Here is a 57,671-nt window from a genome sequence, read left to right on the forward strand (position 1 = left end):
ATTAAGAGCTGATATGGATGCTTTACCTATGGAAGAAACAACAGGACTTTCTTTCTCTGCAAAAAATGGGAATACTCATTCATGTGGACATGATATACATACTGCATCATTACTAGGAGCTGCAAGAATTTTAAAAGACAGAGAAAGTGAATTAAAGGGAAAGGTTAAATTTATGTTTCAACCAGCTGAGGAGTTATTAGCTGGAGCTAATGATATGGTAGAAGCAGGAATTTTAGAAAATCCAAAAGTAGATGCAGCTTTTGCAATACATATAATAGCAGGATTAGAAAATTCAAAAGCAGGGGTAGTTTATCATAAACCAAGAGAACTGACTTTTTCAGGAGATGCATTAACTATAAGAGTAGTAGGAAAAGATGCTCATGGTTCTACACCTCACTTAGGGGTAGATGCTGTGTACGTAGCTTCAAATATAGCTATAGCACTAAAATCATTATCTAACCATGTAGTACCAACAGATGTTCCTTCAGTAGTATTAGTGGGTAAAATTACAGGCGGAACAGCACCGAACACTGTTGCTGGCGAGGTTGAAATGGAAGTTTCAGTTAGGAGTAAAAATAGAGAATATAGAGAAGTTTTACTTGATAAAGTAAAAGAGGTTTCAACTAATATTGCAAAAGCATATGGTGCTACAGCTATAATAATTCACAACTATGGCATGCCAGGACTTTACAATGATGAAAAATTAGATTATGAACTATCAAATATCATAAAAGAATTATTAGGTGAAGATAAAGTACAAGATTTAACAGCATTTAATGGCTCAGAAGATTTTACCATGATAGCAGAAAAAGTTCCGTCTACATTAATGAATATAGGACTAGGAAGTATAGATGAAGGATATCCATACTACTTACATCATCCTTCTCTTTTGGTAGATGAAAAGAGCATATATAAAGTTGCAGCAGTATATGCATATAGTTCGTTGAGATGGCTAGAAAACTTTAGCAATTAATAAAATAGTAAAAAAATAAAGAAGGTTGATTAATGGATATCTAACCTTCTTTATTTATGTTTGTAATGTATCTGTACAAAGTAGCTTCTGAAATATTTAATTTTTTCGCAACTAATGGAATGGAAGATTTTAGTTCAAATAAATCTTTGCTATTTAAAGTTGAAACTACACTCATTTTTTCTTTTTTGTTTAGTGATTCAATAGGCTTATCTATTTTATTAATTACATCTTCAACAAGCTTTTTAGCTAAATCTGTTATAGTTAGGCCAATTTGTTCGGGTTCTTCAAATATAGTTGGGTCAGCTTTTTCAAATATAACATTGTCTACTAATGCATCTGGGTGGCATAATTTCAAAATATCACTAGCTATTTTTTCAAATCTCGAATCATTAAAATTTATACATAGTAGACCGATTAAATTATTCTCAGAGTCTTTTATGTATTTAGTAGAACATCTAATGAATTTATTACCATTAACTATACCCCTATAATTAGCTCTATAGTTAGAATTTACATAATCTTTAGTTTCTAGTTTTTCAGATATAAAATCTGTTATAGGATCTCCTATATTTCTTCCGCTTATTTTACCATTTGAAATAGCTATTATTTTTTTTCTAGAATTTCTAAGGTCAAATAACACAATTTCATAATCTGGACCTAGAGTTTCTCCTAAAAATTCAACTAACTCTGTGTAGTAAAGCATTATATCTTTTATCATATTACCATCTCTTCTATTATTTATATATTTAATAATATTATATCATAACAATAGAATTTTACGAAAATGAATAATAAAAATTTATCAAAAAAAGAATAAACAATAAAAATAATTGAAAATTATTACATTTAGCTAGAGGATTTATAGGATATTAATATATTGAAAATAAAAGTTAATGTTTTTTGAATAAAATATAATCACAATAATAGATAGACTGTAATTTACTTTGGATTCAGCCTATCTTATTAAGTACTATAATTGGGTTGATGTATATTTTTAATTATAATATTCTTTAAAAACATCATCAGCATGTTGGTAATGTTCTCTGATACATTCTTTAGCAGCATCTAAATCATCATTTTTGAATGCTTCTACTATTTTTTGATGTAGAGTAAAAGATTTTAATCTATTATCGCTAGTTGAATCAGAAGAAGTTATTTTATCAAGAGATCTTACAGCCATTTCTGACAAACCACTAAACTGTTTGTACAAATCTACTAATTTTTGATTTCCAGAGTATTCAAAAAATAACTTATGAAAACAATAATCATAGTAGAAGTATTTATCTGAATTTAAATTATATTCTTGTAAAACTAGCAAGCTTTCTAATTCTTTCTCTAACTGCTTTCTATCTACATTTTTAAAGAACAATTCAAAAGCACCTATAGTTATAATGGTCATTAATTCATTTATCTCTTTTGTTTTGTTATAATCGAAAATTAAAACTTGAGCACCTGCTCTAGTTATTTTTTCTATTAAGCCATCTCTTTCTAGCCTATTTATAGCATCTCTAATTGGACTAGAGCTAACTTCAAATCTTTCTTGTAGGTCTTTATTGACAAGCAGACTCCCGCTTTCTATTTTATGAGTAAATATTTCTCGTTTTAAAGTTTCGTAAATTTGCTCATTTAAACTTAATTTATTAATCATATTCTCTCCAATGGTGGTTATTATCTAAATTATAGCATTCAATAAAAATTCATTCAAATATTTAGAAAAAGCTTGACAAAGAAAAAACATATGATATTATATTGATAAAGACATAATGCATTAAGCATTACGCATAAATAAACTAATACTAATAATATTTTTGAGGAGGAAAAATTAATGGATTATTCAAAGTACCCAGCAGAACCTTTTAGAATTAAAATGGTTGAACCAGTTAAAATGGTAAGTAAAGAGGAAAGAGCAGCAGTGGCTAAGGAATCAGGTTATAATACTTTCTTGATACCTTCAAAAGAAGTATATATAGACTTATTAACAGATAGTGGAACTAACGCTATGAGTGACAGACAATGGGCTGGAATGATGTTAGGTGACGAAGCTTATGCAGGAAGTAGAAACTTTGAGCATTTAGAATCAACTGTAAAAGAACTTTTAGGAGTTAAACATGTTGTTCCTACACATCAAGGTAGAGGTGCTGAAAATATTTTATCTACTATAGCTATAAAGCCAGGACAATATGTTCCAGGTAACATGTATTTTACTACAACTAGATTCCATCAAGAACATAATGGTGGTATATTTGTTGACATAGTAAGAGACGAAGCTCATGATGCAACTATAGATGTTCCTTTCAAAGGAAATATAGACATTAATAAATTAAAAAAATTAATAGATGAAAAAGGCGCTGAAAGTATAGCATATGTTTGTTTAGCTGTTACTGTAAACTTAGCAGGTGGTCAACCAGTATCTATGGCAAATATTAAAGAAGTTTCTGCACTTTGCCGTGAACATGGAATAAAAGTATTCTTTGACGCTACAAGATTTGCTGAAAATGCATACTTCATAAAAGAGCAAGAAGAAGGATATGCTGATAAAACTATAACTGAAATAGTACACGAAATGTTTAGCTACGCTGATGGAGCTACAATGAGTGGTAAAAAAGACGGTATCGTTAATATAGGTGGATTCTTAGCATTAAATGACGAAGAATTATTTATGGCTGCTAAAGAAATGGTAGTAGTTTACGAAGGAATGCCTTCATACGGTGGTATGGCAGGTAGAGATATGGAAGCATTAGCAATTGGTCTTAAAGAATCAATGCAATTTGAATATATCCAACACAGAGTATTACAAGTTAGATACTTAGGTGAAAGATTATTAGAAGCTGGTGTTCCAATAGTTGAACCAGTTGGTGGTCATGCAGTATTCTTAGATGCAAGAAGATTCTGTCCACATCTAGAACAAAAAGATTTCCCAGCTCAAGCATTAGCTAATGAACTATTTATAGAGTCTGGTGTAAGATCAATGGAAAGAGGAATAGTTTCAGCTGGTAGAGATATTAAAACTGGCGAAAACCATACTCCAAAATTAGAAACAGTAAGACTTACAATTCCTAGAAGAGTTTATACTTACAAACATATGGACGTTGTTGCTGATGCGGTTATAAAATTATATAATCATAAAGAAGATATTAAAGGTTTGAAATTTGTATATGAACCAAAACAATTAAGATTCTTTACAGCAAGATTTGAGCATATTTAATTAAGATTAAGCAAAGGAAAGTAAAGGGCAGTGATTTACTCACTGCTCTTTTTTTAAAAAGGAAGTTTGTATATTAAAAAGAGAAAAACAAAAGAGAGAAGGAGATGAAAATGAGTGATAACTTAAATAACGAGAAAGGGTTTTCCTCAAAGTGGGGGTTTATCCTAGCATGTGTAGGTTCAGCAGTTGGAATGGCAAATATATGGGGGTTCCCATATAGAATGGCAGCAAATGGTGGAGGAGCATTTTTACTAATATATATAATATTTGTAGTTTTGTTTTCTAATGTTGCTCTTAGTGCAGAGTTTGCAATAGGAAGAAGATCGCAAACTGGAACTGTTGGTTCTTATGAAAAAGCATGGGAATCAAGAGGTAAAGGAAAGATAGGTCAAACATTAGGTTTTATACCATTAGCAGGCTCTATGTGTATAGCGATAGGTTATGCAATTATAGTAGGTTTAGCTTTAAGGGGATTATGGCAATCTATAACAGGGGAATTATTTAAAACAGCACCAGAAGCTTTGTTTGCTTCAGGAACTGGTGATTTTGGCTCAACAATATTCCATGTAATTATAGTTGTAGGTACCTTATTGACATTGTTTTTAGGAGCAGCTAGTATAGAAAAATCTAACAAAGTAATGATGCCATTATTAATTATAATATTTTTGGTTTTAGCTATAAGAGTAGCTTTCTTGCCAGGGGCAATAGAAGGTTACAAATATATGTTTATACCTAGATGGGAGTATATATTAAAAGCTAAAACTTGGATTATGGCAATGGGACAAGCTTTCTTCTCATTATCTGTAACAGGTAGTGGAATGATAGTTTACGGAGCGTACTTAAGTAAAAAAGAAGATATTGTAATGGGAGCTAGACAGACGGCACTATTTGACTCACTAGTAGCATTACTTGCTTCAGCAGTTATTATTCCAGCGATATTTGCCAATAATATACCATTAGAAGATGCATCTGGCCCGGGATTATTATTTATAATACTTCCTACAATATTAAAAGCTGTACCATTTGGAAGAATATTTGCAATAATATTATTTATAGCAGTAGTCTTTGCAGGTATAAGTTCACTTCAAAATATGTTTGAAGTGGTAGGGGAATCCTTAATGTACAGATTTAAAAAGTTAAAAAGATCTGTAACTCTAGTTATATTAGCGATAATATGTTTAGGATTTGGAATATTCATGGAAAATATAAACACTTGGGGTCCTTGGATGGATATAGTATCAATTTATATTATTCCAATAGGAGCAGTAATTGGCGGATTCTCATGGTTCTGGGTACTTAAAAAACAAGAACTTTTAGATGAAATAAACTTGGGGGCAGCTAAACAACAAGGAAGTACTTGGTATGCTTTCGGAAAATACGTTTTTGTTCCAATAGCGATATTCGTTTGTGTTTATAGTTTAGCTACAGGAACAGCTTTATAATATAATAAAAAAACGCCTTAGTCTTTTGATTAGGGTGTTTTTTATTATATAATTAAAGAAAAAGCAAGTAGGAGTATTTATGGAGTTTAGAAAAACGAAACTAAAAGATATAGACCAAATTTTAGAAATATACAGGCAGGGTTCAGAGTCTTTAAAAAGAGATGGTGTTGACCAGTGGCAAAATGAAAAGCCAGATACTAAAACTTTAATGACTGATATAGAAATGGAAGAGTCATATGTTTTAGTAGAGGACAATAATGTTAAAGGAACAGCAGCAGTTATTTTTGGTGGAGAAAAAACTTACGATTTAATATTTAATGGCATGTGGTTTAATGATGAAGAATATTGTACTATACATAGACTTGCAGTTTCAGAAGAAAGCAAAAGAAAAGGATTGGCAAAGGCTATGATGGATGAAATAGAGAAGCTATGTAAAAGTAAAGGAATTTATAGCATTAGAATAGACACACATGAAGATAATGTGAAAATGAGAAACTTTTTAGAACGTAGTGGATTTTTCTATTGTGGGAAAATCTTTTTAAGAAGTGGAGATTTAAGAGTTGCATATCAAAAAGAATTATAAAAAACTCCTATGTAGGAGTTTTTTTGTTTAAATATTTTATATAATTATATTTACTTTGAATATCTACAATATTTATATTGTAGTCTATAAACTTGTTTTTATCTGTTTTATTATAATATATTTTAGCGGAATTTACAATATAATAGCATAAGTCTTCAACATTTATAGTGATATGATATTCTTTTTTTTGTTTGCCATTTACTAAATCATGATTAAAAAAACTAGTCCCATAACTATCTGCACCATTAACACAAAGCTTGAATTTATATTCATAAATAGACTTTTTGTCATTTAGATTTTTAAAGTTTTGAGCATCTATTTTAGAAGTTCCTGAATGTAGAAAAGAACAACGTAAATCATAGCACATTCTACCAGTAAAATAAGGGTTTTTAGGTATTTTTTTATCTTTATCAAATTCTGTATAATCTGTGTAATAAAGACTAACATATTCATCAAACCATTTAGTATATTGTTTTTTTACTTTTCTATATCCTTTAGAGGTTATTAAATTAGGATATTCTATATTACCGCATATATCAGGAATTGTAAGTGCTAGTGCAAGTGCAGGAATATAACATTTTTGTTTTAAAGAATGAGTTATTGCTTCTAATTTTTCAATCATAAAAAACTCCTTATTAAAGTTATTGAATTTTATTTAGAAAACGGTAAAAAGTGAATTTGGCGGTTATTACATATCGTACATTCAGATATGTAGAAATCATTTTTAGGAGGAATAGACCAATTTCCTAAAACAATAATTAAGTTTTTGTGATTTGTAAATTTAACTTTATTATGGAAATTCCAATATAATTCTTCATTATAAAAATTTAATTTTATATGTTTACCATTATTGTACGGGAAAGATGGATAGTTCATTCTATACGCATATTCATCTTTGAATTTATGAAAAGGAGTACATTGAACAACTTTATTACCTTCAATCCCATTTTTATAAATTTTGAAACTTCGTTCATCAGCTAAAATTTGATTAGTGCTATAACCGTTGTAGGAATGATATTTTCTACACATATAATATATTTGATTTACAGTAGATATTGGTTTTTCTCCACCACCACCAGATACAATTGAATTACCTTTTCCAATATTTTTACTTGAAGAGGTACTAGCTATCATTAACTTTTTTGAAACGTCATCAAAGTTGAAACTACTTTCTTTATATTTTATAGGATTGAAAGCTCCATCTGCTACACAAAATTGATTGATGTGTTTTTTGCTTTTTTTCAGTGTTCTAAAATATGCACGTTCAGAAGAAGCAGCACTGACTATAGACATACTAGCTGGACAATTAGGAGTACTACAATAAAATATTTTACCAACATCTTGGATAGTAGCATCTTTTGCATAAATTAATTGTGTTTTTTCTGTATCTTTATAAGCTTTATATGGCATAGATATCCTCCTTTTAAATAGCATTTTCTAATTAAATAGTATCATATTTTCCTATTAGTCGATTAAAATCTTCGCTTTCTCTTAAAAAGCTATATTCTTCATCTGTTTTTAACTGGTTTATCATCATTTTTATAAACTCTTCTTTAGATTCAAAGTTATTGTAACTTTCACTTATTTTAGTATGTTTGTATAGTGTTGGATTTTTAAATGAATTGGGGTTTATAAAAGTTTGTAACATTAAATTAAAGTAATATAGAGTTTCTTTAATATCTTTTTTTAGTAAGGCTAAGCCTAAGTATGCAGAGTATTTATCTAAATTTGAAAGCTCAAAGAGTTCTGAAAACTTATAAGATAAATCGGCAAAATACTTTGCATCTTTTAAGTTATTTTCTGAAAATGAAACTTCCATTAGTTTAACTAGATGTGAATTTATTGTTGAATTTGTTTGAAATATTTTATTTTCTAATAATTCACATGCTTTGTCATAATCTTTTTTCTTAAAATACAATTTTGAAAGTAGAATTTCTTTATCTACTAAAGGCTTAAGAGAATCTAGTTTTCCAATTAATTCTTCTGCTTTATCAAGTTCATTATCATCTAAATACTTAGAAATTAACATAGCTCTCACAGAATCTTTTATTTGTATATTATCGCTGTCGATTAAATTTTCTATAATATTATCTAATTTTTCTTCGCAAGTTTTTTGGTCTTCAGTGGGATAGACCATTAACGCTCCTTTTAAAGTTAATGCCAAATTATAGGTTAACATATCATTGTTTGGAAATTCTTTTAGCTTTTTCATAGCAAAATCATAGCTTTCAGTGTATCCTTTTTCTTTTGCAATATCCATAATTTTATTTGCTAATAAACCAATTTCTGATGCAGTTAAGTCTTCTTTAAAAGAAAGCAGTGTATTCATGTCAACACCAAGAAGCCTTCCAAGAGCAGGAAGTATTGTTATATCAGGGTGAGAAGTTCCTGCTTCCCATTTATTTACAGCAGGTGTAGACACATTTAAATATTTAGCTACTTGTTCTTGGGTAAGTCCAATTTCTAATCTTTTTGTTTTTATAATTTCGTTTATTTTCATAATATCCTCCTAAATCAAATAGCTATTTGTTAATACAATAGTATCAATTAAAGAAGATACTAACAATTGAAATATAATTAATTTTTAGTATAAATAATTAACCAATGGTTAATTATAAATATAAAATTTAAGAGAAGATAGTTCTTAAAACTAGTTGTATTTAATTTTTCTCTTAACAATAAAATAGGATATAAAATAAGATATTGCTACTATAAATAAATATAAAATGGCTATGGTCATCATACTGTCAAAAAGTTTGAAAATAAGGATTGTGAATGATAATAGTATATCCCCTAAAATCCATAGTTTCCCTGTTGTTATATTTACTATAGTTCTATTTTTCTTGAAAATTAAGTATAGTGGGTTATTCCAAAGTACATTTTTGAATTTTACAAATAAAATACCTCCTAAAATTAATAAGAAACTTGGAATAAAACAAAAAATTATTTTTAAAATATTATTATCCATAGAATTATCTCCTTAGTATAAATTTATTTTAATAAATATAAATATACTAATTATAGCATTAGTAAGTTGAATATATATAGGAATTATGAATTTAAAGAAACAATACTATATTTCTTTAATAAAAAATATCTCCATAGGTTGTTTATATTTAGGTATATCTATAAGTAAACAACCTGCGTCGTGAAAGCCTAATTTTCTATAAAAATGTTGAGCTTCTTCATCTACCCTAGTTGATGTCATAATCATTCCGTAGCCTAGTTTTTTCATTTCTCCTTCCCAATGAGCTATTAATTTTTTTCCGTAGCCTTTACTTTGGTGTTTTGAGTCTATGTATATCATTGTGCAAAAAGGAGTGTTATCCCAAAAAAGATTATATCTAAGTATTCCAATAGTGATATTATTATCTAATATTATGTAACCAGTTTTATTTTTTATTTTATTTTCAAATTCTTCTTCAGACAAATGTTCATCGAGTTTAAACCAAAAAGTTTTATCGGTTTTATTGATATTTCTAATGTTTATCACGATAGCCTCCACGGAATATAATTTATATTTATTATAACAGAAATTTAACTGTGGAATTTAAGCAATAAAAAAACCACTTAATGTTAAGTGGTTTTTAGTTTATTTTTGTTGTTTTGGAACTTTTTTAAATATTCCGGTAACTATTAAAGCTATTGCGCCATCACCTGTGATATTACAAGCAGTACCGAAGCTATCTTGCAATGCAAAGATAGATAACATTAAGGCTGTTCCTGCATCATTAAAACCAACGATGGAAATTATTAAACCTAAAGAGGCAACTACTGTTCCACCAGGAACTCCAGGCGCTGCTATACCGAATATTCCAAGTAATAGTATAAATGTAATCATTGTACCGATTGCTGGTAGTTTCCCATAAAGTATTTGAGAAACTGTCATTACAAAGAACACTTCCGTTAGTACTGACCCACACAAATGAGTATTTGAACAAATAGGTATAACAAAGTCTATAATTCCAGGGTCTAATGTCTTGGACTTTCTAGCACATTTTAAAGCAACTGGTAGAGTTGCTGCAGAACTCATAGTACCCATAGCTGTTAAGTAGGCTGGAGGATAGTTTTTAAACACTTCTTTAGGGTTTGTTTTTGAGAAAAGTCCACCCATCGTGTAAAGTAATGTCATCCAAATAAAATGTCCTATTACTACTATTATTATTATTTTGAAGAAAACTGGTAATTGATAGATTATATCTCCTTCATAAGCTAAAGTTGCAAATGTTGTGGCTATAAAGAATGGTAGTATATTAATAACAAATTTATCAACTATAAACAAAACAACATTGTTAAATTCGTTAAATACTTTTTCTAAAGTTACACTTTTAGTCCATAGTATAGCAAGTCCAATTAATATTGAAGTTACAAGTGCTGTCATAACAGGTATTATAGGCTGAATTTCTAAAGCGAATAGAGATTCAGGTAAAGATTTTGCTGTTTCTGAAGCAGCTTTTCCAATATTCAATTTTGGTATTATTGAATAACCTGCAAGCATTGACATTAGAGCAGCTCCAACTGAAGATATGTAGCAAATAATTAAAGTTACAGATAATATTTTACCTGCACTTTCTTTTAAATTAATAATTGCTGGTGTTATGAATCCAAGAATTATTAGAGGAACACAGTAATTAATTAACTGGCTAAGTATACTTTTTAAAGCTATAAAAACAGATATTACAGGTTCATTTGCTATTAATCCAATAATAATTCCTACTACAATTCCCAAGATTAGTTTAAAAATTAAACTATTAAAAATACTTTTTTTCTTTTCCATAATTAACTCCTTTCAAAATATAAAATTTTTCAAATTGTGTTAATATATTAACTCCTTGATATCATTACTAATCATATCACAGGAATGTTGAAAAGTAAACATTTATAAAAGCTAATATATCTAATAAATAGTAATAATATTATTGTAAATAATTAATTGAATAAGGATGTTTAAAAGATAAATAAATATAGTAAAATAAATATATGATACATCTTAGGAGGAATAATATATGAAATACGAAATTTTAGGTGAAGGATTACCTTATGTAGTTTGTAATTTACAAAGTGGTGAAAGTGTAATTACTGAAGGTGGGGGTATGAGCTGGATGTCTCCAAATATGAGAATGGAAACTACTTCAAGAGGTGGTGTAGGAAAAGCTTTTGGAAGAATGTTTTCGGGAGAAAGTATGTTTCAAAATAGATATACTGCTGAAAATGGTGAGGGAATGATAGCTTTCGCCTCAAGTTTCCCAGGAAGTATAAGAGCTTTTGAAATATCACCAGGTAATGACATAATAGCTCAAAAAAGATCTTTCTTAGCATGTGAAGAAGGTGTTGAACTTTCTGTGTTTTTTAACAAGAAAATTGCAGGCTCAATGTTTGGTGGAGAAGGTTTCATAATGCAGAGATTTTCAGGAAATGGTGTTGTATTTGTCGAGATAGATGGTTATGCTGTCGAATATGATTTGGAGGTAGGGCAGTCTATAATTGTAGATACTGGTCATTTAGCAGCTATGGACTCTACTTGTACATTAAATATAAAAACAGTTTCAGGTATAAAGAATAAATTTTTAGGTGGAGAAGGCTTTTTTAATACTGAAATCATAGGTCCAGGGAAAGTTATTTTACAATCTATGACTTTGAGTAATTTAGCAGGAGCTATAGGTTCAGTTAGCCCATCAAGTAACTAAAATTGTATTTTTTGTAATAATAAAAAGGTATTTAAGTAAAGCTTAAATGTCTTTTTTTATTTAAGGATAAATATGAATGATATAATATAAATTAAAGGAGAGGATATTATGCAATATGATTTTGAAACAAGTCCTACTAGAAAAGAGGAAGGTTCACTTAAGTGGAAACAAATGTACAGTTGGAATGAAAATATACCAGATGATGTTGTACCTTTGTCGGTAGCAGATATGGAGTTTCTAAATCCACCAGAAATAACTGAGGGACTTTCAGAGTTTGCGAAAAAAGTGGTATATGGTTATACTGGTCCAACTATGGAGTATAGTGAAGCTGTAAAAAGTTGGATGAAAAATAAGCATGATTTTGACATAGAAAGTGATTGGATTGTAAATACTTCAGGTGTAGTTACAGGCTTTTTTACAGCGGTAAGAGCTTATACAAATGTTGGAGATGGAGTAATTATTATGACTCCTGTGTATTATCCATTTTATAATGCAGTAGAAAAAACTGGAAGAAAGTTAGTAAAAAATCCTTTATTAAACAATAATGACTATTATGAAATAGATTTTGAAAATTTAGATAAATTATGTCAAAAGGAAGAAAACAAGCTTATAATTTTTTGCTCTCCACACAATCCTATTGGAAGAGTTTGGAAGAAGGAAGAGTTAGAAAAACTTGCCGAAATAGCAATTAGAAATAATATGATTATAGTTTCAGATGAAATTCACAATGATATTATAATGAAAGGATACAAACACACAGTATTACAAACTTTGTCAGAAAAAATAGCTGATAGAACTATTACTTGTACAGCTCCTAGTAAAACCTTTAATTTGGCAGGACTTGCTTGTTCAAATATAATTATAAAAAATGAAATGCTTAGAGAAAAATATGTGAAAGCTACTCAAGAAGTTGGAAGTTCTATAATAAATATTTTCGGGTATGAAGGTTGTAGATTAGCATATACAAAATGTGAAAAATGGTTAGAAGAACTTTTAAAAGTTATAGAAATTAACAGAGATTTAGTAGTTAAGTTTTTTGAAGAAAAATATCCTAAAATAACAGCGAACCCTATAGAAGGAACTTACTTGCAATGGGTAAACTTTAAAGCTCTAGGAATGGATAAAGATAGTTTAGAAAAATTTATGCACGAAAAAGCTTTCTTTATAACTGATGAAGGGTATATATTCGGTGAAGAAGGCGATGGGTATGAAAGAATAAACCTTGCAGTTCCAACAAAAAAACTTGAAATCTGTTTAAATTATTTGGATAATGCTTTAAAAGAAATATACTAAAAAAGAGGTCAAAACCTCTTTTTTTTATGTGGCTTGCAATTAGAAATCTAATGTGCTATACTACTAATACGGTAATAGTAATTAATAATAAAAGGGAGAAGAATCATGAAAAAGAAATTAACTTTAACAACTTTATTATCATTAATGGTATTAACACTATTATTAGCAGCATTTACAGGTGAAAAATTATTAGATGAAAACAATGAAGGTGTTATAACAGCAAATATAGTTGAAAAAACAGACATAGTAAATAATTAGAATTGTTATTTGGCAGAATGATTTTAATGTGTTATTCTTTATAGAATATTTATAGGAGGTAACATATGAAAATTATTCCAATAAATGTAGAAGATTATGATGGTGTTTATGATTTGTGGATTAATACTCCAGGGATGGGACTAAATAATATTGACGATTCGAGAGAAGGAATAAGCAAATTTATAAAGAGAAATCCTAATACTTGTTTTGTTGCAGTTGAAAATGACAATATTATAGGAGTAATTATTTGTGGACATGATGGTAGAAGAGGTTATATTTACCATACAGCAGTTATTCCAGTTAAGAGAAAACAAGGGATAGGTAGGGCATTGCTAGAAGCTTCTATGAAAGGATTAGAAAAAGAAGGTATTTCAAAAGTTGCTCTTGTTATATTTTCAAAAAATGATTTAGGAAATAAATTTTGGGAAAAATGTGGTTTTAATAGTAGAAACGACTTAACATATAGAAATAAATCTATCGTAGATTTAGTGAGAATAGATACTTAATGATGTGCTGTATTTATATTTTTAAGGAAAGAAATTGATGGAAAAAGAGAAGTGGAAATATATTATTTTTGGTATTTTAGGAATACTAGGAATAGTAGTTCTAGTATTAAGGTTTCTTACAGGAGAAAGTATATACAAAAACTTAGGATTTATATTTATTTTTTTATCAGGTAGTATTATTGAATTATCAAAATATAAAGAAAACAAAAAAAGAGGTTCTTTAATTTGGGGAGTAATATTTGTAATATTATTAGTCATTAATTCTTTGGATTTAATAATAAATTTACTTGGTATTAGAATTTAACAATACTCTACTTACAGCTGAGGAACTTCAGCTGTTTTTTTATATTTAATTTGTGAATATGTAATAAGTTTGTAAGATTTGTTTGCTAAGATACTGTAAAGGGAGGTTTGCATGTTAAATTTAGCAATAATGGTTTATCAAATAATTGTGATGTTTATTCCGTTTTTTATTGTGTACTTTCAATTAAACAAGGGAAGAAGCATAGAGAAAAAAGATATAATTTCATATATGATTTTTGGAATATACTTATTTGAAGTATTTCACATTACAGGTTCAGGAACTATATATGATGGAATTTATAATGAATTTAGAATAGGACTTGGAAAAATTAATTTACTAGTTCTTTCTAGAGGAAATATTTTTTATAATGGAGTTATAGGAATTTTACTTAGCGTAATTATAGGAATTTCAATACTTAAATATTGTGAAAAAAAGAATAAAAAAACAAAGAGAAACTTTACATTTTTATACATAATTTTACTTATAATAGGAACTTTATTTATGTTAGTTCAAGGAGGAAGTAGCATAGGTTATGTACTAAATGTAATAATGTTTATACCTCTAGGGTTTTTGTTACCATTTTTATGGAAAAGCAAAGACAGAATAGGTTCAGTATTATCTTATGGATTTATGTTGTCATTAGCCATTGAAATAAGTCAGTTATTAAATGATAGAACTACTGGTGTCGATGACTTACTTATGAATACAATAGGTGCAGTTATAGGATTCATAATTTTTAGAATGTTAAAGGGAATAAAAAAATGGAGTAACAATAGAATTGAAACTTATAAATTAGAACCAGCATTTTACATAGCTGCTATGTTTTTAGGGAAATTCTTTTTATATAATTGGGTTGGAGTATCAAGAATATTAAACGATATTTGGCATCAAATTTGTTTTGTTGTTATGTAATATACTATTAATGGGTGATAATATGAAGTTTAAAAATCCTAATGCTAGAAAAATAAAAGGAAGTCATTTATTATTAATATCTTGTGCATATTGTAAAGAGCCTACTCTAAAATACCAAAAAGTTGGAAATAGTGGACTTATCAAAATGTATAATGATAGGATATTGGAAGGAAATATTGACTTTTCCAAATACCATGGAGTGCTACTTTGCCCAAATTGTGGTGAGCAAGTAGCTATAAGGTACATTACAAAAAACGATAGAAAAGAAGCTTATAGATTACATCACAGTACTTTTAATAAGAAAAAGATAAGGGATTAAGCAATATATAAAAGAAACAAGTAACTTGAAGATTATATATATTATGGATATTAGAGTTTTAAGATATTAAAGTGGAAAAACAATATCAAAAAGAATTTAAACAAATATAAAATAAATTTAAAAGTAATTATTTTATGAAATTGAGGTGATTTCATGCAAGATAATGCAGTTATAATTGAATTCCCATTAAGAGGTGAGTGGTATTCTCCTACAACACCTGCAAAACAAGTTCCCAGTCATGGTACGAATAGAATGGGTTTAAGATATGCTTTTGATTTTCTACAAGTTAATTGGGAGAATAAAAATCATCCTTTTTATAATACTAGTTTCTTAAAGTATATGATATTTGGAGTATCTTTGAATGATTGCTATTGTTGAGGACAAGATATTTTTGCACCTTGTGATGGCGAAATTATAGAAGTTGTAGATGGTGTTTCTGAAAGAAAAATAGTTCACTGGATAGTAGACTCAGTCATTGCTATTAAAAATGGAGTATTTTTCAATGAAAATAGGGATAAATACAGTCAAATTGCTGGAAATTATATTGTAATGAAATGTGGTGATGGGATATATGCTGCATTGGTTCATTTACAAAAAGGGTCTATTAATGTTTTGTTAAATGAAAAGGTCAAAAAAGGAACATTGTTGGGAAAAGTAGGACATTCTGGCAACTCTACATCACCTCATTTACATTTTCAGCTAATGGATACTGATGATATTAAAAATGCAAAAGGAATTCCTTGACTATTTGAACAGTATGAAGTGTATGAAAATGGAAAGTGGCAAATGGTACATAATCAAATTCCGTCTGATAAGGATAGAATAAGGTTTTTGAAAAAATAGGAAATAAAAAGTAGGTGTAATTTTACACCTACTTTTTATTAGGATTTTTCTTTTTCTAAATCATCTAAATATGAAAAAATACTTTATTTATCTTACAGCTACAGAAAAATATCTATAGTCAGCTTTATATAATTTATCAACTGTGTATTTATCTTTCCAATAATAGAAAGGTGAATATCTGCTTGCACCTGCTTTTTCATGATTGTAAGGGTCTGCAACATAAAATTTATTTGCTTTAGGGTCATATCCTGTTAGTAATAAAACATGATTATTGTTAATTCGTCTAGTGCTTTTACCCTCTATGTTTTTGTATGCGAAAGTTGGGTTTTTCCAAAATAGAGTTACATACATTACTACAGTATTGCCATTTTGTAACTCAACAATAATATCATCTATCGAGGAATTTTGAATATTTACAACATTACCATATTTTTTACCGTATTCAGCTAAAGGCTTAGGGTCTATAGTTTGAAAATATTGTGATTTAGTTTCATATGGTGTACTTACATATCCTTTAGCGGGATTACTTGAATGTCTAGGCATATTATCAAGAAAAGTCCTTAGTCCTACATTACTAGCTTTACCCTTTCCTTTTAATCCCATGAGTAATGATGTAGGTTCACAACCTCTAGGAGCATAAACTGGATATAGTTGACTTACATATGTTACTTTATTAACTATCTTACCATAAGATTTAACATCGTATAAATCTACGTTACTTTTAGCTACCCACCCAGTCGTTTTATCATAACTTACTTTTAACCAGCTTTCAGTTTGTTCTAATATTTTCACAATTCTTTTATTAGTCATTGACCCAGTAACTTTCGAATTTGGATTTGCCTGTTGGTACACAGGTTGATTTCCTTTTACAACAGCATATTTGCCAAATTTTCTATTGTCTAATACATCTTGTTTGTTCATTAATCGTTGAATATTTGTTACCGTTATATCTGCTATTCTTCCGTTTCCACCGAGTATTATAGCTTTAGTGAAGTCATTATTTTTAATGTAATTTTGAACTGATGTGTCAATATTATTCTTGCTTACTAAAAGTATAGGTGCATTTAATTTTTGAGATAATACTGTTCCCGCTAATGCATCAGGGTAATCTTCTCCAGAAGCTATTATTAATGTATTACTATTAGTTCTATTTGCAACACTAACACTTGTTCCGTATCTATTAGCACCTGCTAAACGTTCAATACTACTAGTCTTAGATATTTTCTTTATATTATTATATACACTATCTTTAATAATGGCATTACCGCCTATTACCTTGATGTTATTTCCTTTAAAGTTTTTCAAGGCTTTGTTTAAATAAGTATCAATATTATTATTTCTACTTAATACTAAATCGGCGTTATTATTAGTCAGTACTGTTCCTGATAATGCATCTGGATAGTCTTGACCTGAAGCTATTACCAAGTTTTTATTTATAGATTTTTCTGCTATTCTCATTGATGTATCGTATCTATCATTTCCTGCTATTCGTGTTACACTAGATAATGATTTTATTCCTCTTAAAGATTTTTCTATATTCTTGTTTACTGCATTTTCTCCACCTAGAATAATAGCTTCTTTTGCCCCTATTCTAACAATTTCATTTTTTATATTTTGAGTTAATATTTTATCTACAAGTAATATAGGGTATTCTCCAAAAGTTATACTTGAAGCCGACAAGGCGTCTGCATAATTTCTTGAACTCGCTATAACTACTTTTTCAGAGCTAGCATGCATGAACTGGCTAAGTTGTACTGCTGTGCCTATTCTATCAGCCCCTACTATCTTTTTTATTTGAGAAGAAGAGTTTAAAAAACTATTCAGACCAGAATTTCCATCTATTGATTTGTCTACGTTTGAGCCATAAGAACCCAATGTATCAATGCTTGTTAAGTTATCTTTTGTTGGTTCTGTGATTTCTGTTGTGGGTTCTGTAGATTGTGTTTCTTCTGTTGTATCTTCTGTGTTTCCTGTAGGTTCTGTTTCCTCTACTTCATCAACTGGATTTGTCGGTTCTGTAGGTTCTGTAATTTCTGTTAATGTTGTATCTTCTAGTTGTTCAGGAATAATACTTTCTATTTCCACTTGAATATTATTATCTATACTTGTATTTTCTAAATTTAAAGTATAAGTTATTTCTTCACCTTGAATTGCTGTTGTCTTATCGACGGATTGTGACATTCTAAGGTTTTCTACTTCTTGTACTATTTCAGTTTCTTGTGATTGTAGTTCTTTTACTTCGTCAGATTCTCCAAGACTTTTTACATTAAATATATTGCTGATTTTTTCACCTGTTAAAGTTTCAGACTTTATTTTTCCGATTATTGAAAATGATATTTTTTCTTTATTTGCTAATGTTAATTGTCCTATAATATTATTGTCTTTTACTTTGAATTTATCATTATTTAAAACATTTATATTCTCTAATTGATTAGATAATATGCTTTCTATTTCTAAATTAATATCATTATCTTTACCTGTATTTTCTACATTTAAAGTATAAGTTATTTCTTCACCTTGAGTTGCTGTTGTCTTATCAACTGATTGTGATATTCTAAGGTTTTCTACTTCTGATACTATTTCAGTTTCTTGTGATTGTAGTTCTTTTACTTCGTCAGATTCTTCAGGAGTTTTTACATTAAATATATTGCTGATTTTCTCACCTGTTAAGGTTTCAGCCTTTATTTTACCCTTTAATTCAAGCTGTTTTTTCTCGCCTTTTTGTAATTCCAATTGTTTTGTTGTGTTATTATTTTCTAAAAGTTCTGTGAGTTTTAATTCATCAGCTAAACTACTAGTCAAGTTTAATGATAAAACTAATAATAATACTACTGCTAAAATTCTTTTTTTCAATTATACGCTCCTTTTAAAATGACAAATTTTTTTATTTTATAGCTTTGATTTAATCTAGGCTTTAAATATTATATATCACTATTTGAATTTTTATCCTTTCAAATATAAATTCATTCTTTTTCAAATAGGTATATTTTGAAACTTTATTTAATTATATGCGAAATTAATCTTATTTGAAAGTATTTGTTATAAGATAATTTTTTTATTAAAAAATAGTTTTTGATAAATATATTAAAAAACAAAAAGTAGGTGTAATTTTACACCTACTTTTTTTATGCTTTTGCTATTTCTAAATCATCTAAATATGTTGGAAGTTTTAAATTTTCAGGAATTACATCTAGTTTTTTGATGCTTACAGCTGAAACTTTGTATTCGGCTGTTAATGTTATTGGGTCATATGCATCGTTTGTCACTTCGTTAACAGGGGACTCCCAATAGTGTAGTGTCATAAATATAACACCTGGTTTTACTTTATCTGTTATTGTAACTCTTGTATTTAATTTACCTCTTCTAGATTTTACTTCTATTGCGTCAAATTCTTTTAGTCCTAGTTTTAATGCATCAGCTGGGTTTATTTCAGCTAATTCACAAGGTCTAATATCGTTTAATGCTTGAGATTCTCTAGTCATTATATTGTAGTGATATAACATTCTTCCTGTTGAAAGTACCATTGGATATTCGTTATCTGTTACTTCTGCAGGAGGTCTGTATTCAGCTGGTTTTATTAGTCCTTTACCTCTAGCGAATACTCCTTTGTGTAGGAACTTTGTTCCGGGATGTGTTTCTGTTGGGCATGGCCATTGTAAACCAATGTTATCCATTCTTTCGTAAGTCATACCACTATAAGCGGCATTTGATTTTCTTATATCTTCGAAAACTTCTTGTGAGTTTTTAAAGTCAAATCCATCTACTCCCATAGCTTTTGCGATAGAAGATATTATTTGCCAGTCTAGTCTAGCTTGTCCTGGTGCCTCTGCTGCTTTTCTTACTCTTTGAACTCTTCTTTCTGTATTTGTGAAGGTTCCATCTTTTTCTGCATAGCATGTAGCTGGAAGTATTATATCTGCAAATTTAGCAGTTTCTGTCATAAAGATATCTTGCACTACAAAGAATTCTAAATTTTCTAAGGATTCTTTTACATGGTTTGCATTAGGATCTGTAAGTACTGGGTCTTCTCCCATTACATACATTGACTTTACTGTTCCATCATGTGCACCACTTAACATCTCAGGTATTCTAAAGCCTTTGTTTCTAGATAGTTTAGCATTCCATATTTTTTCATATCTTTGAATTGTTTCTTCATCGTATGAGTTTTGGTATCCTGGGAAGTTATTTGGTAGTGCTGCCATGTCACAAGCACCTTGCACGTTATTTTGTCCCCTCATAGGATTAATTCCCGCTGATTCGTGTCCAAGATGTCCTGTTATCATAGCTAAACTAGCTAATGACATTACATTTTCTGTACCTGATGTATGTTCTGTTATTCCTAGTGTGTAGAATATACCAGCTTTTTTAGAAGAACAGTACATTCTTGCTGTTTTGTATAGTGTATCTTTATCTACACCTGTTATTTCTTCTACTACTTCTGGAGTGTATTTTTTAACTACTTCTTTTAACTCTTCAAAACCTTCTACTCTTTTTGCGATATATTCGTCATCTGTTAAGCCTTCTTCGATGATTATGTTCATCAATCCGTTTATTAATGCAACGTCTGAACCAGGTTTAAGTGGCAACCATAGGTCTGCCATACTCGCTAATTCTGTTTTTCTAGGATCTACAACGATAAGCTTTGTTCCGTTGTATTTCACTGTACGCTTCATTTTGTTTCCAATTATTGGATGTGCTTCTGTAGCATTTGAACCTATTAAGAAGATAACGTCTGCTCCTTCTATTTCGGCAATGGAGTTAGTCATAGCTCCACTTCCAAGTGTTGTTGCAAGACCTGCAACTGTAGGGGCATGTCAGGTTCTGGCACAGTGGTCTACGTTGTTTGTTCCTATAGCTACACGCATAAATTTTTGGAATGTATAGTTGTCTTCATTTGTTGTTCTAGCTGAACTAAGTCCTGCTATTGAGTCTGAACCATACTTTCCTTTTATTTCTGTAAGTTTGTCTGCAATCGTGGTTATTGCTTCATCCCAAGAGATTTCTACAAATTCACCATCTACTTTTTTTAGGGGAGAAGTAAGTCTGTTAGGACTGTTGATTAAGTCTATATGACTTCTTCCTTTTACACATAGGGAAGTTCCGTTAACAACCGCATCTTTTGCAGGTGTTACTCCTATTACTTTTCCTTTGTGTACATTTAAGTCAAAGTTACAGCCAGTTCCACAGAAAGGACAAGTGGTTCTAACTTTTTTCACTTCCCAAGGTCTAACTCCAACTAGTTGTTTGTTCATTATTGCACCTGTTGGACAAACTGATATACATTGTCCACAAAGTCTGCAATTTTCATCTGATAGGGGAAGGTCAAAACCTGCTGCTATTTTTGAATCGAATCCTCTACCTACAAAGTCTATTGCAGAAGTTACTTGAACTTCTTTACATACTCTTACACATTTACCACAAAGAATACATTTTGATTGGTCTCTAATAAGTACTGGGTTTCTAGCTTCTACTTCATAGTCTTTTTTAGCTCCTTTGAATGTAGGTTTTACATCGTATTCAAATGCTAAGTTTTGAAGCTGACAGCTACCTGTTTTACTACATGTTAAGCAGTCTTCAACAGGATGGTTTGAAAGCATTAGGTCTAACACCATTTTTCTAGCTTTCATTACAGTTTCTGTACTAGTTCTTACAATCATGCCTTCTTGTACTTTTGTTGAGCAGGAGGCTACTAGATTTCTAAAGCCTTCTACTTCAACAACACATATTCTACAACCTCCAAAAGGTTTAAGACTATCGTCGTGGCAAAGTGTTGGTATGTTGATACCTACTTGTTTACAGGCATCTACAAGAAGTGTTCCTTCTTCAACAGATATATCTATACCGTCTATATTAAGATTTATCATATTACCACCTTACCAAATTTCTTTATATCCAACATTTATATAAATATCTTCTAATCTTGATTTATGCATTAATTCCATATTCTTTAGACCTATAAATACAGATTTTTTGTCTTCTTCTACTGAAGCGTCTGCTAAGGATTGGTACATTTCCATTGCTTCTTCTTCTTTTTTTATAGCTAAGGCTATTGCATCTTGGAAACTCATAGTTACTGTTAATTCAGGTTTGTCTAAAGTGTCTGCAATTTTATAATCTACAGATTCTTCTAAGTTAATTGTTTGAGAATGAGTACTTTTAAATTCTTCTAAGAACTTTTTATGTTCTAATTCTTCTTTTGCAAGATCTGTAAATGTATCTTTTAATGTAGCATCTGTTACTTTATTTGCTGCATCTGTATAAAATTCATAGGATAGAACTTCTTCGTTTATTGCATAATCCATAATTTTTTCAAATTCTGTTCTGTTCATAATTTCTCCTATTCATCTAATTTTAATAATTTATCTAAGACTCCTCCTAAACCAAGTACTTCTGTCCAACTGGATTCTACAAATTTATTTCCATTTTCAGAAGGTGATTTTTTATATGGTTTAGCCGGTTCTTCTATATATTCTAATTCTGTTAAAAGTCTTCCTTTTAAACATAGTGGTCTGCCATTTGTAGGTTCTTCTGCTTTAACTGCGATGGTTTTTCCATCTCTTTGTAAAAGTTTCATATTACATCCATAGTCGCAAGACTTACATTTGATGGATTTGGTTTCAAGTTCCCAAATACGTCCAGATCTGTAAGATCTGTTGTCCACCAACGCTCCAACTGGACATTCTGCAACACATCTGTTACAAGATACACAGTTAGAGTTTTCTAATGTTGTATCGTAGTCTGCAATTATTTTTGTATCGAAGCCTCTTCCACCAAAGTTTAGTATATTTCTATCTGGAACAACAGCACATGTTCGTACACATTTTCCACAAAGTATACATTTGCTTTCGTCTCTTAGGATGTAAGGGCTTGTTGTATCTGTAAAGTCTGCTTCTTCAGAACCACGTCTTGCACCATCGTGTTCTCTGAATTTAACATCGTATTTATAGGAATAGTCTTGAAGTTTACAACTACCGTTTTTGCTACAAGTTAAACAGTCACTAGGGTGATTGTCTAGCATTAATCTAAGAATAGTTTTTCTTATATTTACAACTTCTTCAGATTCTGTATAAACTACCATGCCTTCTTGTGCTGGTGTTGAACATGCCGTTACTGGTTTGTTAAAACCTTCAATTTCAACTACGCAAATTCTACAAGATGAAACTACTGGTAAACTTTTTTCATAGCAAAATGTAGGTATTTCTATTCCCACTCTTTTTGCTGCTTCAACTAAGTTTAATCCTTTAGGAACTGTTGCAGTTTTTCCGTTAATAGTTAGTGTGATAAAATCCATGTTATCCTCCTAACGTAAATGTACAGACTTAGTAGGGCATACTTCCATACAGTTTCCACATTTTATACAAGCTTCTGTATCTATAACATGAACTTCTTTAACTTTTCCTGAAATACAGTTAGTAGGACAGTTTCTTGCACATTTTCTACAACCGATACAAGTATCGTCTATATAGTATTCAAGTAGAGCTTGGCAATGACCAGCAGGGCATTTTTTGTCTACTACATGTGCTTCGTACTCGTCTCTGAAGTATCTTAATGTTGAAAGTACAGGGTTAGGAGCTGATTGTCCAAGTCCACAAAGAGAACTTATTTTTATCATATTTCCTAATTCTTCTAATGTGTCTATGTCTTCTAAAGTTCCGTTACCTTCTGTTATTTTTTCAAGAATTTCTAACATTCTCTTAGTACCTTCACGACAAGGAGTACATTTACCACAAGACTCGTCAACTGTGAATTCTAAGAAGAATCTTGCAATATCTACCATACAAGTTGATTCGTCCATTACAATCATTCCGCCTGAACCCATCATTGAGCCAAGTGCTGTAAGATTGTCATAGTCAATAGGTGTATCTAAGTAGTCTTTTGTTATACAACCACCGGATGGCCCACCTGTTTGTACAGCTTTAAATTCTTTATCGTCTATTATACCGCCACCAATTTCGTATATAATATCTCTTAATTTTGTTCCCATAGGAACTTCTATAATACCGGTTCTTCTTATATTTCCACCAAGTGTAAATACTTTAGTACCATGTGATTTTTCTGTTCCAATACTTGAGAACCAGTCAGAACCTTTATATACTATTTGAGCTATATTTGCGTATGTTTCAACATTGTTAATTAATGTTGGTTTTCCCCAAAGTCCTTCATTTGCAGGGAAAGGTGGTTTATTTCTAGGAATACCTCTTTTTCCTTCTATAGATTCTATTAGAGCCATTTCTTCTCCACAAACAAATGCTCCAGCTCCTAGTCTAAGTTCAAGGTCAAAGGAGAAATCAGTTCCCATAATGTTTTGTCCAAGTAAGTTTAATTCTTTTGCTTTTGCAATACTTGATTCTAATTTTTCTACTGCTGAAGGATACTCAGCTCTTATATAAATGAAACCGTAGTTTGCACCAATAGCGTAACCTGCTATTGTCATAGCTTCTATTACAGCGTAAGGATCTCCCTCTAATATAGATCTATCCATGAATGCACCTGGGTCTCCTTCGTCTGCGTTACAAAGAACGTACTTAGGTGAACCTGTTGCATCTTTTGTAAATTGCCATTTAAGTCCAGTAGGGAAACCACCACCTCCTCTACCTCTTAAACCACTGGCTTTAACTTCGTCAACAACATCTTGAGGTTGCATTTCAGTTAATGCTTTATGTAAACCTAAATATCCATCTAAAGCGATATACTCTTCGATAGAGTCTGGGTTTATTACACCACAATTTTTGTGAGCTATTTTCTTTTGTTTTGTATAGAAAGAAACATCGTATATAGATTTTGTTATATCTTCAGAAAGACTTTCAGGATAAAGAAGTTCTTCTATTGTTTTATTACCAATTAAGTCTTCGTCTACGATTCTTTTCCCATCGCCTTCTTTTAGATAAGCATAGAATTTTCCACCAGGATATACTACCGCTATTGGACCAGCTTCACAAAGTCCAAAACATCCTACTCTAACTACGTCTATTTCATTTTCTACATTTGCGTTTTTGATAGCTTCTCTTACTTCAATTTCAAGTTTATCACTTCTAGAAGATCTACAACCAGTGTCTCCACAAATTAAGATTTGTTTGTTGTAAATACTATTTATTTCGCTAAAGCGACTATCTCTTAAAGACATTTGAGGTAGAGTTTTATTTTTTATCTCTTGAAGAAATTTTAAGTCCATTATTTTTTCACCTCTTCAGTTCTATAAGAATTTAATATATTTTTTATTTCGGAAGCTTTTAACTTTCCGTACACATCACCAGAAATTGTCATAACTGGAGCTAAACCACAAGCACCTATACATCTAGTTGCTTCTATAGAAAAGTTTAAATCTGGTGTTGTTTGACCAACGTCAATTCCAAGTTCTGTTTTAATTTCATCTAATACTGATTGTGCTCCCCTTACATAACAAGCAGTACCTAAGCAAACTCCTATTTCGTGTTTTCCCTTAGGCATAAGAGAAAATTGAGAATAGAAAGTAACAACTCCATAAATTTCAGCAATGGGAATTCTTGTTTTTTTGGAAATAACTTGTTGAACTTCTATAGGTAAGTAACCAAATAGATGTTGACCTTTATGTAGAATTGCCATTAATGAGCCTTTTTTGCTTTTTTCTTTGTCGATAAAACTTTCAAATTCTGCTAATTTTTCAGCATTAGCTTCGTAGTCGAAAGTAAAAGACATAAACACCCCTCCTAATTAATTAGTCCACACTACATGAAAACATTTTCAGTGAGTGTGAACCATATACTTTATTTATATAAAACGAATATTATAATTCCCTACAATTATCTCATAAAAACTAGGTTATATCAACACATATAAGGAGAAGAATAAAGACAAAATTATAACTATATTGTAAGATATAATTAAATGAAAAATAGTTTTCAAGAAAAACGCTAAATTGATAAATTTAAATTAATTATATAGCTAATAATAAGCTCAAGGTGAAGATGAAAAAAACGATAGAATATAAAAATAAAACCATAAATTATATTTTTGAAAGAAAGAAAGTTAAAAATATAAATATGAGAGTAAAAGATGGAGTACTAAAAGTTTCAGCAAACAGTAGTATTTCCAAAGAATACTTGGATAGAGTTTTAATAAGAAAGTGGGACTGGATAGTACAAGCTTTAGATAAAAGACCGAATCCTTACTTGGAAGAATTAGAGAAAAAATATATTACAGGAGAAAAATTTCTATATTTAGGAAAAGAATACAATTTAAAAGTTTCTTATTCGATTAAAGAAAAAGTTGAATTAAACAAAGAGTTAAAAATTTTTGTTAAAGATGTAAATAATTACAGTAGGAAGAAAAAATTATTGGATACTTGGCTTTTAGAAGAAGCAAAATATGTTTTTAATGAATCACTTAAGAGAAATTATGTATTTGTAAAAGACCTAATAAGAATTTATCCTGAACTAAAAATTAGAAAAATGGTATCAAGATGGGGAAGCTGTAAAATGCCATCAGGTATAATTACGTTAAATAAAAACCTTATAAAAACGCCAATAGAATGTATAGACTATGTTATGGTTCACGAACTAATTCATTTAATACACCAAAATCATGGCGAGGGGTTTTATAATATGTTAAATGAATTTATGCCTAATTGGAAAACTAGAAAAAACATATTGGAAGATAAAATGATTTAGAAGAAGTAGTAAGTAGGTTAATAGGGTAAATTTAAAGTAGTATGTTTTAAAAGAGATTATAAAGTAATACTTAACGGAGGATATTATGTCTAAGTACATTATGGCACTAGATGCAGGAACAACGAGTAATAGATGCATATTGTTTAATAGAGAGGGAGAAATTTGTTCAGTTGCTCAGAAAGAGTTTACACAAATATTTCCTAAGCCAGGTTGGGTTGAACACAATGCAAAGGAAATTTGGTCAACTCAAGTGGGTTGTGCAGTAGAAGCTATGTCAAATATGGGAATAGAAGCAAAAGATATAGCAGGTATAGGAATAACGAATCAAAGAGAAACAACTATAATTTGGGATAAAAATACAGGTGAGCCTATATATAATGCAATAGTTTGGCAGTGTAGAAGAACTTCAAAATATTGTGACGAGTTAAAACAAGCTGGTTATGAGGATATGGTAAAGAAAAAGACAGGTCTTTTAATAGATGCTTATTTTTCTGCTACTAAAATAAAGTGGATTTTAGACAATGTCAAAGGTGCAAGAGAAAAAGCTGAAAAAGGGGACTTGCTATTTGGCACAGTTGACAGTTGGCTAATATGGAAATTAACAAGTGGGAGAGTTCACGTTACAGATTATTCAAACGCTTCACGAACTATGATTTTTAACATTAACACATTAGACTGGGACGATGAAATTTTAGAACTTTTAGATATACCAAAAAGTATTTTGCCAAAGGTTAGACCTTCAAGTGAAGTATATGGACAAAGTGACTCAACATATTTAGGTGGTCCAATTCCAATATCTGGAGCAGCAGGTGACCAACAAGCATCTTTATTTGGGCAAACTTGCTTTGAAAAAGGAGAAGCAAAAAACACCTATGGAACAGGGGCGTTTTTACTTATGAATACTGGAGATAAACCAGTTTATAGTAATCACGGTCTTGTAACTACAATAGCTTGGGGACTTGATGGTAAAGTTAATTATGCATTAGAAGGTTCTATTTTTGTGGCAGGTTCAGCAATTCAGTGGCTTAGAGATGAACTTAGAATACTAGATTCTGCAGAAGATAGCGAGTATATGGCGACGAAAGTTAAAGACACGAACGACTGCTATGTAGTTCCAGCTTTTACAGGTCTTGGAGCTCCTTACTGGGATCAGTATGCTAGAGGAGCTATTGTGGGAATAACAAGAGGTGTTAACAAGTACCACATTATTAGAGCTACTGTTGAATCACTAGCTTATTTATCATACGATGTTTTAGAAGTAATGGAAAAAGATTCAAATGCTAAATTACAAATTTTAAAAGTAGATGGTGGAGCAAGTAACAATAATTTTTTAATGCAGTTTCAAGCTGATTTATTGAACGTGAAAGTTCAACGACCTAAATTTGTTGAAACTACTGCTTTAGGAGCTGCATACTTAGCAGGACTTGCAGTAGGATATTGGGATAATTTAGAAGATATCAAACAAAACTGGGAATTGTCTAAAGAATTTACACCTAATTTAAGCGAAGAAGAAAGGCAAAGTAAAATAAAACGCTGGAGAAAAGCTGTTACTTATTCACTTAGCTGGGCTGAAAAGTAGAAATAAAGAATTTATATTAAAGCTATTTGATTAACTTTAATTAAAGGAGAAAAAGATGAGAAAAGAAAAAATCTTTACTATGTCTTTTAGTAGTGTGTATCCATTATATATAAATAAAGTTGAAAGAAAGGGAAGAACTAAAGAGGAAGTTGACGAAGTTATATTTTGGTTGACAGGTTATAGTGAAAATGAATTAAAAGAACAGCTGGAGAAAGAAGTTGACTTTGAAACTTTTTTTGCAGAGGCACCGAAAATTAACTCTAATATATCTCTCATTAAAGGAGTTATATGTGGAGTTAGAGTAGAAAATATTGAAGATACACTAATGCACCAAATTCGTTGTTTAGATAAATTAGTAGATGAAATTGCAAAAGGTAAGTCTATGGAGAAGATTTTTAGAAAATAACAGTAGGAGATACTTTAATTATATTTGTTAAATTTAAGCAGACTATTGCTAGATAGGAGAAATAATATGGAATTAAAGAAAATAGAATGTGTTATTTGTCCTATTAAGTGTAATTTAAAGGTTTTTTTAGAAGATGATATCGTTGTAAAAGTGGAAGGCAATTCTTGCAAAAAGGGTTTATTTTATGCTAGAGAAGAGTTTGAAGAATCTTTTATCTTTGTAAATGGTTCTGTAAAAGTTACAGGAGGACTGTTAAGTAAGTTAAGTGTAAGGACTGAATTTCCAGTTCCAAAAACTAAGTTTTTTGAAATTATAAAAAGAATTAATAATATAGAGGTTAAAGCTCCTGTAAATGTAGGATATATAATAATTGAAAATGTTGCAGGTACTGGAGTTAATGTAATCTCAGTAAATTCTGTAAATAAAAAAAGCACTTTATAAGTGCTTTTTTTATTATTCTATTATTTTTTCACAGCCCACATTTCTATTTCAACTAAAATTTTAGGAAGTAGCTTACATCCAACAACCGTTCTAACTGGCAATGGTTTTGGCATAACGCTTTCGTAAATTTTATTAAAATTATCCCATTCTTCAAGGTTATCTAAATAAGCAGTTACTTTAAAAACATCTTCAAAGCTACAGTTTGCTGTTTCTAGTTGTTTTTTACAGTTTTCAAGTGTAAGTTTAGTTTGTTCTAAAACATTTGCTCCTTTAATATCACCGTTTAATTGAGTTGAAGTTTGCCCACTTATTACAACTAATTTTGAACTGTCTATTTCAATGACAGGTGAGTAAGGACCTGCGGTAATGTGTTGACTACTGTTATTTGGGACTTTTTTTGATGACATGTTAATTCCTCCTTAATTTTTTGAGTGAACTTTTCCTAAGTCTGTTTTACTACCCCAACCTGTTAAGGTAGCCACAAGAACTGTACCAATCATAAATAGAGGATAAAAACTTGTGAATATTACTTCAGTAGATGTTAGTTGAGGTACAATGTCAGTATATTGTAGAGCAACTTCTCCTGAAACAGTCATAACAGCTACTAAAGGAACCATATATGGTAATAGGTAGGACACTGTACATGCACTACAATCCATTAAGTTAGCCAAACGAACACCGTCAATATCATATTTTTTACCAATTTCTTTAATAAGTGAAGGTCCTGCTGCTAGCATTGCAACTGTACTAAAGTTAATTAAAGCATCAAATATTCCCATTATTATTAGAACAGAAACTTCAGCTTTTCTTTTAGATGTAATAAGTTTATCGATTAGATATTTTCTAATTTTACTTAGTAGTCCAGATATTGCAAATAGGTGAGCCATAGGAGCTAATAAAACTGCTAATATACAAAGTCCAAACATTCCGCTAACTCCGTCAATTAAAATTCCAACAGGAGCTCCATCTTTAATAGCTATTAACTGAGAAGGTGTTAAAAGTTTTAAAGCTAAGGCTAAAACTATGGCAAAAACACTACCCCAAGCAATAGACTCAACTAAATGTCTTCCTCTTATAGCTAAAAATATTACAAGTACCGCTGGTAATATCATAGGTAAAGTTTTAGGGTCAGAGAAATCTTTCATTATATTAACGCCATCAACGCCAGTAACAGGTGTTCCATTACCAAATATTAAAAAGGCTATAATTGCGGCTATAGCGGTTACAGCAGCATATTTTAGTCGACTTCTAACGACGTCTCCTATTGCTACGTTGTTGATTTTAGCTGAAGTTATAGTTGTATCAGAAATTGGTGCAATATTATCACCAAAACATCCTCCGGAAACTATGGCACCAGCTAATACTACTGGGTTTGCACCGATAATAACACCAGCAGGATATATTACAGCCATACAAGGAATTATTGTACCCATACTTGTTCCTGTTGCAGAAGCGTAAATAGAACAAATAAGAAAGGCTGCTACACAAAACATTGCACCGTTCAAGTTTAATTTAGAAGCTACCCAAACAAGTCCTCCTACAAGACCTGAAGATTTTAAGATGGCTCCAAAAAAACCAGAGATTAACCAACATAAAACTGGTACAACTGCTATCGGGTTTGCCATTCCATTGAAGATTTCTTCACTATACTGCCATCTGTCTTTTGCAAAAAACACTCCTAGCAATATTCCTATAAGTGCGAATAGTACCATGCCAGTTTCTGTGGGAGCTCCCATTATACTTATATATACTGTTCCAATAAGAAATACAGCAAACGGGACTAAACTCATCCATGATCCACCATGGAATTCTAATTTAATTTTGTTATCCATAATATTCTCCTTAATGTATTATTATTTAGTATTATTAAAATCGTCTATTTTTGATACTGTTGGAATGTTAATATCATTCATAAATTTTTCTACAAGGTCGGGAGCTTTTAAACCATGTCCTGTAATTAGAGAAACGACACTATCATCTTTTTTTATTATTCCATCATCAAATAGTTTTTTAGCAGCACCAACAGAGCAAGCTCCCGTAGGTTCAGCAAAAATACCTTCAACAAGAGGAAGTTTTTTCCATATATCGAGAATTTCATCTTCTGAAAGAATTACAAAATCTCCACCAGATTTATTTATAAGGTAGTTAGTATAGTCTCCGTCTTGTTCATAGCCAACTAATTGATCGGCTATTCCACCAGCTAAAGTTTCAGACCAATCTAAAGCAGAATGAACTTCTCTATTTTCTTTATAAGCCTGTGCAATAGGTGAGCAATTTTTTGCTTGTACTCCTACCATTCTAGGTAGTTTCTGAATAATTCCCATTTCTTTTAGTTCGTTAAAGCCACGCCATACGCCAGCTAAAAGAGGACCTGTTCCAATAGGTACAATAATCCAATCGGGAACTTCTTGAAATTGTTCATATAGTTCATAGGCTACAGTTTTATCTCCTTCAACAGTATAAGGATTTATATAGGTAGATGTTAAATTTGCATATCCGAATTTTTCGCAAAGCTGACTTACTAGATTAAAGCAATCGCTATAACCTCCATTGACAAAATTAACTTCTGCTCCATAGGCGAGTAGCTGTGAAACTTTACCAATAGATGTATTTTTAGGAATACACACAATACATCTCATTTTTTCTTTTGCTGCATAAGCTGCTACTGACACACCAGCATTTCCAGAAGATGCTACGGCTACGGTAGTAGCTCCTTGTTCTTTAGCTACAGAAATTCCAACAGAAGATGGTCTGTCCTTAAATGAGGCAGTTGGATTTAGGTACTCGGCTTTTCCATATAATTCAATATCAGGTAAGATATTTTTTAAAGGGACTAATGGAGTAAATCCTTCACCTAAAGAGATAATATTAGATTCATTTTTTACGGGAAGCATATCTTTGTACTTCCATAAACTTCTTTCGTTACTTAATAATATTTTTTCAAAAGACTTTTTATCTGGTAAGTAATCGTAATCTACTTTTAGTATAGATCCACAAAAACTGCAAAAATAGCTATTATGTAAAGGTTGGATTTTACTACATTTAACACATTTTAGTTTTGTTGTTTTCATATGTTCCTCCTTCTTGAGATAATAATACCAGAATTTTATTTATATTACAATGGATAAACATAACAAAAAGTATGATAAAGAAATCGTTATTTATTTTATTTTAAATACTTGCCAAACTTTGTTATAATACAGAATAATACATGAATTAAAGTTAGAGAGGTAATAAGTATGAATAATATTTCAGAAGAAAATGAATTATTATCTAATATCTTGGATATGTTGGAAAAACATTTTGGAGAAGATACAGAGGTAGTTTTACATGATTTAACATTGCCATATGATAGGACTATTGTGGACATTAGAAATAATACAGTAACAGGAAGACAAATAGGGGATTGTGGAAGCAATATGGGATTGGAAGTATTAAGAGGAACTGTAGAAGACGGCAACAGATATAATTATGTGACATGTACAGATTCTGGGAAAGTACTTAGAACATCTTCTTTATATATAAAAAATGATTCAAATAAAGTAATAGGTTCAATATGTATTAATACCGATATTACTGAAACATTAAAAATGGAAGAGCATTTACATAGATTAAATCGCTATGAAAGCAAAGATAATTCAGAACTTTTTGCCAATAATGTGGGTGACTTATTAGACTATTTAATGAATATGGCCTATTTACATATAGGTAAAGTTCCTAGTAAAATGAACAAAGAAGATAGACTTGAATATTTGAAGTTTTTAGATAAAAAGGGTGTATTTTTAATATCTAAATCGGGAGAGAAGGTAAGGGAATCTTTAGGGATTTCTAAGTTTACTTTTTATTCATACTTAGATGAAATACGTTCAGATAATTAAAAAACAGCATAAATGTAAAATTAGAGCTTAACTAACACATAAAAAGAGTACCCAAAAGGTACTCTTTTTTATTTATAATAAATTTTAAGACTATAAATTTTACAATTCAATAATCTTATAAAGTAGAAAAATAAAATATGTTTGAAATCATCGCCTTTTCATAAAATAAAGAGTATAATATTTAACATAAAGTTATTTTAAAGGAGATTTAGCATGGTTAAGAATATAAAAAACAATTTAGACATAATTGAGTCATTACTATACTTTTGGCAAGCTTCCAGTGAAGGCGAAAAGGTAGGAGAATCTTACATAATAGATATTAGCAATTTTGACGATATGAAATATCTTTTCAACGATCAGTTTGATAAAGAGTCTATTAGAAAAGTGCTTTCTGCCATTTCTAATAGGGAGTTAATAAGTGATGGCACTAAGACTGAAATGAGATTTTGGAATAACAATATGTGGATGATGGAAGATTTAGAGTTTACTAATATGATGGTTAAACCTTTGAAAACTCTACATTCAGATAAATTTGTTGAAGATTTAAACAAGATTTCTACAAAGAACGATTATGAAAATATAGAAATACTATTTTTACCTGGTCATATTGATGAGTATTATATTGACGGTAATAAACTTATTATTAATTTCTTTAAGGTTACTGTAGATTTGTTTGAAGAAGATAAGGTTACTATTTTAGGAAAAGATTTTGACGATTATATTGAAGAAAAATTAGTTGAATTAATGAATAAGTAAGTTAAACTAAAAAGAGCTGTATTACAGCTCTTTTTTTATTGTCTATACTTTGATGTATTTTCAAATACTGGTTCTGATGTTACCTGGATTTTTAATTTTTTAAATAGTTTTATATCTACTTCTGAAAGCATTACTGATATATGAGCCTGACAACCTTGTAAATTTGGTATTTGGTCTAGTGCTAGTTGTGCAATAGGGTTTGAGGCTGCACTCATTGAAAGTGCTATTAGTGTTTCGTCTATATGAAGTCGAGGATTTCTACTACCTAAATAATTTGTTTTTAACTTTTGAATTGGCTCTATAGCTTCTGGTGAGATTAAGTGTAAATCGTCATCTATTCCAGCTAATTTTTTTAGTGCGTTTAATATTAGTGCAGCAGATGGTCCAAGTAATGGAGAAGTTTTACTTGTTATTATATTTCCATTAGGTAGTTCTATTGCTGCTGCTGGTTTTCCTGTTGCTTTTGCTCTGTCTAAAGCGGGTGTAACTACTGGCCTGTCTGATACTGAAAGTTGGAGTTGTTTTAGTAGCAACTCTATTTTATAAGGAACTGATTCTAAACATACGCCTCTTGCTACATCGTTTAATGCATTGTAATAACGTCTTATTATTTCTTGTTTAGAAGCTTCTTGACATACTTCATCGTCTGAAATACAGTAACCTGCCATGTTTACTCCCATATCTGTAGGTGATTTGTAAGGACTTTCTCCAAATATATTTTCAAATATTGCATTTAATACTGGAAATATTTCAACGTCTCTATTGTATGAAACGGCAGTTTTTTCATAAGCGTCTAAATGGAAAGGGTCTATCATATTAATGTCATTTAAGTCTGCTGTTGCGGCTTCATAGGCAAGGTTTATTGGGTGTTTAAGTGGTATATTCCAAATAGGGAATGTTTCAAATTTTGCATATCCTGCTCTTATTCCTCTTTTATTCTCATGGTATAGCTGAGAAAGACAAGTCGCCATTTTACCACTTCCAGGTCCAGGAGCTGTTAGTACAACTAATGGTTTAATAGTTTCTATGAATTCGTTTTTTCCAAAGCCTACTTCACTTATTATGGATTGTACATTTGCTGGGTAGCCTTCTATTATATAGTGAGTATAGGATTTTATACCTAAGTTTTTTAAGTGGTTTTTAAATAAGTCTGCACTTGGTTGTCCTGTATATTGTGTAATTACAACAGAACCAACGTATAAACCATTTTCTTGGAAGGAGTCTATTAACCTTAAAACGTCTACATCATAGGTGATTCCTAGGTCACCTCTAATTTTGTTCTTTTCAATGTCAGAGGCATTTATTGTTATTATTATTTCTATTTCTTTAGATAATTCTTTTAATAGCTTTAATTTACTGTCTGGTTCAAAACCTGGTAGAACACGAGATGCGTGATAATCATCAAAAAGTTTACCACCAAATTCTAAGTATAATTTGTTGTCAAATTGATTTATTCTCTTGCGTATATGAGATGATTGTAATTCTAAATATTTTTGGTTATCAAATCCAATTTTCATGTGTTTCTCCCTTAAAGTTTTGTTTTAAATTAATTACCAACAAATATAGCATACTATAAAATGGGTTTAAAAATCTATATTTAACTGTGAAAAATTTTATAAAAGTTCACATTAAATATAGATTAAAAAAAATATTTTTTACATTGTGACAGTTGGAGAATAATTCACGATTATTAATGATAATTAGTTTCAAAATCTGCAAAGTGAGTATAAATATAATGGTGATAAATTAATGAATCAAAGGGGTTATACTATGGAGTTATTAAAAGGTAATGAAATTGTAGATATTTTGAGTAGAAAGGCAGAAGAAAAGAAAGAAATGTCTTTACTACGTCTTGTTATATTAGGAATTTTAGGAGGCGTTTTTATAGCCTTGGGATATTTGGCATATATTAGAGTTGCTGGTACTATGCCAGAGGGATTTAGAAGTATAGGTAATTTTATAGGTGCAACAGTTTTTCCTATAGGATTAATAGCTATAAGTTTAATGGGAGCAGAACTTGCCACAGGTAATACTTTAACTATGACTTTAGGATATTTAGACAGAAAAGTATCTTTGGTAAATATTTTTTTCAACTGGGTAATTATTGCTATAACAAATATTGTAGGAGCTATTTTAGTTGCGTATTTGTTTGGCCATATTGTTGGGCTTACAGAGGGAGACTACTTAGATACTGTTCTGAGAGTGGCAAAGTCAAAAGTGGACACTACCTATGTAGCTATGATAATTTCAGGTATAGGTGCAAATATATTTGTAAGTATGGCTGTATGGATTGCAACTTCAGTAAATAGCATGGCGGGAAAGGTATTTGGACTATGGTTTCCTGTAATGATATTTATAGTTATTGGATTTCAGCATTCTATAGCTAATGCATTTATAATACCTGCAGCTATGTTTTCAGGAGAATCTACTATTACAATTTTTCAATTTGCTATGAATTTTGCGAGCGTATTTCTTGGTAATGTGATAGGAGGGGCTATAATTGTTGCAATTCCTGTTTTTATGTCTAACAGAAAATGTAATAGATTAGGGTATTGTGAAATACCATATTCCGACAAATAAAAAACAGGCAGCTTATATAAGTTGCCTGTTTTAATTATATTGCCATTGATATTTTTTGTAAGTTGAATTCTTTTGTTTTATTTTGAATTCCAAACCAGTCTATTATAGTTAAAATTCCACAAAGACCACCAGTAACGAGTTTTAAAATTCCCATTCCAGTATCACCTAACATAAATCTATCAATTCCCAAAGTTCCTACTAAAATAGAAATTATTAACATCATAGTTGGATCCTTTAATTCTGTTGAAGTTGCTAACATAAATTGTTGGTCACTACAACTCATTAATTTTTCTCTTACATAAGGAACCTTTGATTGATCGAAGAATTTTGCGTTATTTACAAGGTATAATCTAACTTCTTCTTCTCTTCTTTCCATATTATCTGACATATACAAACACACCCTTCCTATTTAATCATGCAATAGTATGATAACATATTTAAGGTATATTAGAAAGATATATTCTAAGTAAATAGACTAAAATATAAAGTGTTGATAAAAGTATAGTTATATTAAAATTCTTTTTTTCAATTATATATCTTAATAAAAAAATTATGTAGAAAGGGAAAATAAAAAATAAAGGATGATAATATAATGCTGCAGAAAAATTTAAATTTAAGCTACTAAATATAGCTCTTGAAATTCCGCAAAAAGGACAGGGAATATTAGTAATATATCTAATAATACATCCAATTTCTAGATAGTATAAAATAAAAGAGATACCTATTATTGACAATAGATAATATAAGTATTTTTTTGTTGTATTTTTTTCTGTAATCATATTTTAATTAACTCCTAGTAAATTTTCTACTATTATATTTCCATTTTTTATTATTATCTTGCCACTTATTATTGTATAGTCAACTGATTTTTAACCCTACTTTTGATAGTGCCTAAAGTTGCTTTAATTAATTCTATTCTATTTTTTACTTACTATAAACAAGTCTATACATTTATCTATTTCTAAAGAATATATTCATTGATTCCAAGGATTTTAGTACTCTATTTTAAAAATATAATATCCTGTAAATCTAGGTTATGTGGTTCAGCCTATGAGGCAAGTAAGATACTTTGATTTTTCAAGTAGGTTTAAACTGCTATTGTTAGATATTCTACCGATATCAAGTAAGATAGGTTGCTTCATTTCTATTGTTGTAGTTACTTTAGAAATAGTTTCATATTTGAAAGCTAGAAATTTCTATTTGTGCTTTTGTTAAAATTTCAACTTTGTTACTATTTAAATATATTCCATGAGCATACCATATATGATCATCTATCCAACCTAAACTTTCAATATATTCTATTATTATATATTAAATTTTTCTATTGTTTATAATTTTGTAAAAGGATTTTATATTTCTATCTAATTTTTTAGAAAATGTAATTATAAAAAGCTCTTCAACAGCGGAAATTGTAGCTATTAAACTAACTAGAACTAATTTTATAAAAGTAACGAAAATTATTGAATAAATAGTTCATTTGGGAATTTGAAAACGAGGAACGAAAATTATTAACGAAATAGTGAGAAACAACAAGTTTGCTATACTATCTAGTATTGTACCAAAACTACTTGTACTTTAAATTTTCTAGCGAAAAAGCCATCTAAGATATCTGTAATTCCACAAATAAAATATAGTATCCAAAAAACTTTAGAAAACACAGTTACAGTTGGAGAAATTGAGCTTAGTATAATTCTAGTTGACGTTAATATATTTGGGATTTTTCTTAGAGTAATATTTTTTAACATTTTGCACCATCTTTAAGTATTATTGTATATAGTATAACTTAAGGAATAAAAAAATGTATTTAAGTAAATTTATAAGGAGAAAAGTTTTGAATGAAATATTAGAAAAAGTTGAAGATGATATTGTTTCTTTTGAAGAATTTGAAAAAATAGTAGCTTATGAAATAGATTTTTCGAAAATCGAGTTTAGAAATACAGAATTTAGAAACTGCGAAATGACCAATTGTAGTTTTAAAAACTCTTATTTTTATAAAGTTGTATTTAGAAATTGCGATTTTTCAAATAGTAATTTTGAGGATGTATTTTTTAAAGAATGTAAGATTTACGATTCTAAAGGGGTAGGTTCAAATTTTTACAAGGGGATTTTTAAAAATGTAATAGTAGAGGATACTGTATTTAAGTATGGAAACTTTGTGAAAAATTCATGGGACGATGTAAAAATTACAAATTCTGATTTTAGTGAATCTAATTTAATGGAAAGTAAATTTAAAAAGGTTAAATTAAAAGAAGTGGATTTACATTTAGCTAATGTATTTCACACTTTATTTAAGGGAATTGACTTGTCGGACTCTAATATAGAAAGAATAGTTTTATCTGATGATTTACAAGAATTAAAAGGGACTACATTGAATTCTATTCAGGCAGTAGAGGTTGTAGAGTTATTTGGTATTAAAGTTATATAGCAAAAGAATTTTCTTTTGCTATATAAAATAGCTGTAAGCCATTTGAATTAAATGCCAAATTATAGGAATAAACATTGCTGGAAGGTAGTCTAATGCTTTAAAGTTTTTGATTTTCATTAAAGCAAGTCCTACTCCTATTAATATTACAGATGCCACAGCTGAAAATTCATTTATTACTTCAGGTGTTAAAAACTGGTTTAACAAACCTGAAAGTAAGAATATTCCACCTTGATATACTAAAAGTACTGCTGCCGAAACAAAGATTGAAGCACCATATATTGAAGCAAATATTAAACCACTTGCTATGTCTAAGACGGTTTTAAACTGAATTAAAGTTGCATCACCTTTTAGTCCATAATTTAGAGCGGCAAGAATACTTAAAGAACCAGAACACTGAATTAAAACTATTGTGACAGAGTTTTTCAAAAAGTTGCTATTAAGGTTTTTAAATGATGACGAGCTAGCTAAGTTGTCAACTCTATCGTGTATTTTAAGTCCTGAACCAATAAAGGTTCCAAGGGCTAAAGATATAATCATAAGTAACATATTTTCAACTTCTAATGCCCCTTGTATTCCTATTATTATTATTAATAGTCCAAGTATTGTCATTAAAGAGTCAGATTGCCTATTTGATATGTATTTTTTTAAGAAAATTCCTATTATTCCACTTATTACTACTCCAAGAGCATTTGCAAATATCCAAAACATATAAACACTCACCTCACATTATTATATTACTATATGTCTAATAACTATATGTGTCAATCAATGACAAACAAAAAACAGCTTGTTAAAAGCTGTTTAATTTATAAAGTCGTTATATAGTATTTTTATTATTTGTTTTGCAGAATCGCCATTTCCGTATATATTTTCTTCAAATACTTGGTTGTTTTCTTCCGTAGTTTTTTCATAAACTTCGTTTGGATTAGCTAGTAAGTTTATTTTTTTGTCTGTAAGTTCTCTCCAAGATGTATCTGGCATTATTACAATACCTTCTTTTTTAGCAAAGTAACTTTCTTTTTGGAAACCTCCGCTGTCTGTAATTATTTTTTTACAGTATTCTGTAAGCCCCATTAAGTTTAAATAGTCGATAGGTTCTAGAATGTTCATATCTTTTATTAAATATTCTAATTCAAAAGATTTTATTCTAGAAGCTGTTCTAGGGTGAAGAGGCCAAACTATTGGTATTTCTCTGTTGATTTTTTCTAGTTGTTCTAAAATTGTCTTTAGTGTTTCTTTGTTATCTACATTAAAGTCTCTATGCATTGTAAGTAAGATAAAATTATCTTTTTCAAGGTTTAATTCATCCATAAGAGAACTGTCAAAATGAGGTTTCATTTCTAAAAAGATATCATACATTACATCGCCAGTAAAATATACATTATTAGTTAGTCCTTCTTTTGTTAAGTTTTTCATTCCGTATTCGCTAGGAACAAAAAGGTAGGAAGAAATTCTATCGGTTAAAACTCTGTTTATTTCTTCAGGCATATCTTTAGGTTCTTGTCTAAGCCCAGCTTCTATATGGGCAACTTTTATTTTAAGTTTAGAGGCTGCTAATGCACCTGCTAGAGTAGAGTTTGTATCACCATATAAAATAACTACATCAGGGGACTCTTTTATCATAATTTCTTCTAATTTTATTAACATTTCACCTGTCATTTGCCCGTGAGATGAACCGTTAATTCCTAAGTTATAGTCTGGTTTTCTCATATTTAATACTTTGAAAAAAATGTCGGACATATTTTCATCGTAATGTTGTCCTGTATGCACAACTATTTCTTCTATATCATCGTATTTGTTTATTTCTTTTTGTATTATTGCTTCTTTGACAAATTGAGGCCTAGCACCAATAATAGATAGTATTTTCATAAATTCTCCTAAGTTAAATCTTTTGAAACTTTTCTTGCTCTTGCTTCCCAAGTATTTTCTTGAAGTGCGTCTGCTATGTTATTTGCTTTGTTTTCTATTTCTTTTTTATTATCTCTTAGTTTAATTAAAAGATTTTTTAGTTCGTTTTCATCATAGGATACATTCCAACCGATATTGTATTCTTCAACAAATTGACCAACGGCTGTATTTGTTACTGATAGAACTGGTTTGTTGTAAGCTAAATATTCAAATAGCTTAACAGACATTGCAAATTTTCTATATTCAGACTGTTCAAAAAACACAGAAGCTATATCTGAAGTTTCTATATCTTCTTTATATTCTACTCCAGACTTGTGGATTATTTCAATATTGTCATTTAAGTACTTACTAAGTCTAGGTTTTTCAGCATTCCATTCGCTTTCTCTACAACATAAAACAAGTTTTATATTTTCTGTTTCAGAAACTACTTTTAATAGAGTATCCATTTTATACATAGGACCTATTCCACCAACATAGAATAACTTTAATGTATTTTCTTGATTTACTGATAGTGTTTCTTCCTGTAGAGAGGAGTCTATTCCTGGAGGTAAAGCTTCATACTTCCCATTGAAATTCATAGGAATATAGTCTTTCATAAGAAGTGTTGGAAGGTAAAATACGTCTAAAAATTCAGGGTATTTCTTTAAATCATAGCGGTAAAAGAAGTTACTAACTTTCTTTTTAAAATCTGATACACTTTTTGTTCCTTCTTCAAATAGCCAGTAACAATCTCTATAAAATAGTCCTATTTTGATGTTGTGTTGTTTTAAAAACTTAAAGAATCCAAAGTCTAAAAAAGGATATTTTGGCAAGTGGTTTTCTTCTGTTAAAAGTGTTGGCATTGTAGAACTTTCACTGTAACAAAAGTCATATTTAACGCCATTTTCAATGTTTTTTTTAATTTCTGTTATAGATTTTTTTCTACTTTCGCCATATCCCATTACAACGTCTACTTCATAACCGATGTTTTTAAAGGCATTTAACATTTTAAAAGGTCTTATATGTGATCCACTTTGTCTGTTTTTATCGACAAAGTATGGGATGTGGTATATCATTTTTTTCATTTATAAATAAACTCCTTATATTAAAATAAAGTTTCGTTTTAAATTTTAGATTTTAACAATATGCAAAAGCATCTGCAACAATTATAACAGATGTAATTGTATAAAAGGGTATATTTTTGTAATAATTTTAAATATTAGTACAAAGTAATAGGTATGTTTTTAAATAGGAAGTATTTTAGAAATGAAAGATAATTTTATAATGTAAATAACCGGTTTGAAGCAAATAATTTAAGAATAAAAAGTTAAAAATAAATTATAAAAAAGTAGGCAAATGTAAAATTCGCCTACTTTTTTATGTAGAATTACTCATGAAAATATAAATTTATAAAGTATATAGTTTGTATGTTAAACAAGTATTATATATTTAATTATTTTCATTGATATTATTTAAGTACTTTATAAAATTATTTATTGTAGCTATATCCTCTTTTTCAAAATCTGTTGGTTGTAGAGAAACTCCGAGTTTTTCTTCTATTTTTAAGATTATGTTTATTACAGCTAGGGAGTCTATTAGACCTGCGTCAAATAGGTCTAAGTCTAAGTCTTCTCTGATTTCGTCTGTATCTGTTATTTCTTCGTAAATATCTAATGCTATTTCTTTATAATCCATTTTATTTCCTCCAATATAATTGTTTTAGTTAAGTTCTTCCAATAGTCTATTTCTATCTATTTTCCCATTTGTATTTAGAGGGAATGATTCTTTTACTATTATTTTTTTCGGTACCATATAGGATTGTATTTTTTCTTTTAGTTTTTTCTTTATATCTATTGTTAATTTTAGTCCTTTTAGGTCTGTTTTATCGTTTAGTGTTACATATGATACAAGATGAGTTATTTTTCCATCTTCATATGCGGGTAATGTAATGCTATTGTCTATATATTCTATTTTATTTAGATTATTTGTTATATCGTCTAATTCTATTCTAAATCCATTTAGTTTTACTTGGAAGTCTTTTCTCTGTTTAAAGTAGTACGTGTCATTTATTTTGTAAACTATATCTCCAGTTCTATAAGCCATTTTACCATTTTCTGCTTTAAAAAAAACTTTATCACTTAGGTAGCTGTTTTTATAGTAGCCTTTACTAACGCTGTCTCCAACACATACTAATTCACCTAATTCTCTGTCTTTATCTATAAATTTAGAGCCTTTTTCAATGAAAAATTCTATTCCTTCTCCAGGTTTTCCAATAGGAAGGGAGTCTTTTGCATTTATCATTTCATCGTCTATATAACAGGCTGATATTCCGCAAGTTGCTTCTGTTGGACCATATCCATTTATTATATCGATATCTTTAAATCTTTTTTTCAATTCTTTAGAAAGTTTTTTTGTTAGTACTTCACCTATAAATATTAATTTTTTTAGGTTTGGAAGTAAGTCTGAATTAAAGCTATTATCATAACAACATAATTCTATCATAGAAGGTGTCGATATCCATATATTTAAGTCAGCTTCTTTAACTTCTTTAAAAAGCTGTAATAAGTTTGAACTTGTAGCTTTGTCTATTGCAACAAGCTTTGCTCCTAATGGGAGATATACATATAATGCTATTACTGAAAGGTCAAAGGAGTAAGGTGCTTGGTCTAGGACTGAGTAGTTTCCACTTTCTAGTATGCAGTATTCTTTAAACCAATGTGTAAATGTTTCGATATTTTTCTTTGTTATAGGAACGCCTTTTGGCTCTCCAGTGCTACCAGATGTAAAGATTATATATGCTGTGTCTTCTTCTCCAACCCAGCTTGTAGAATCAATAGGAGTTGAATTTTCTGCTTTTATTATGTCTTTTAATTCTATTAATTTTAGTTCTTTAAATTCTCCGGTTATTTCTTCTTCTGAAAGGTTTATTACTAAGTCAGACTGAAGTACTTGTATTATTTTTTTTACTCTATGGATAGGGAAAGATATATTCATAGGGGAGTATGATCTTCCTGCTTTTAAGGAAGCTATCATACTAATGAGAAATTCTATTTCTTTATCTCCATATATCATTACTGTAGATTTTTCTTTGGTATTTTTAATAATGTAGTTTGCTAGTATATCTGATTTATCCCAAAGTTCTTTAAAGGTTAGTTTGTCAGTGCTATTTGTAATAGCCAAATTTTTACTATCTTTTAATTTATATAGTTCATCTAATGTCCACATCAAATATCTCCTTAAATTTGTATATTGTTTTTAAAAATTATATCATACAAGTAGTAGAGAAATAGATACAAAAAAGATACAAAATAAGAACTTCAACCTTTTGGCTGAAGCTCATGTTTGTTATATGTCTACTTTTTTCTCTAACATGTATGCTGTAAATACATACATTCCAATACATACTACAAAATATATTACTAGAGTAGCTATATTATAATTCATAGCACCAGGATACACAGAGCTAGTAGCTCCATATAAATAGTCTAAGGTATTATAGTATGGAATTTTTTCAATTCCTACTTTATCTCCAAGTGTAAGATAATATGGTGCTAACTTTTCTAATAATGTATTTATAATACTCCAAAATATGTTAAATCCAACATAGAACAAGAACCATATATATCCTTTTTTGCTGTTTTTAAAGTAAGCTTTTACAAATGTTATACAAGTGTATAGTAGTATAATTCCTTGAATAAAACTTAAAACAATTAGCAATCCATAAATAATTAAGCTAGGAACATAATTCATATTAAGGTTATTTAGAATCTCTGTAATTATTTCTGGGAATATTATTAAATATACTACAATATTTACAACTATAGTAACAGTTGCCATAATAAAACTCCAAAACATTAAAAGTAACATTTTAGCATTTAAGAATGTCCATCCAGATACTGGTAAGCTAAATTTTAAGTATGCGCTATCGGAATAAAGGTCTTTTCTGTAAGATGTTATCATCATAAAGATAAAACCGACATATGCTGCTATAAATAATGTAAAGGCAGCTAAAAACATAATCCCTGCAATGGTATTATTTACAAATTTGTTAGCTTGAGCAGCCTTGTTTATACTTCCTAATGTAAAAGCTAATATCAATGAGGCTAGTACATTTCCTACTATTGTATAAATAAAGTATTTGGAACTTTCTTTAATTTCGTATCTTAACAGCTTAAGCATAGTAAACACCTCCAAATACTTCTCTGTAGGCTTCGTCTATGGAACCGCCTGTTTCTATTCTTATATTTTCTGTACTGTCGTATTTTATTATTTTCCCATTGCTTATAAATGCAACATCATCAAATATATTTTCTATATCTCTAACTAAATGTGTACAGATTAACATAGTACTTCCTGGTTCTATGTTTTCTATTATGACATTTAGTATTTCATCTCTAGCTATTGGATCTACTCCTGCTATTGGTTCGTCTAATATATATACTTTTGCTTTTCTAGAAAGTATTAGTGCAAGGTTTAGTTTTTCTTTCATTCCTTTAGATAGTGATGATATTTTACTTTCTTCGTTTATATTTAATTTATTTAATATTCTATGGCATTTTTCTTGGTCAAAATCTTCAAAAAAGTCTTTAAAAAATGATATACCATCTTTAACTTTTGGCTGGTTTAACAAGAAATTTCTATCTGGTAAGTAAGAAACGTAAGCTTTTGTTATTTCGTTAGGTTCTTTTCCGTCTACTAATACTTTTCCAGAGTATGATTTCATTAGTCCTGCTATTATTTTTATTAATGTAGTTTTACCTGAACCGTTAGGGCCTAGTAGTCCAACTACTTTGCCACTTTCTATATCTAAGTTTAAATTGTCTAAAGCGGTATTTTTTCCATAGAGTTTAGTTAGATTAGAAATATTTATTAAATTACTCATTTTCAATCCATCCTTCCTCAATTAATTTTATACTTTGGGCTTTGTCTAAGCCAAGCTTTTGTATTTCTATAAAAAAGTTATTGAAAATTTCTTTGGCTTTTTCTTCTCGTAGCTGTTCAACTATTTCTTCGTTGTCAGTTACAAAATTTCCAAGACCTCGTTTTGCATATATAATATTTTCGCGTTCAAGTTCAACATAGCTTCTTTGCACAGTATTAGGATTAACTTTTAAAGTTGCTGCTATATCTCTAACGGAAGGAACTTTTCCGTTTGGTTTTAGCTGTCCTCTTATTATTTGATATTTTATATAATCCATTATTTGCACATATATTGGCTGAAAATCGTTGAATTTCATATTGATTTCTCCTCTCTGTCATGTGTACTATCTTAATAATACGTTATTAAACATTATTAGTCAATAGCAACATATAGGAAATTAATATTTTTATTAAAGTCTGTGTATATGTTAATACCAGATTCTAACAAAGTATTTATATATGTGATGTCTTTTTGGCTGATTTTGTCTCCAGATTTCAGATATACAGAGCCTGGGGGGTAAATTATTATATTTTCTTTTAGTGTTTTACCACTTGAATTAGCTAGTTCTATTAGTTCTCCATCTAAAGGAGTTATATTAGAGCTAGTATTTTCACTTTTCTTTATGATATTAATATTATTAGGTTCAAATTCATTTAATATTTTTGCTAAGTATTTAAAATCTTCTTTTGTGTCTTCTGTTGAAGTTATTAGCACTAATATATTTTTACTTATCATTTCAATGTAGATATTATTTTTTTCTAAATAATTTTGAACATTTATAGCTGGTACTTTTGTTTCTAGTATTATTCTACTGTAATCTTTAGTATATTTTGTAGGGTAAATGGGAACTTTCAACCAATTTAGGTTTTCTATTTCACTATAAAAATATTCTATATTTTCTTTAAGTGCTTTTAATTTTTCTTCTCCAAATTCTTCCATGTATGCTCTGGCTATATCTATTGAAGACATTAAAAGATATGAGGGAGAAGAGGTTTGTAATTTTTCTACTGTATTTAATATTTTAGCACATTCGTAGTCTGTAAGATTTTCGTTTAAATTTAACACGGAGCTTTGAGTAAATGCAGGCATGGTTTTATGAAACGAATTTACTGAAATATGTGCTCCTAGTTCCATAGCTGATTTTGGAAGTTTACTACTGTATGAAAAATGTGAACCGTGAGCTTCGTCTATAAGTAAGTAGATGTTATTTTTTGTGCAGTATTTAGAAAGATTATCTATATCATTACAAAGTCCATAATAGTTTGGTCTTGAAAATACTACCATTTTGATGCCCTGATTTTTCTCAAGTGCTTTTAAGATTGTATTTTCGTTTATTGGATATACTAGTCCTGAACCTGCTATTTCATTTTCTATTATTATTGGATTTAGTTTATTTAATTCTACTGCATTATAGACTGACTTATGGCAGTCTTTTGCCATTAGTATAGAGTCGCCATTGTTAGTTAATGCTATTATGCTAGCTAATATTCCAACGGTTGTACCGTTTGTAAGGTAAAAACTATTTTTTGATTTTCTATCTTTTGTAAGTAGTTTTAGTCCTTCTTTTAATATTCCTGTTGCGTTGTAAAGGTCGTCTGTTCCATTTATTTCTGTGAAGTCTAAAGCGAGTAGATTTTCTACTAGGGGTTTGTAGATTTCTAATAATTTTCCTTTATGACCTGGCATATGAAATCTATATTTTGCTTGTTTTTGTTTAAATAAAAGACCCTGCAAAACAGGGGCTTGTAATTTTTTCATTAGATTGTTTCTCCGTCCATCATTTTAGCAACTTCTACCATTACGCCACATTCAGTTCTTTTCTTTTGCATTTCACAACCTACTTCATAAGGTTCCATAATGTTTCCGTTGAAGTTGTAGGCATTTGCATGACAACCTCCTGAACAGTAAAATTTGTTCCAACAGTCTTTGCAAGCTTCTTTTGAAAATACATGGCAGTTTAAAAATTCATTTTGCATTTCTTTTGGAAGAATTACTTCTTCGTCTAATATATTTGCCATTTTGAATTTTTCATTTCCAACAAATTGATGGCATGGATAAATATCTCCTTCTGGTGTTACTGCGACATATTCACAACCAGCTCCACAGCCAGACATTCTTTTTATAATGCAAGGACCTTGTGTTAAATCTACTATAAAGTGGAAGAATTTAAAAGGATCTCCTTTTACTTGGTCTTTTGCATATTCTATTGCAAGTTTTTCATATTCTTCTAATATTACTGGTAAATCTTCTTCTTTTATAGCGTATTCATTATAGTCAGCGTCTACTACTGGTTCAACTGAAGCAAGGTTAAAACCTAAATCTTTAAATAGTTTAACGTCTTTTGAAAAGTCTAGGTTCTTTCTTGTAAAGGTTCCTCTTACATAGTAGTATTTGTTCTTTCTTCCTTCTATTATTTTTTGGAATTTTGGAACTATTATGTCATAGCTACCTTTGTCGTTTATTGTAGGACGCATATCGTCGTGTATATCTTTTCTTCCGTCTAAGCTAAGTACGACATTATGCATATGTTCATTTATATAAGCTATTTTATCGTCGTCTAAAAGTAGACCGTTAGTTGTTATTGTAAATCTGAAGTATTTGTTGTTTTCAGCAGCTATTTTATTTCCGTACTCTACTAGTTTTTTTACTAGTTCAAAGTCCATTAATGGTTCGCCACCAAAGAAATCTACTTCTAAAGCTTTCCTACTTCCTGAGTTTGCAACTAGGTAGTCAAGAGCTTTTTTTCCTACATCAAGGCTCATATAAGCTTTGTGTCCACCAAAGTCTCCTTGAGAAGCAAAACAGTATTTACATTTTAAGTTACAGTCGTGAACAACGTGTAAACACATTGCTTTTAAAACTGGTTCTCTTTTTTCAAAGCTTTCTATATTTAAGTAGTCGTCAGATGTGAAAAGAAGTCCTTCTTTTTCCATTTCTTCTAATTCATCATAAGCTTCGGACACTTTTTCTTCTGGATATTTACTTAGTATATTTATAATTTCTTGTTTTTCTTTATCTTTGTAGTGGTCTAATATTTCATAGCTAATATCGTCTACTACGTGAACGGCCCCACCATTAATGTCCATAACGATGTTATATCCATTCATTTTAAATTTGTGAATCATAATTTCTCCTTAATTTTTATCAGCAAAAAAGGGAATGATAGAATCAATCCCTTTATGTAGATACTATTTATCTGTTTTCGTTTTCACACTCTTGGTTACCAACAGTACAAGAAGTTTTGCATGCTGATTGACAAGATGTTTGGCATTCGCCACAACCACCGTTACAAGCTGATTCTTTTAAAGAATTGCCTGTTAAAGTTTTTATGTGTTTTTTCATGTTTAGGTACCTCCATAAAAATATATCTTATTATATCACAAAAGTATGTTAGTAAATAGGCTTTGTGCTAAATTACTTCTATTATTGTTCCGTCGTTGTCTATTTCTAAATCTACAATTGTCCATTTATCTTTTAATGTATCTAGGTAGAGTCTTATTTTGTCGTTAAATTCTTTGTCATTTTCGTCTCTAAATACCATTATTGTAGGACCAGCTCCACTTAGGAAAGACGCGTAAGCACCTAGTTCATATGCTTTATTTACTATTTCGTGAAAATTATTTACAAGTGGTGCTCGATAGTCTTGGTGTAATTTATCTTTGAAAAATAATTTTAAGTCTTTAAAGTTTGAGTTTTCAAGTGCATTTAGCATTAAAAGGCAATGAGATAAATTAAAGACTGCATCTTGCATTGTTACTTCTTTTGGAAGAACTTCTCTTGCGATTTTTGTTTCAAGGGTAAAGTCTGGTATTAGTGCAGTACATTTCATTCCTTTTGGAACGTTCATCTTTTTATAGTATACTTCTCCATTTTCTTTTAAGGACATTGAAAGTCCACCGTAAAATTGACTTGTTATATTATCGCAGTGTCCTTCTATTTCAATTGCTTTTTTGTATATATCGTAATTTGTCATTTTGTTTCCAAGATAGTAGTTTGCTGCTATTACTCCAGCAAGTATGCAAGTTGCTGAAGAACCAAGACCTCTTGAAAGTGGTATGTCACTTCCAACATTTATTTTTAATGGGGAAGGAGTTTTTCCGAATTCTTCAAATACTTGTTTCATTGTCTTGTAAACTAGGTTGTTTTCGTTGTTGTATTCTTCAAAGTCACTGATTATTTCTAATTTGTCGTTTTTTTCAAATGTAAATATATTGTAAAGCTTAAAGGACAAGGCTAGCACGTCAAAGCCTGGTCCTAGATTTGCACTTGATGCAGGTACTGAAATTTTAAGCATTACTGTTTACTCCTAAAAATTTTTCTAAATTGTTTAATATATCTTCTTTTTTGCTGTATTTGTCAAATCTTATTTCTTTTCCTTTTAATGAACTTAAGTTAACTGGAATTTCTGTATTTGTTAAGCTACTTAATTTTTCCATTACTTCAAAGTCGTCTAAATCGTCATGGTTTAATTCTAGTGCGTCCAAGATATCTGATGCAAATTTATAAGGTGATGCTGTAGAAGCTATTACCGTTTTTGTTCTGTCGTTTGTCTTTTTCAGATATTTGTCATAAACCACGCTAGCAACTGCTGTATGTGTGTCAATTAGATACTTTTCAGATAGTAGTGTATTTAATATTTTATTTTTTACTTCTTTTTCTGTTGCGTAGTAAGCATCAATAAAGTTCATGTTATCTTTTATTGTTTCTGTTGCGTTGTAAATTCCTTTTGTATTTAAGTCGTCCATAAGTGAAGCTACTACACTTGAGTCGTTTCCTGACATATGGTATATGAATCTTTCTAGGTTTGAAGAAACTAGTATATCCATTGAAGGTGAGCTTGTTAGAACAAGTTCTCTATTTTTATCGTAAATACCAGTGTTTATAAAATCTGTAAGTACGTTGTTTTCGTTTGATGCACAGATTAGTTTATTTACTGGTAAGCCCATTTCTTTTGCATAGTACGCTGCTAGGATATTTCCAAAGTTTCCTGTTGGAACTACTATATTTATTTTTTCTCCATTTTTTAACTCGCCATACCTTAACATATTCACATATGCACTAAAATAGTAAACTATTTGTGGTATTAAACGTCCTATATTTATTGAGTTTGCAGAGGACAATTGTATTTTTTTATCGTTTATTGCTTCATTGAAGCCTTTATTTGCAAAAATATCTTTTACAGCTTTTTGACAGTCGTCAAAGTTTCCTTTTACTCCTAAGACAAATACATTTTCTCCAACTTGAGTTTGCATTTGAAGTTTTTGTATTGCACTTACTCCATCTTCTGGGTAGAAAACCGCTATTTTTATATTTTCTACATCGTGGAAACCTTCTAGTGCTGCTTTTCCTGTGTCCCCACTTGTAGCTGTAATTATTAATATTTCTTTGTAATTTTCAGATGTTTTTAATGATGTATCTATAAAGAAAGGTAATATACTTAAAGCCATATCTTTAAAAGCTGAAGTTCTTCCGTGGAATAATTCTAAAAAATATCTGTCTGATACTTTTCTTATTGGAGCGATGTAAGGATTTGAAAAATTATCGTCATTGTATGCACTATTTATACAGTTTGAAAGTTCTTCAGGTTCAAAGTCTGTCATAAACTTTCCACATATGTAATATGCTAAATCTCTATATTTCATCTCCATCATATTTTCTACATTGCCAGCTCTAGGTATTTCTTCTGGAACAAATAGTCCACCTTCGTCAGAGATACCTTTTAATAAAGCTTCTTTTGCATTTATAGACACTGAGGAGTCCCTAGTACTTTTAAATTTCATATTGCCCTCCTAAAAAATAGTTATATTTTCAATATTATATCATTATGCGTTAATAAGTTAAAGAAAAACAAGGGTAATACCCTTGTTTCTTTATTTTTACTTTGATTTTATGTTTGCATTGTCATGTTGAGGTTGACGTTTTATTTCGCTTTTAGCCACATTGTATTTTTCTAAATCTTTTTCAGAGTAAGAGAATTCTTTGATGGATAGTAAATTTAAATGATTGAAAAACGAAGTGCTATTTGCTGTTGCTTTGTCTATATTTTGTACTCTTTCGTCTATTGCAACGATATTGTCTACATAGAACATAGGAAAAATTGGCTTATCTTCCATAATTATATCTTGTATTTCAGAGTAGGTTTTTATTCTTGAAAAAGTATCTTTAGTATTGTCAGCTTTACTCCAAAGAGAGTCTAGCTTTTCGTTTGAATACCCTGCGTAATTAAGTGGGGCATTTGTTGAAAAAAGATTCTTATAGTATTGAGGATTTTTCTCTGAATCGTAACTGTACAAACAAAAATCTATTTTGTCTTGTTTAGGATCTTCTAGTAGTTTGTAGTATTCATCTTTGTATAAGGGTACTAATTCTATATTTAATCCGTTAATAACAAATAGTTCTTGTATATATATTGCTACTTTTTCTTGCATTTCTCCAGCATCTAGTATGAAACCGTACCTAAGTGCAAAGTCTTTATCTTCTTCTTGCAATTTTTTCAAGTACTCGATAGAGTTTTCTGCAGAATCTGATTTTGTACTAGAATTGTTAACTCTGTATATATTATTTTGACTAAACACGGAGTTTGCTATAGACGTGTTAGTGTCATCGCCAAAGTTACCTAGTAAAGAGTAGTAATTAATAGTGTTAGAAACTGCTGTTCTTATTTCTTTATTTCCACCGTTTTTGGTGTTTAGCTTAAACATTAGGGAATAAACTTTTCCGTCCTTTAAGTATTTTGTGTTGTAAAGTTCTCTTCCTACTGAAGGAGTGTCAGTTCCAAGTATATAACCTCCTTGAATATTGTAGTCTAAAAGGTCAAATCTAGTTGTGGTTTGGTGAGCGATTATTCTGTATTTCAAATTGCTTATTTTTCCAACATCACCGTAAAATTCTTCGTTTTTAACAAAGTTTACGTCATCTGTATTAAAATACTCGTCAACAGAAGTGTCTTTAAATTTGTAGGAAGAGTTTCCAACTAAGTATTTTTTGTCTTTAGCTGTAAAACTTTTAGGTACATCTTCTTTAAAAATATGTTCTGGGACTACTAAAAGGTCTTCTAAATTGTATATAAAAGAATCTGATATTCTAGGTAGTTTTATATTTAATGTATTGCCATCAACTTTTTCAACTGTTACAGGACTTCCATCGACAATAAAAGCATCTAAGTATCTAGTGTCTTTATTGGAATTGATATAATTTATTGTGTAAATTACATCGTCTACTGTTAAAGGAGTTCCATCGTGCCAAGTTATACCGTTTTTTAAAGAAAGGGTATATATTAAACCGTCTTCTGAAATTACTAAATTATCTAAAAGTTCGTAGTCTAAAGTCCTTTTGTAATTTGCTTCTTCTATTCTTAAAAGAGGCTGATATAGCGTATTAACTATTGTCTTAGAAGAATTGTCCTTGTAATAAAAAGGGTTTAAATTTTCAGGTTCTCCAACCATTCCAAATATTAATTTGTCGTCTAGCTTTTCTTGATAACTCGCTCTTTTTATAAATTCGTTTCTTTCTTTGTCAAAAGCTGTTTCGGTTTTATTTGTATCTGAATTGTTTCCGCAAGCAGTTAACAATAAACAGAGTATTGTAAGAATTATTATTTTAAATTTTCGCATTTTTTCCTCCATAGAATTATATTATCACAAAAATACTTGGCAAGTGCAAGAGAGATATTGTGTTAAATACCCAAAACTAAGGTTTGACAATTATATAAATGTATATAATTATGATATAATTATAAAGTTATAACACGGGAGGTATTTATGGCATTAAAAGAGTATTATATTATATTTTTTGCGGTAGTTACTATAATAGCTTCTTACAAGCTTTACAAAAAGGCAGCAGGAAGTTTAAGTATAAATAAGTTAGGTCCTATTTCTATGAGTTTCTATGTACTTTTGTTTTTATCATATATAGGAACGACACTTATAGTTTTAGGAAAAGCAGACCATTCAATGTATAGATATTTAAGACACCAAGATTTAAAGATAGATGTTTTTTTTGTGTTATCTATGCTTATGATAATTTTTCCTCTTGTTATTTTAGGGCTAAATAAGTTGTTTAAGTATAATCCTATGGAGTACCAAGAGTATAGGGAAAGAAAAGTAACTCTTGAATACAAGGGCAATGTTGAGTTTATTACTATGGTAATAGCTTCAGTAGTGTGTATTGTATCTGTTATTTATGTATTTGCTAAAATAGGAATACAAGACAACCCATTTTTAAATATTATTAAAGGAGTGGGGGAAAAGGAATTAGGAGTACTTAGAATTAACATTGCTAATGAGTTCACAGGTATTTCAGGGTATATTAAAAATATTTTTGCCCTTGCATTAACTCCGTTTATGTCTTATGTAGCTTATATATATTCTAGAAGAACTAAAGATAATAAGTGGATAATACTTTTTGTAATACTGTTTATATTTTCAAATATAATGGTGTTTTACAATTTACAAAAAGCTCCGTTAATAATTTATTGGGGTAATTTTGTAGTTTTATCTATTTTGTATGGTGATAAAGTAAAAATTAAATATGTTGTTATTTTAGGCGTTGTGAGTTTTGTGGTTTTAAACTTGATGTATATTTTTATAGCTGGTAAAAGACTTGACCAGATACTTACAATAGACAATCCAATATTTAACAGAACATTTATAACGACTCCAATAGGTTTCTTTTTGCATATGGAGGTGTTTACTTACAGAATGTTACCTCTTGCAGGAGCTAGTATGCCAGGGCTTATAGGCAGTAAAATATTTGGAGCTAGTGAAGTTTTAAGGTCTTCCTCTGTTATTATGGAATCTGTAAACTTTGAAGGTGTTAGAAGTGGGGTTGCTGGGGTTTACAACGGCTTATTTCTAGGAGAAGCTTATGCTAATTTTGGAAATTTAGGAATGTTTATTTCTATGATTCACGTACCAATTGTATTCTTTGTATTTAATTATATTTTTACAAAAATTAAAAAGACTCCTATTTATTTAGCGTTATTTTCATATTTAACTGTTAATTTAGTTTGGACTTTACACGGTGGTTATGCCGATTATGTATTTAACACTATGTGGATAATTGCTATAGTTGTAGCTGTAGCTATGTCTTTATTTAACAAGATATTAAACAATATATTGAACAAAAAGGATATTAATAAAAATGAAAATATTAATAACTCCATCTAAAGAAATTAAGAAAAGAGATTCGTTTAAATTAAATGAGTCTCTTATTTTTGAACAGGAGTATAAAACGATAAAAGAAAACTTACAAGGATATAGTGTAAGTGATTTGGTTTCTCTGTACAAAGTAAAAGAAAATATTGCAGAAGAAAATTACTCAAACTGGCAAAATATGGATAAAAACGAAAAGTTTGCTGCTATAAATTTGTTTAATGGTCTTATGTATAGAAGTATAGGGGCAGAAGATTTTAACGAAGAAGAAAAAGATTATTTAGAAAATAGCCTTAGAATAATTTCACCACTTCATGGAGTAATTAGACCGTTTGATAAGATTTCTGAACATAGGCTCGACTTTAGCAAGAACTTTAAGTTGGATAATGACATAAAACTAGTGGATTTTTGGAAAGAAAAAATATCTAGTTATCTGTTAGAAGAAGACGATTTTTTTGTAAATCTTTTATCGGATGAATTTATAAAGGTTCTAAATAAAGATGTTTTAGAAAAGTCTATTTTTATTAAATTTAAAGAGTTAAAGAACGGTAAAGAAAAGACTCATTCTACTATTTCTAAAAAGGCAAGAGGAGCTTTTATAAAATATATGTCTAACAATAAAATTAGTAAGATAGATGAGTTAAAGAATTTTAATTATGATGGATATGATTTTTCAAAGGAAAATTCAACAGAAAAGGAACTAACTTTTTTGAAAAAAGTATAAAATAATATTTTATTCTAATAAAGTATTGACTTTTATGTGAATACTTATTAAAATAGCTTTAATCGAAAATCTAAGACGTGAAAGTAATATTTTTGGAATTTCAGCGAGTTGGAGTAGAGTGTGAGTTCAACAAGGAAGAAAATATGAAATAGGATCACTGAGATGGTAGTGTGAATAGTTAGCACTATCCGTTAAGTTTACGTTAAAACTAGAGTGGATGTTAAACATCAACAGGAGTGGTACCGCGGATATTGTTCGTCTCTTTCTATAATTTATTATTGTAGAAAGAGGCGTTTTTTTATGACCTAACAGAAATCTTTGATTTCGTAGTAGGTCAAACGCAAAGCTTTACCAAGAGCAAAGCGATTGGGATAAAGTGACTGCGTCTTAATGTAAGTTGTTACAAGGAGCAACAGATTAATATTGAAAGGTCAGCAGACTGTTAAAGTCAAATTTAAATTTGGGAAATAGGTTGCATCAGTTCTACAAGTAAAGTCAGAGAGTTTAATAAAACTAGAAAACGCAAAGCTTTACCAAGAGCAAAGCGATTAGGATAAAGCGACTGCGTCTTAAGGTAAGTTGTTACAAGGAGTAACAGATTAATAGTAAAAGGTCAGCAGACTGTTAAAGACAAATTAAAATTTGGGAAACAGGTAGCATAAGTTCTATAAGTAAAATCAGAGATTTTAATAGAACTAGAAAACGCAAAGCTTAACCAAGAGCAAAGCGATTGGAATAAAGCGACTGCGTCTTAAGGTAAGCAGCTAAATGTTAGGGCTTGTAGATGATTACCTAGCAGAAACTTTTGGCTTTAAGTAGGCGAAGTGCAAAGCTTTCCAAAATTATGGGGGTTGTAATTAACAAGACTTTCAATTTAAATTGATAAACATTGTTGTATTACGAAGGTATTGGAGTAAATGAACACTTAAGATAACATGTAAAAGTTGAAAATAATTAGGAGGTTTTATAAATGGCAAAAATTAATAAAGAGGATATTAAAAAGGTAGTACTGGCTTATTCTGGAGGACTAGACACTTCTATAATCATTTCTTGGTTAAAGGAAAATTATGGTTGTGAAGTTATTGCAGTTGTAGGTAATGTAGGTCAAGATGATGAACTAGAGGGTTTAGAGGACAAAGCTATTGCATCAGGTGCTTCTAAAATTTACATAGAAGACTTAGTTGACGAATTCGTTGAAGATTTTGTTTTTGAAACTTTAAAAGCTGGTGCTAAATATGAGGGAAGATATTTACTAGGTACTGCATTTGCAAGACCTGTTATTGCTAAAAGACTTGTTGAAATAGCTAAAGAAGAAAATGCAGATGCCATTGTTCACGGTTGTACTGGTAAGGGTAATGACCAAGTTCGTTTTGAACTTACTGTTAAGGCTTTTGACCCTGACATGCCTGTTATTGCACCTTGGAGAACTTGGGAAATTAAGTCTAGAGAAGATGAAATTGAGTATGCTAAGAAAAGAAACATTCCTCTTCCAGCAGAGCAAGAAAAACTATATTCAGAAGATAGAAATATTTGGCATATTTCTCATGAAGGTTTAGAGCTAGAATATCCTGATACTGAACCAGATTATAGCAGAGTTTTAAAATTATCTGTTTCACCAGAAGAAGCTCCAGACAAACCAACTTATGTTACTATAAGATTTGACAAAGGTGTACCTGTTGCTGTTGACGGCGAGTATATGAAAGGTGCAGACATTATTTCATATCTTAACAAAATTGGTGGAGAAAACGGAATAGGTATTGACGATATTATAGAAAACAGACTTGTAGGTATGAAAGTTAGAGGAGTTTATGAAAACGCAGGTGGTAGAATTTTATACACTGCCCATGAAATATTAGAGTCTTTAACTTTAGACAGAGATACCATGCACTACAAAGACAAGGTAGCTGTTGAGTTTGCAGATTTGGTTTACAATGGTTTATGGTTTACTACT

At 29.9% G+C, this 57,671-nt stretch carries 59 protein-coding genes and 1 other annotated feature (2 of these 60 cut by a window edge); of the genes, 24 read left to right on the forward strand and 35 right to left on the reverse strand.

Annotated features, from left to right (window positions below; translation table 11 throughout):
* Positions 1–973: the 3' portion of a M20 metallopeptidase family protein gene (locus tag CS899_RS09060; RefSeq protein WP_100065878.1), read on the forward strand. Its footprint begins 212 nt before the window's first position; 973 of the gene's 1,185 nt are visible here — the last part of the coding sequence; the start codon falls outside the window, past its left edge; the stop codon is at positions 971–973.
* A gap of 40 nt (positions 974–1,013) precedes the next feature.
* On the opposite strand, the gene CS899_RS09065 is transcribed toward CS899_RS09060, so the two are convergent.
* Positions 1,014–1,691 (reverse strand): helix-turn-helix transcriptional regulator, encoded by a 678-nt coding sequence (locus CS899_RS09065; protein WP_100065879.1) that lies wholly within the window; start codon positions 1,689–1,691, stop codon positions 1,014–1,016.
* Positions 1,692–1,967: 276 nt separating this feature from the next.
* Positions 1,968–2,621: a GntR family transcriptional regulator gene (locus CS899_RS09070; RefSeq protein ID WP_100065880.1), complete on the reverse strand. Its 654-nt coding sequence runs from the start codon at positions 2,619–2,621 to the stop codon at positions 1,968–1,970.
* Between the two features lie 177 nt (positions 2,622–2,798).
* On the opposite strand from CS899_RS09070, the gene CS899_RS09075 reads away from it, so the two are divergent.
* From CS899_RS09075 to CS899_RS09085, 3 genes are all read left to right on the forward strand, one after another.
* Complete coding sequence (locus CS899_RS09075; protein WP_100065881.1) at positions 2,799–4,178, forward strand: tyrosine phenol-lyase; 1,380 nt, start codon at positions 2,799–2,801, stop codon at positions 4,176–4,178.
* Positions 4,179–4,288: 110 nt separating this feature from the next.
* A complete protein-coding gene (locus CS899_RS09080) occupies positions 4,289–5,620 on the forward strand; it encodes a sodium-dependent transporter (protein WP_100065882.1) in 1,332 nt (443 codons plus the stop codon).
* A 79-nt stretch (positions 5,621–5,699) separates the two neighbouring features.
* Complete coding sequence (locus CS899_RS09085) at positions 5,700–6,203, forward strand: GNAT family N-acetyltransferase (RefSeq protein WP_100065883.1); 504 nt, start codon at positions 5,700–5,702, stop codon at positions 6,201–6,203.
* A gap of 7 nt (positions 6,204–6,210) precedes the next feature.
* Here CS899_RS09085 and CS899_RS09090 read toward each other — a convergent pair whose 3' ends face one another.
* From CS899_RS09090 to CS899_RS09115, 6 genes are all read right to left on the reverse strand, one after another.
* Positions 6,211–6,825 (reverse strand): hypothetical protein, encoded by a 615-nt coding sequence (locus tag CS899_RS09090; RefSeq protein WP_100065884.1) that lies wholly within the window; start codon positions 6,823–6,825, stop codon positions 6,211–6,213.
* 29 nt (positions 6,826–6,854) lie between these two features.
* Positions 6,855–7,613 (reverse strand): hypothetical protein, encoded by a 759-nt coding sequence (locus CS899_RS09095; RefSeq protein ID WP_100065885.1) that lies wholly within the window; start codon positions 7,611–7,613, stop codon positions 6,855–6,857.
* 31 nt (positions 7,614–7,644) lie between these two features.
* On the reverse strand, positions 7,645–8,703 hold the full coding sequence (locus CS899_RS09100) for a helix-turn-helix domain-containing protein (protein WP_100065886.1): 1,059 nt from the start codon (positions 8,701–8,703) through the stop codon (positions 7,645–7,647).
* A gap of 150 nt (positions 8,704–8,853) precedes the next feature.
* Positions 8,854–9,171: a hypothetical protein gene (locus CS899_RS09105; protein WP_100065887.1), complete on the reverse strand. Its 318-nt coding sequence runs from the start codon at positions 9,169–9,171 to the stop codon at positions 8,854–8,856.
* 105 nt (positions 9,172–9,276) lie between these two features.
* Entirely contained in the window at positions 9,277–9,696 is a 420-nt protein-coding gene (locus CS899_RS09110) for a GNAT family N-acetyltransferase (RefSeq protein WP_100065888.1), read from the reverse strand.
* Between the two features lie 99 nt (positions 9,697–9,795).
* On the reverse strand, positions 9,796–10,980 hold the full coding sequence (locus tag CS899_RS09115) for a dicarboxylate/amino acid:cation symporter (protein WP_100065889.1): 1,185 nt from the start codon (positions 10,978–10,980) through the stop codon (positions 9,796–9,798).
* Positions 10,981–11,209: 229 nt separating this feature from the next.
* Between CS899_RS09115 and CS899_RS09120 the strand changes: the two genes are divergently transcribed.
* From CS899_RS09120 to CS899_RS11035, 9 genes are all read left to right on the forward strand, one after another.
* Positions 11,210–11,890, forward strand: a complete 681-nt coding sequence (locus CS899_RS09120) for a TIGR00266 family protein (protein WP_100065890.1) — start codon at positions 11,210–11,212, stop codon at positions 11,888–11,890.
* Between the two features lie 108 nt (positions 11,891–11,998).
* On the forward strand, positions 11,999–13,183 hold the full coding sequence (locus tag CS899_RS09125) for a MalY/PatB family protein (RefSeq protein ID WP_100065891.1): 1,185 nt from the start codon (positions 11,999–12,001) through the stop codon (positions 13,181–13,183).
* Positions 13,184–13,288: 105 nt separating this feature from the next.
* Complete coding sequence (locus tag CS899_RS10880; RefSeq protein ID WP_164995905.1) at positions 13,289–13,441, forward strand: hypothetical protein; 153 nt, start codon at positions 13,289–13,291, stop codon at positions 13,439–13,441.
* Between the two features lie 65 nt (positions 13,442–13,506).
* On the forward strand, positions 13,507–13,947 hold the full coding sequence (locus tag CS899_RS09130) for a GNAT family N-acetyltransferase (RefSeq protein ID WP_100065892.1): 441 nt from the start codon (positions 13,507–13,509) through the stop codon (positions 13,945–13,947).
* 37 nt (positions 13,948–13,984) lie between these two features.
* On the forward strand, positions 13,985–14,251 hold the full coding sequence (locus CS899_RS09135) for a DUF6442 family protein (RefSeq protein WP_100065893.1): 267 nt from the start codon (positions 13,985–13,987) through the stop codon (positions 14,249–14,251).
* A 111-nt stretch (positions 14,252–14,362) separates the two neighbouring features.
* The gene (locus tag CS899_RS09140) at positions 14,363–15,163 is read left to right on the forward strand and encodes a VanZ family protein (RefSeq protein WP_100065894.1); all 801 of its coding nucleotides are present in this window, start codon (positions 14,363–14,365) and stop codon (positions 15,161–15,163) included.
* A gap of 22 nt (positions 15,164–15,185) precedes the next feature.
* Entirely contained in the window at positions 15,186–15,482 is a 297-nt protein-coding gene (locus tag CS899_RS09145) for a hypothetical protein (RefSeq protein ID WP_100065895.1), read from the forward strand.
* A gap of 153 nt (positions 15,483–15,635) precedes the next feature.
* A complete protein-coding gene (locus CS899_RS10965; protein WP_207204782.1) occupies positions 15,636–15,860 on the forward strand; it encodes a hypothetical protein in 225 nt (74 codons plus the stop codon).
* 102 nt (positions 15,861–15,962) lie between these two features.
* Positions 15,963–16,226, forward strand: a complete 264-nt coding sequence (locus CS899_RS11035) for a M23 family metallopeptidase (RefSeq protein WP_277985539.1) — start codon at positions 15,963–15,965, stop codon at positions 16,224–16,226.
* Positions 16,227–16,412: 186 nt separating this feature from the next.
* On the opposite strand, the gene CS899_RS09155 is transcribed toward CS899_RS11035, so the two are convergent.
* From CS899_RS09155 to CS899_RS09180, 6 genes are all read right to left on the reverse strand, one after another.
* The gene (locus CS899_RS09155; protein WP_100065896.1) at positions 16,413–19,178 is read right to left on the reverse strand and encodes a cell wall-binding repeat-containing protein; all 2,766 of its coding nucleotides are present in this window, start codon (positions 19,176–19,178) and stop codon (positions 16,413–16,415) included.
* 272 nt (positions 19,179–19,450) lie between these two features.
* Entirely contained in the window at positions 19,451–22,189 is a 2,739-nt protein-coding gene (gene fdhF, locus CS899_RS09160; protein ID WP_100065897.1) for a formate dehydrogenase subunit alpha, read from the reverse strand.
* Positions 22,190–22,198: 9 nt separating this feature from the next.
* A complete protein-coding gene (locus CS899_RS09165) occupies positions 22,199–22,654 on the reverse strand; it encodes a ferritin-like domain-containing protein (protein WP_100065898.1) in 456 nt (151 codons plus the stop codon).
* A gap of 8 nt (positions 22,655–22,662) precedes the next feature.
* Positions 22,663–23,616 (reverse strand): NADH-quinone oxidoreductase subunit G, encoded by a 954-nt coding sequence (locus tag CS899_RS09170; protein ID WP_100065899.1) that lies wholly within the window; start codon positions 23,614–23,616, stop codon positions 22,663–22,665.
* Between the two features lie 9 nt (positions 23,617–23,625).
* The gene (nuoF, locus tag CS899_RS09175) at positions 23,626–25,497 is read right to left on the reverse strand and encodes an NADH-quinone oxidoreductase subunit NuoF (RefSeq protein WP_129582296.1); all 1,872 of its coding nucleotides are present in this window, start codon (positions 25,495–25,497) and stop codon (positions 23,626–23,628) included.
* Positions 25,497–26,000: an NADH-quinone oxidoreductase subunit NuoE family protein gene (locus CS899_RS09180; RefSeq protein WP_100065900.1), complete on the reverse strand. Its 504-nt coding sequence runs from the start codon at positions 25,998–26,000 to the stop codon at positions 25,497–25,499. Before CS899_RS09180 ends, nuoF begins: the two co-directional genes overlap by 1 nt.
* A gap of 269 nt (positions 26,001–26,269) precedes the next feature.
* Between CS899_RS09180 and CS899_RS09185 the strand changes: the two genes are divergently transcribed.
* The 4 genes from CS899_RS09185 to CS899_RS09200 all read left to right on the forward strand — a co-directional run bounded on the left by CS899_RS09185 (position 26,270) and on the right by CS899_RS09200 (position 29,397).
* Positions 26,270–26,971 carry a M48 family metallopeptidase gene (locus CS899_RS09185; protein ID WP_100065901.1) on the forward strand — a complete coding sequence of 234 codons (702 nt, stop codon included), beginning with the start codon at positions 26,270–26,272 and terminating at the stop codon, positions 26,969–26,971.
* Positions 26,972–27,056: 85 nt separating this feature from the next.
* On the forward strand, positions 27,057–28,550 hold the full coding sequence (glpK, locus tag CS899_RS09190; protein ID WP_100065902.1) for a glycerol kinase GlpK: 1,494 nt from the start codon (positions 27,057–27,059) through the stop codon (positions 28,548–28,550).
* Between the two features lie 55 nt (positions 28,551–28,605).
* A complete protein-coding gene (locus tag CS899_RS09195) occupies positions 28,606–28,956 on the forward strand; it encodes a DUF2200 domain-containing protein (RefSeq protein WP_100065903.1) in 351 nt (116 codons plus the stop codon).
* A gap of 66 nt (positions 28,957–29,022) precedes the next feature.
* Positions 29,023–29,397: a DUF1667 domain-containing protein gene (locus CS899_RS09200; RefSeq protein ID WP_100065904.1), complete on the forward strand. Its 375-nt coding sequence runs from the start codon at positions 29,023–29,025 to the stop codon at positions 29,395–29,397.
* Between the two features lie 20 nt (positions 29,398–29,417).
* Here the strand turns inward: CS899_RS09200 and CS899_RS09205 are convergent, their stop codons facing one another.
* The 3 genes from CS899_RS09205 to thrC (CS899_RS09215) are packed head-to-tail and all read right to left on the reverse strand — an operon-like array spanning position 29,418 to position 32,468.
* Positions 29,418–29,804 (reverse strand): RidA family protein, encoded by a 387-nt coding sequence (locus tag CS899_RS09205; protein WP_100065905.1) that lies wholly within the window; start codon positions 29,802–29,804, stop codon positions 29,418–29,420.
* Positions 29,805–29,816: 12 nt separating this feature from the next.
* Positions 29,817–31,229: a Na+/H+ antiporter NhaC family protein gene (locus CS899_RS09210; RefSeq protein WP_100065906.1), complete on the reverse strand. Its 1,413-nt coding sequence runs from the start codon at positions 31,227–31,229 to the stop codon at positions 29,817–29,819.
* 21 nt (positions 31,230–31,250) lie between these two features.
* A complete protein-coding gene (gene thrC, locus CS899_RS09215) occupies positions 31,251–32,468 on the reverse strand; it encodes a threonine synthase (RefSeq protein WP_100065907.1) in 1,218 nt (405 codons plus the stop codon).
* A gap of 168 nt (positions 32,469–32,636) precedes the next feature.
* Here thrC (CS899_RS09215) and CS899_RS09220 point away from each other — a divergent pair, with 168 nt between their 5' ends.
* Together CS899_RS09220 and CS899_RS09225 are read left to right on the forward strand one after the other, a co-directional pair.
* Positions 32,637–33,275 (forward strand): helix-turn-helix transcriptional regulator, encoded by a 639-nt coding sequence (locus tag CS899_RS09220; protein ID WP_100065908.1) that lies wholly within the window; start codon positions 32,637–32,639, stop codon positions 33,273–33,275.
* A gap of 213 nt (positions 33,276–33,488) precedes the next feature.
* Positions 33,489–34,031, forward strand: a complete 543-nt coding sequence (locus CS899_RS09225) for a TDE2712 family protein (protein WP_100065909.1) — start codon at positions 33,489–33,491, stop codon at positions 34,029–34,031.
* 35 nt (positions 34,032–34,066) lie between these two features.
* Here the strand turns inward: CS899_RS09225 and CS899_RS09230 are convergent, their stop codons facing one another.
* A complete protein-coding gene (locus tag CS899_RS09230) occupies positions 34,067–35,548 on the reverse strand; it encodes a DUF1846 domain-containing protein (RefSeq protein WP_100065910.1) in 1,482 nt (493 codons plus the stop codon).
* A gap of 253 nt (positions 35,549–35,801) precedes the next feature.
* Here CS899_RS09230 and CS899_RS09235 point away from each other — a divergent pair, with 253 nt between their 5' ends.
* Positions 35,802–36,611 (forward strand): formate/nitrite transporter family protein, encoded by an 810-nt coding sequence (locus tag CS899_RS09235; protein ID WP_100065911.1) that lies wholly within the window; start codon positions 35,802–35,804, stop codon positions 36,609–36,611.
* A gap of 34 nt (positions 36,612–36,645) precedes the next feature.
* Here the strand turns inward: CS899_RS09235 and CS899_RS09240 are convergent, their stop codons facing one another.
* The 3 genes from CS899_RS09240 to CS899_RS09250 form a co-directional block, all read right to left on the reverse strand.
* A complete protein-coding gene (locus tag CS899_RS09240; RefSeq protein ID WP_242491899.1) occupies positions 36,646–36,999 on the reverse strand; it encodes a TM2 domain-containing protein in 354 nt (117 codons plus the stop codon).
* A gap of 49 nt (positions 37,000–37,048) precedes the next feature.
* Positions 37,049–37,390, reverse strand: coding sequence for a DUF2752 domain-containing protein (locus tag CS899_RS11175; RefSeq protein ID WP_100065912.1), 342 nt, complete (start codon positions 37,388–37,390; stop codon positions 37,049–37,051).
* A 768-nt stretch (positions 37,391–38,158) separates the two neighbouring features.
* A complete protein-coding gene (locus tag CS899_RS09250; RefSeq protein WP_100065913.1) occupies positions 38,159–38,356 on the reverse strand; it encodes a CDP-alcohol phosphatidyltransferase family protein in 198 nt (65 codons plus the stop codon).
* 86 nt (positions 38,357–38,442) lie between these two features.
* Here CS899_RS09250 and CS899_RS09255 point away from each other — a divergent pair, with 86 nt between their 5' ends.
* Complete coding sequence (locus tag CS899_RS09255) at positions 38,443–39,036, forward strand: pentapeptide repeat-containing protein (protein ID WP_164995906.1); 594 nt, start codon at positions 38,443–38,445, stop codon at positions 39,034–39,036.
* Positions 39,037–39,054: 18 nt separating this feature from the next.
* On the opposite strand, the gene CS899_RS09260 is transcribed toward CS899_RS09255, so the two are convergent.
* From CS899_RS09260 to CS899_RS09325, 14 genes are all read right to left on the reverse strand, one after another.
* A complete protein-coding gene (locus tag CS899_RS09260) occupies positions 39,055–39,744 on the reverse strand; it encodes a DUF554 domain-containing protein (protein WP_100065915.1) in 690 nt (229 codons plus the stop codon).
* A gap of 93 nt (positions 39,745–39,837) precedes the next feature.
* The gene (gene wecB, locus CS899_RS09265; RefSeq protein ID WP_100065916.1) at positions 39,838–40,905 is read right to left on the reverse strand and encodes a non-hydrolyzing UDP-N-acetylglucosamine 2-epimerase; all 1,068 of its coding nucleotides are present in this window, start codon (positions 40,903–40,905) and stop codon (positions 39,838–39,840) included.
* An 8-nt stretch (positions 40,906–40,913) separates the two neighbouring features.
* Entirely contained in the window at positions 40,914–42,008 is a 1,095-nt protein-coding gene (locus CS899_RS09270) for a glycosyltransferase (protein WP_100065917.1), read from the reverse strand.
* A gap of 364 nt (positions 42,009–42,372) precedes the next feature.
* A complete protein-coding gene (dltC, locus tag CS899_RS09275) occupies positions 42,373–42,618 on the reverse strand; it encodes a D-alanine--poly(phosphoribitol) ligase subunit DltC (RefSeq protein ID WP_100065918.1) in 246 nt (81 codons plus the stop codon).
* Positions 42,619–42,642: 24 nt separating this feature from the next.
* Entirely contained in the window at positions 42,643–44,148 is a 1,506-nt protein-coding gene (dltA, locus tag CS899_RS09280; RefSeq protein WP_100065919.1) for a D-alanine--poly(phosphoribitol) ligase subunit DltA, read from the reverse strand.
* A 120-nt stretch (positions 44,149–44,268) separates the two neighbouring features.
* Positions 44,269–45,102, reverse strand: a complete 834-nt coding sequence (locus CS899_RS09285; RefSeq protein WP_100065920.1) for a hypothetical protein — start codon at positions 45,100–45,102, stop codon at positions 44,269–44,271.
* Positions 45,095–45,805, reverse strand: coding sequence for an ABC transporter ATP-binding protein (locus tag CS899_RS09290; protein WP_100065970.1), 711 nt, complete (start codon positions 45,803–45,805; stop codon positions 45,095–45,097). Before CS899_RS09290 ends, CS899_RS09285 begins: the two co-directional genes overlap by 8 nt.
* Positions 45,798–46,160, reverse strand: a complete 363-nt coding sequence (locus CS899_RS09295) for a GntR family transcriptional regulator (protein ID WP_100065921.1) — start codon at positions 46,158–46,160, stop codon at positions 45,798–45,800. The genes CS899_RS09290 and CS899_RS09295 overlap by 8 nt, the downstream gene beginning before the upstream one ends.
* A 56-nt stretch (positions 46,161–46,216) precedes the next feature.
* Positions 46,217–47,602: an aminotransferase class I/II-fold pyridoxal phosphate-dependent enzyme gene (locus CS899_RS09300; RefSeq protein WP_100065922.1), complete on the reverse strand. Its 1,386-nt coding sequence runs from the start codon at positions 47,600–47,602 to the stop codon at positions 46,217–46,219.
* The gene (gene scfB, locus CS899_RS09305) at positions 47,602–48,969 is read right to left on the reverse strand and encodes a thioether cross-link-forming SCIFF peptide maturase (RefSeq protein ID WP_100065923.1); all 1,368 of its coding nucleotides are present in this window, start codon (positions 48,967–48,969) and stop codon (positions 47,602–47,604) included. Before scfB ends, CS899_RS09300 begins: the two co-directional genes overlap by 1 nt.
* 67 nt (positions 48,970–49,036) lie before the next feature.
* Positions 49,037–49,186: a six-cysteine ranthipeptide SCIFF gene (gene scfA, locus CS899_RS09310; protein ID WP_100065924.1), complete on the reverse strand. Its 150-nt coding sequence runs from the start codon at positions 49,184–49,186 to the stop codon at positions 49,037–49,039.
* Positions 49,187–49,253: 67 nt separating this feature from the next.
* Complete coding sequence (gene thrB, locus CS899_RS09315; RefSeq protein WP_100065925.1) at positions 49,254–50,138, reverse strand: homoserine kinase; 885 nt, start codon at positions 50,136–50,138, stop codon at positions 49,254–49,256.
* A complete protein-coding gene (gene thrC / locus CS899_RS09320; protein ID WP_100065926.1) occupies positions 50,131–51,624 on the reverse strand; it encodes a threonine synthase in 1,494 nt (497 codons plus the stop codon). Before thrC (CS899_RS09320) ends, thrB begins: the two co-directional genes overlap by 8 nt.
* Before the next feature lie 96 nt (positions 51,625–51,720).
* On the reverse strand, positions 51,721–53,457 hold the full coding sequence (locus CS899_RS09325; RefSeq protein ID WP_164995907.1) for an ABC transporter substrate-binding protein: 1,737 nt from the start codon (positions 53,455–53,457) through the stop codon (positions 51,721–51,723).
* A 147-nt stretch (positions 53,458–53,604) separates the two neighbouring features.
* Between CS899_RS09325 and CS899_RS09330 the strand changes: the two genes are divergently transcribed.
* From CS899_RS09330 to CS899_RS09340, 3 genes are all read left to right on the forward strand, one after another.
* Positions 53,605–55,011 (forward strand): O-antigen polymerase, encoded by a 1,407-nt coding sequence (locus CS899_RS09330; RefSeq protein ID WP_100065928.1) that lies wholly within the window; start codon positions 53,605–53,607, stop codon positions 55,009–55,011.
* Positions 54,986–55,720, forward strand: a complete 735-nt coding sequence (gene yaaA, locus CS899_RS09335; protein WP_100065929.1) for a peroxide stress protein YaaA — start codon at positions 54,986–54,988, stop codon at positions 55,718–55,720. The genes CS899_RS09330 and yaaA overlap by 26 nt, the downstream gene beginning before the upstream one ends.
* A 63-nt stretch (positions 55,721–55,783) precedes the next feature.
* Positions 55,784–55,986: a binding site (T-box leader), on the forward strand.
* A gap of 704 nt (positions 55,987–56,690) precedes the next feature.
* Positions 56,691–57,671 carry the 5' portion of an argininosuccinate synthase gene (locus CS899_RS09340; RefSeq protein WP_100065930.1) on the forward strand. Its footprint extends 267 nt past the window's final position, so the window shows 981 of its 1,248 coding nt (coding positions 1–981); its start codon is at positions 56,691–56,693; its stop codon lies beyond the right edge, outside the window.

The sequence above is a fragment of the Miniphocaeibacter massiliensis genome, from assembly GCF_900232905.1.
In the GTDB taxonomy this organism is placed as follows: Bacteria; Bacillota; Clostridia; order Tissierellales; family Peptoniphilaceae; genus Miniphocaeibacter; species Miniphocaeibacter massiliensis.

Excerpts from the sequence above, each read along its gene's own strand:
- scfA (WP_100065924.1), bottom strand. The coding sequence starts at position 49,186 with ATGAAAAAACACATAAAAACTTTAACAGGCAATTCTTTAAAAGAATCA.
- wecB (WP_100065916.1), bottom strand. The coding sequence starts at position 40,905 with ATGAAAATACTATCTATTATTGGTGCTAGGCCTCAATTTGTCAAAGAA.
- CS899_RS09130 (WP_100065892.1), top strand. The coding sequence starts at position 13,507 with ATGAAAATTATTCCAATAAATGTAGAAGATTATGATGGTGTTTATGAT.
- CS899_RS09075 (WP_100065881.1), top strand. The coding sequence starts at position 2,799 with ATGGATTATTCAAAGTACCCAGCAGAACCTTTTAGAATTAAAATGGTT.
- CS899_RS09225 (WP_100065909.1), top strand. The coding sequence starts at position 33,489 with ATGGTTAAGAATATAAAAAACAATTTAGACATAATTGAGTCATTACTA.
- CS899_RS09080 (WP_100065882.1), top strand. The coding sequence starts at position 4,289 with ATGAGTGATAACTTAAATAACGAGAAAGGGTTTTCCTCAAAGTGGGGG.
- CS899_RS11175 (WP_100065912.1), bottom strand. The coding sequence starts at position 37,390 with ATGATTACAGAAAAAAATACAACAAAAAAATACTTATATTATCTATTG.
- CS899_RS09125 (WP_100065891.1), top strand. The coding sequence starts at position 11,999 with ATGCAATATGATTTTGAAACAAGTCCTACTAGAAAAGAGGAAGGTTCA.
- CS899_RS09185 (WP_100065901.1), top strand. The coding sequence starts at position 26,270 with ATGAAAAAAACGATAGAATATAAAAATAAAACCATAAATTATATTTTT.
- CS899_RS09325 (WP_164995907.1), bottom strand. The coding sequence starts at position 53,457 with ATGCGAAAATTTAAAATAATAATTCTTACAATACTCTGTTTATTGTTA.
- CS899_RS10965 (WP_207204782.1), top strand. The coding sequence starts at position 15,636 with ATGCAAGATAATGCAGTTATAATTGAATTCCCATTAAGAGGTGAGTGG.
- CS899_RS09090 (WP_100065884.1), bottom strand. The coding sequence starts at position 6,825 with ATGATTGAAAAATTAGAAGCAATAACTCATTCTTTAAAACAAAAATGT.
- CS899_RS09285 (WP_100065920.1), bottom strand. The coding sequence starts at position 45,102 with ATGCTTAAGCTGTTAAGATACGAAATTAAAGAAAGTTCCAAATACTTT.
- CS899_RS09085 (WP_100065883.1), top strand. The coding sequence starts at position 5,700 with ATGGAGTTTAGAAAAACGAAACTAAAAGATATAGACCAAATTTTAGAA.
- dltC (WP_100065918.1), bottom strand. The coding sequence starts at position 42,618 with ATGGATTATAAAGAAATAGCATTAGATATTTACGAAGAAATAACAGAT.
- CS899_RS09065 (WP_100065879.1), bottom strand. The coding sequence starts at position 1,691 with ATGATAAAAGATATAATGCTTTACTACACAGAGTTAGTTGAATTTTTA.
- CS899_RS09220 (WP_100065908.1), top strand. The coding sequence starts at position 32,637 with ATGAATAATATTTCAGAAGAAAATGAATTATTATCTAATATCTTGGAT.
- CS899_RS09145 (WP_100065895.1), top strand. The coding sequence starts at position 15,186 with ATGAAGTTTAAAAATCCTAATGCTAGAAAAATAAAAGGAAGTCATTTA.
- CS899_RS09330 (WP_100065928.1), top strand. The coding sequence starts at position 53,605 with ATGGCATTAAAAGAGTATTATATTATATTTTTTGCGGTAGTTACTATA.
- CS899_RS09140 (WP_100065894.1), top strand. The coding sequence starts at position 14,363 with ATGTTAAATTTAGCAATAATGGTTTATCAAATAATTGTGATGTTTATT.
- CS899_RS09270 (WP_100065917.1), bottom strand. The coding sequence starts at position 42,008 with ATGAAAAAAATGATATACCACATCCCATACTTTGTCGATAAAAACAGA.
- CS899_RS09115 (WP_100065889.1), bottom strand. The coding sequence starts at position 10,980 with ATGGAAAAGAAAAAAAGTATTTTTAATAGTTTAATTTTTAAACTAATC.
- CS899_RS09205 (WP_100065905.1), bottom strand. The coding sequence starts at position 29,804 with ATGTCATCAAAAAAAGTCCCAAATAACAGTAGTCAACACATTACCGCA.
- scfB (WP_100065923.1), bottom strand. The coding sequence starts at position 48,969 with ATGATTCACAAATTTAAAATGAATGGATATAACATCGTTATGGACATT.
- thrC (WP_100065907.1), bottom strand. The coding sequence starts at position 32,468 with ATGAAAACAACAAAACTAAAATGTGTTAAATGTAGTAAAATCCAACCT.
- CS899_RS09290 (WP_100065970.1), bottom strand. The coding sequence starts at position 45,805 with ATGAGTAATTTAATAAATATTTCTAATCTAACTAAACTCTATGGAAAA.
- CS899_RS09295 (WP_100065921.1), bottom strand. The coding sequence starts at position 46,160 with ATGAAATTCAACGATTTTCAGCCAATATATGTGCAAATAATGGATTAT.
- CS899_RS09170 (WP_100065899.1), bottom strand. The coding sequence starts at position 23,616 with ATGGATTTTATCACACTAACTATTAACGGAAAAACTGCAACAGTTCCT.
- CS899_RS09195 (WP_100065903.1), top strand. The coding sequence starts at position 28,606 with ATGAGAAAAGAAAAAATCTTTACTATGTCTTTTAGTAGTGTGTATCCA.
- glpK (WP_100065902.1), top strand. The coding sequence starts at position 27,057 with ATGTCTAAGTACATTATGGCACTAGATGCAGGAACAACGAGTAATAGA.
- dltA (WP_100065919.1), bottom strand. The coding sequence starts at position 44,148 with ATGTGGACATTAGATGAACTATATAAATTAAAAGATAGTAAAAATTTG.
- CS899_RS09120 (WP_100065890.1), top strand. The coding sequence starts at position 11,210 with ATGAAATACGAAATTTTAGGTGAAGGATTACCTTATGTAGTTTGTAAT.
- CS899_RS09200 (WP_100065904.1), top strand. The coding sequence starts at position 29,023 with ATGGAATTAAAGAAAATAGAATGTGTTATTTGTCCTATTAAGTGTAAT.
- CS899_RS09180 (WP_100065900.1), bottom strand. The coding sequence starts at position 26,000 with ATGTCTTTTACTTTCGACTACGAAGCTAATGCTGAAAAATTAGCAGAA.
- CS899_RS09260 (WP_100065915.1), bottom strand. The coding sequence starts at position 39,744 with ATGTTTTGGATATTTGCAAATGCTCTTGGAGTAGTAATAAGTGGAATA.
- CS899_RS09165 (WP_100065898.1), bottom strand. The coding sequence starts at position 22,654 with ATGAACAGAACAGAATTTGAAAAAATTATGGATTATGCAATAAACGAA.
- CS899_RS09135 (WP_100065893.1), top strand. The coding sequence starts at position 13,985 with ATGGAAAAAGAGAAGTGGAAATATATTATTTTTGGTATTTTAGGAATA.
- CS899_RS09250 (WP_100065913.1), bottom strand. The coding sequence starts at position 38,356 with ATGTTAAAAAATATTACTCTAAGAAAAATCCCAAATATATTAACGTCA.
- CS899_RS09240 (WP_242491899.1), bottom strand. The coding sequence starts at position 36,999 with ATGTCAGATAATATGGAAAGAAGAGAAGAAGAAGTTAGATTATACCTT.
- CS899_RS09070 (WP_100065880.1), bottom strand. The coding sequence starts at position 2,621 with ATGATTAATAAATTAAGTTTAAATGAGCAAATTTACGAAACTTTAAAA.
- CS899_RS09300 (WP_100065922.1), bottom strand. The coding sequence starts at position 47,602 with ATGAAAAAATTACAAGCCCCTGTTTTGCAGGGTCTTTTATTTAAACAA.
- thrC (WP_100065926.1), bottom strand. The coding sequence starts at position 51,624 with ATGAAATTTAAAAGTACTAGGGACTCCTCAGTGTCTATAAATGCAAAA.
- CS899_RS09230 (WP_100065910.1), bottom strand. The coding sequence starts at position 35,548 with ATGAAAATTGGATTTGATAACCAAAAATATTTAGAATTACAATCATCT.
- CS899_RS09095 (WP_100065885.1), bottom strand. The coding sequence starts at position 7,613 with ATGCCATATAAAGCTTATAAAGATACAGAAAAAACACAATTAATTTAT.
- CS899_RS09105 (WP_100065887.1), bottom strand. The coding sequence starts at position 9,171 with ATGGATAATAATATTTTAAAAATAATTTTTTGTTTTATTCCAAGTTTC.
- CS899_RS09210 (WP_100065906.1), bottom strand. The coding sequence starts at position 31,229 with ATGGATAACAAAATTAAATTAGAATTCCATGGTGGATCATGGATGAGT.
- thrB (WP_100065925.1), bottom strand. The coding sequence starts at position 50,138 with ATGCTTAAAATTTCAGTACCTGCATCAAGTGCAAATCTAGGACCAGGC.
- CS899_RS09100 (WP_100065886.1), bottom strand. The coding sequence starts at position 8,703 with ATGAAAATAAACGAAATTATAAAAACAAAAAGATTAGAAATTGGACTT.
- nuoF (WP_129582296.1), bottom strand. The coding sequence starts at position 25,497 with ATGGACTTAAAATTTCTTCAAGAGATAAAAAATAAAACTCTACCTCAA.
- yaaA (WP_100065929.1), top strand. The coding sequence starts at position 54,986 with ATGAAAATATTAATAACTCCATCTAAAGAAATTAAGAAAAGAGATTCG.
- CS899_RS10880 (WP_164995905.1), top strand. The coding sequence starts at position 13,289 with ATGAAAAAGAAATTAACTTTAACAACTTTATTATCATTAATGGTATTA.
- CS899_RS09235 (WP_100065911.1), top strand. The coding sequence starts at position 35,802 with ATGGAGTTATTAAAAGGTAATGAAATTGTAGATATTTTGAGTAGAAAG.